Origin of the sequence: Parabacteroides sp. AF39-10AC, from assembly GCF_003635405.1 — a bacterium.
GTDB lineage: Bacteria > Bacteroidota > Bacteroidia > Bacteroidales > Tannerellaceae > Parabacteroides > Parabacteroides distasonis.
Map to the genome: position 1 here is coordinate 1 of NZ_QTLP01000031.1, position 56737 is coordinate 56737.

Below are 56737 nucleotides of genomic sequence, written 5' to 3' on the forward strand. Positions count from 1 at the left end.
ATCTTTCTCATCCATATCTCTCTATTTTAAATTCCAACTGAAAACAAACACGCGAAATTAGACATCCTGACAAATTATATCTTTTGCGGCAAGTTGTTTTATTGACGAATAGCCACTATATTTGTACGTTGTTTTAAACAGAGTACAGACTAAATTAAAAAGTAAAGCATATGCACAATTGGTTTGAATGTAAGGTCTCTTACGAGAAAATGCTGGAAAATGGCATGCAGAAAAAAGTAACCGAGCCTTACTTGGTAGACGCCCTGTCTTTTACGGAAGCGGAAGCTCGCATCATCGAGGAGATCCGCCCCTTCATCACGGGTGAATTCACGGTAACAGACATCAAACGAGCTCGTTTATCCGAATTATTCTTCAACGAGAATGGTGATCGGTTCTATAAGATCAAGGTTTATTTTATCACGTTGGACGAGAAGAGCGGAGCGGAAAAGAAAACCGCCGCACAAATGCTTGCCCAAGCCACTACGCTGAAAGAGGCCATCGCCGTATTGGAAGATGGAATGAAGGGTACATTGGCGGATTATACCATCGCCTCGGTAACGGAAACCCAGTTGATGGATGTATTCCCATTCGATGCGAACAGTATTCCCGGCGAGAAGAAAAGTGGCGAGGAACTGATAGCGGAGCAAAAACAACAAGCTGAACAAAGAGGATAAAAACATGAGTATCGCTCAAAACATAGTACAACTGAAAACGTCGCTCCCGCAAGGGGTGACGTTGGTTGCCGTCTCTAAGTTTCACCCGGTGGAGGCTCTATGGGAGGCTTACAACGCCGGACAGCGGGTGTTTGGCGAAAGCAGGGCACAGGAACTGAGCGCCAAGCAAAAAGTACTACCTGAGGATATCGAATGGCATTTTATCGGCCCGTTACAAAGCAATAAGGTAAAAGATATCGCTCCTTTTATTCATTTGATCCATAGCATAGACTCCTTGAAGCTTTTGGCTGAGGTGAATAAACAAGCGAAAAAACACGACCGCACGATCCGGGTATTATTGGAGATCCATGTGGCGCAAGAGGAATCCAAGCACGGACTCAGTCCTGAGGAATGCAAGGAGTTGTTGCGTGACGAGTCCTTGGCCGAATTCCAGCATATTCGTATTTGCGGATTGATGGGCATGGCTACCAATACCGATGATACGGGGTTGATACGGGAAGAATTCCGCAAGATCCATGATTTATTTATCGAACTGAAAGAGACGCTCTGTAAAGATAATGTCGATTTCAAGGAGATATCCATGGGGATGAGCCACGATTACCCGATCGCTATCCAAGAAGGAAGCACCTTGATACGGGTGGGTACCAGTATCTTTGGCGAACGGGAATATTAAAGTAATTATTAAATCTAAATATAGGCAACATGATTGACATTAAAACCCAATATGCGGGGTTAACACTTCGCAATCCGATTATCGTAGGGAGCTCCGGACTCACCAATAAGGCGGAACGTAACAGGGATTTTGAGAAAGCAGGTGCTGGAGCTATCGTATTGAAATCTCTTTTCGAAGAGCAGATCGAGATGCAGAGCGAGGCTTTGATGCAAGACTCCGATTACCCCGAAGCGGCGGATTATATCCGTGGTTATGTAAAAGCGAATCAAGTAAATGATTATCTGGAACTGATCAAGAAGAGCAAGGAATTATGTACGATCCCCATTATCGCCAGCATCAATTGCTATAAGGCGGACGCTTGGATCGACTTTGCCCGCCAAATTGAGTTAGCGGGAGCGGACGCTTTGGAATTGAACGTGTTCTTCATGGAAACCGAACTGACCGAAGATTTCGAGAGTATCCGGGATACGTATGTCAGTATCATCCGCAAGGTAAAAGAGACCGTATCGATTCCGGTTATCATGAAGATCGGAAAGAATTACAGCAATATTCCTTCGCTGGTTAATTTGTTGAAAGTAAACGGTGCTGATGGTGTCGTGCTATTCAATCGTTTCTACCAGCCGGATATCGACATTAATAATATGCAGATCGTTTCGGGTAATGTATTTAGCAATCATTCCGATTTGAGTGACACGATTCGCTGGACGGCTATCGTATCCGGAAAGATCCCGGGAATCAGTATCGCTTCCTCTACCGGTGTGCATGATTGGGAAGATGTCGTTAAATGTCTATTGGCCGGCGCTTCCGCCGTACAGATGTGTAGCGCTGTCTATACACATGGAGCGGAAATCATCTCCCAAGTATTGACTTGCGTGGAAGAGTGGATGCATCAGGCACATTACCAATCCCTTTCCCAATTCCAAGGCAAATTGAATTACGCCAATATCCCGAACCCGGCGATGTATGAGCGTTCACAATTCATGAAATATTTCTCCAACAGAGATTAAAAGAAATACCTAGTAGTAGAGACGGGGCGTGCCCCGTCTCATCCCAGCTAAATGGTAACTTAAAGATACTATTCAGACGGTGATGAGACGGGGCACGCCCTGTCTCTACTATAGGGTAATATACAATAGTCTTAATTATTTTCCACTAGAAAGTATTTTTATTAGAAAATAGTTATATCTTTGCATCATCAAACAAGTTATAAAGAAATATGGAACCAATTTGCGCCATAAAGGATATCTATAAGATACTGTACCAGTTCGAGAAAAATTTCTCGGAAGTACATGCTATCACCATCAACGAGGCCATGTTGCTTTGTTGCTTAAAGGATAATGAGGCAAAGTCGGCAGGAATGATTTGCGATTATATCGGTCTTTCAAACTCCCGGGTCTCAAAGGTGATCACCTCTGTCGAGAACAAGGGGTTTATCCGCAGGAACATCAATAAAGAGGATAAGCGGCAAATGTTTTTCTCGCTCACCCCAAAAGGGAAAGAGAAAATACAACAGATGATGCAGGCCGAGCTAAACATGGACAGCCTGTTCAATCAACTCAAGGAATACATACAAAAGGGATGAATCCCTTTTTTTAACTAATTATTGTCTACTAACAAATATGTATAATATAAATTAAATATAAACGGATATGAAGTACTTGATTATTGGAGGTGTAGCCGGTGGAGCTACCGTAGCAGCCCGGCTGCGTAGGATGGACGAGAAAGCGGAAATCATCCTTTTCGAACGTGGAAAATATGTTTCTTACGCAAACTGTGGATTACCTTATTATATAGGAGACACGATCAACGACCGGAATAAATTATTCGTACAAACCGTGAAAGGCTTCACGGATCGATTCCGCATCGATATCCGTACGGAGCAGGAAGCAACCCGAATCCTTCCCGAATCCAAGCAAGTGGAGGTAAAGAAACTCGGCACAGGAGAAACCTACACGGAGACTTACGATAAACTAGTGCTCTCTCCCGGTGCGGAGCCTTTGCGTCCACGCATCGAAGGAATCGAGAGTAAAAAGATATTCACGTTACGTAACGTGCCGGATACGGACACGATCAAGAATTACGTGAACACGGAAAAGCCCCGTACCGCCGTTGTTGTAGGGGGTGGTTTCATCGGCTTGGAGATGGCGGAGAATTTGCATGAGCTGGGTATCCATGTCACCGTCGTGGAAATGGCTAACCAAGTGATGGCACCCCTCGACTATTCCATGGCCGCTATCGTACATCAGCAATTGATCGGCAAGCAGGTAGGCTTGATGCTGGAAGATGGCGTATCTCGTTTCGAGGAGACTTCCAGAGGCGTGACCGTTCATTTGAAAAGAGGGAAGCAGATCCCGGCGGATATGGTTTTATTGAGTATCGGTGTCCGTCCGGAAACCCGATTGGCCAAGGAAGCGGGACTTACGATCGGAGCACTCGGCGGTATCGCTGTCAATGAATATATGCAGACCTCGAACCCGGATATTTATGCGTTGGGAGATGCCGTGGAAGTACGCCACCTCGTGACAGGCAAACCAGCCTTGATCCCATTGGCGGGTCCAGCGAATAAGCAAGGACGTATCGTAGCCGATAATATCGTATCCGGCAATAAGGAAACTTATGACGGGACGATGGGAACCTCTATCGCCAAGGTATTCGACTTGACGGTCGCCACGGCGGGAGCTAACGCTAAGCTGTTGAAACGGGAAGGAATCGCTTATCAATCCTCCTATACGCATGGAGCCTCGCATGCGGGATATTACCCGGGAGCCGTGCCTTTATCGATCAAGATATTGTTCGCACCGGAAGACGGACGACTGTTAGGGGCGCAAGTCGTAGGTTTCGGAGGCGTAGACAAACGGATTGAGATGTTAGCGCAAGTGATCCAGCGGAAAGGTACGGTCTACGACCTGGCAGAGTTAGAACATGCGTACGCTCCTCCTTATTCAGCCGCTAAAGATCCCGTAAATATGGCCGGGTTCGTAGCGGAGAACCTGCTTACGGGAAAAGCGAAAGCGATCCAGTGGAGAGAGATCCAGAACTTATCGCCAGATACCGTACGTATCGATGTCCGTACCCGTGACGAGTACAGCTTAGGGACAATCCCCGGCTTCATCAATATACCGGTTGATGAGTTAAGAGAACATTTGGCGGAACTGCCCAAGGATAAACTGATCGTAGTGACTTGCGCCGTTGGATTAAGGGGCTATTTGGCTTATCGCATCCTGACTCAAAATGGCTTCACGAATGTCCGAAACCTATCCGGTGGTTACAAGACTTGGAGTGTAGCGACAGCAAAGATCAAGAATGAGCCGGCCTGCGCACCTTGTTCGTCCGAAGCTGTTTCTGATAAGGCATCTGGTAAAAGTAGCTCTTGCAAATCGACTCCGGCAGCTACGGCGATTAAGGTAGACGCTTGCGGATTAATGTGTCCGGGACCGATCATGCAGTTGAAAAAGAACTATGAGAACTTGCGGGAAGATGAGTCATTGGAAATCACCGCAACAGATCAGGCTTTCGGAAAAGATGTCTCTTCATGGTGCAAGATAACCGGGGCAGAGTTAGTCTCTCTGGAAAATAAGGGAGGCACGATCGCCGCCACGGTACGAAAAAAAAAAGCTGAATGCAAAATAGCGACAGGTGGTAATAGTGCCGACAACAAGACATTGATCGTTTTCAGCGATGACCTCGATAAGGCGTTGGCCTCATTCGTCATAGCAAACGGGGCTGCCTCCACCGGAAAGAAGGTGACTATGTTCTTTACTTTCTGGGGGCTTAACGTGATTAAGAAACGGGAAAAACCTGCCGTATCTAAAGATATCTTCGGCAAGATGTTTGGCTGGATGCTTCCGGCAAATAGCGAAAAGCTGAAACTATCTAAAATGAATATGGGTGGAGCCGGCAGTTGGATGATGCGCCTTATCATGAAGAAGAAACGGATCGACAGCTTGGAAAGCCTTATGGCACAAGCCGTAGAGAATGGTATCGAGATGATCGCCTGCACGATGAGCATGGACGTAATGGGCGTCAAAAAAGAAGAACTGATGGATAACGTTGTCCTAGGAGGCGTAGCCACCTATCTGGAACGTGCGGAAGACGCGAACGTAAACTTATTCATCTAATTCATTCAAAAAAATATCCCAGCATACCCACAATAAGGACAATGCTGGGATATTTTATAAAAAAGAGATTATACGAAGTCCAATGTTGAACGTTTCATAATAAGAGGATAACGTTCTGGATGTTTCAAACTTTCGATCTCCAAATCAACATCTAACTCCGGCCATTCTATCGCATTACGCCCAGCCATCCGAACATTTAACACATTACTAATACGTGCTTCTTTCAACCATGGAACACGATTATATGACAGAAAATAATCCCGTCCTAACACCGAAAGCATAATACCCTGCGCATTAATCATTAATACGTTTACCGATGTGTTCATCAAATGATTTGATGCTTATTTAATCATATCAAACCCAGTGTAAGGGATCAACGCTTTCGGGATGCGGATACCTTCGGGGGTTTGGTTGTTTTCCAATAAGGCGGCTACGATGCGAGGTAAAGCCAAGGCACTACCATTCAAGGTATGGCAAAGTTGCGTTTTCTTATTCTCGTCACGATAGCGGCATTTCAAGCGGTTGGCTTGATACGTATCGAAGTTGGACACGGAGCTAACTTCCAACCAACGTTGTTGTGCCTCGGAATACACCTCGAAGTCAAAGCAAAGGGCAGCCGTGAAACTCATATCACCCCCACAAAGACGAAGGATGCGATACGGCAACTCCAACTTCTGAAGTAATCCCTCCACATGATTCAACATCTCTTGGTGAGATTGCTTAGAGTGCTCCGGTTTATCGATCCGAACCAACTCCACCTTAGAAAATTCGTGCAAACGATTCAAACCGCGTACATCCTTGCCATAAGAACCTGCCTCACGACGGAAGCATTGTGTATAAGCGCAATTCTTGATCGGTAACTGCTTCTCATCCAGAATGACATCCCGGTAAATATTTGTCACGGGCACCTCCGCCGTCGGGATCAAATATAGGTCGTCTACCTCGCAATGATACATCTGTCCCTCCTTATCTGGAAGCTGTCCCGTACCATAACCGGAAGCCGAGTTCACCACCGTAGGCGGCATGATCTCCAAGTAACCGGCGTCACGGGCCTCATCCAAGAAGAAGTTGATCAACGCACGTTGCAAACGAGCGCCCTGTCCTTTATAGACCGGGAAACCTGCTCCCGTGATCTTAACACCCAGATCGAAATCAATCAAATCATATTTCTTCGCCAATTCCCAGTGCGGAAGAGCGTTCTTCGGAAGTTCCGTTTCCATACCTCCCATTTTCTCTACCACATTGTCCTCCGCGGAGATACCCTCGGGTACCTCATCGTAAGGTACGTTCGGGATCGTATAAAGTAAGTTCTGCAGCTCCTCGGCAGCCTGATCCATCTCAACCTGCAAAGCCTTGCTCACCTCCTTGATCTCGGAAACATGTTTCTTAGCGGCCTCCGCCTCTTCCTTCTTGCCCTCTTTCATTAATTGTCCGATCGACTTAGAGGTTGCGTTTACCTCCGCTAGGTTCTTATCTAATTGATTTTGTGCGATACGTCTTTTATCATTCAATTCCAACACTTTATCGATGCTTTCTTTCGCACCCTTAAAATGTTTCTTTTCCAGTCCACGGATTACGGCATCCGTGTTTTCAGTGATTAATTTGATTGTCAACATATTCTATTTATGTTTAATAGTTTTTCTAAGACGCGAATTTAGTAATTTTATTTTACCCGACCACCCGTTAACCAAGTTCTTGTATAATAAGGTTCGCTAAGGCTACTTACCATCACGCCGCTAGAAGTACTGGTATGGATGAAGCGCCCATTTTTCAAGTAAATCCCCACGTGATTCGGAACGCCACGCTTCCCGCCACGGCCCGTCTTGAAAAATACCAGATCTCCTTCCTGCAATTTGGCACGACTCACTTTCTTGCAATTATACTTCAGCATATCCGCCGAGGAACGAGCCAGCTGCTTTCCGTATACCTCCCGATAAACGATCGATACGAAACCGGAGCAATCCACGCCCCGTTTCGTGCTCCCTCCCAATTTATGACGTACACCCAACCAACGGGCCCCCTCGTTGTACAAGAATATATTATCTTCCGGTGTGATACGTACCCCATATAAGCGAGCCAACTCCTTCGGTCCCTTGAAATCGGCGGGCAAAGCTACTTTTTGTTGCTTTTTGCTACCGCACGAGGTCAGACATATAAGCAGGATAAAGATCCGGATAAACCCTAAAGGAATGCTATTCTTCATATCGTTTTCTCTTAATTAAGGCACGAATATACACATAAAGTTTAGAATGCCCATTATAAGGTTCCTACAATGGGCATTGTAAGGTCGTTAGAATGCCCATTGTAAGGAGCTTTGAATGGGCATCCAAGTTCAAGAAGGTTGAGCAGCTTTCAGATAAGCGTTGAACGCCTCTTTGTAGGCATCCGTCACGTGGATGATCTCCTTCCCGATATAAACGCAATTATTCCGGTCGACGGAGCGGATCTTATCCAACGCCACGATATAAGAACGATGGACCCGCATAAAGCGACCGGTAGACAGCATCTCTTCCATGGCCTTCATCGTCACGTGGGTGATAAGCGGACGGGCCTCCCCTTCCAGATAGATCATCACGTAATCCTTCAAACCCGTCACGTATAATATCCGGGAGATTTCCACCTGCCGCAACTGGCTATCCACCCGCACGAAAAGGCTGCCTCTCTCCTCCTTCACGCTACTCATCTCAAACCATTGGCGGGCCTTCTCCGCAGCTCCGAGAAACTTATGGTATCGGATGGGCTTCAGCAGGAAATCGAGGGCATTCACCTCATAGCTATCAAAGGCATACTCCTTAAAGGCGGTCGTGAAGATCACCCTCGTACCGGGGGGCACCATGCGGGAGAGGTTCAGCCCGTCCAGATCCGGCATCTGAATATCCAAGAAAAGCACGTCCACCGAAGACTCACGCAACGTGGAGAGTGCCAGTACCGGATCATTGAAGGAAGCCGCCAGCCTCAGATAAGGCGTACGGCTTACGAAGTCCTCCAGCATCTTCACCGCCAAGGGCTCATCGTCTACGATCATGCAAGTCAGTGTTTTCATAAGCAGTCTCGAAGTGTTATTTGAACAAAGTAACTATTTTCCCGGAGCGCTTGATCATATCGGTAACGACCGGGATAAGCCAGATCCAGCCTACGCCTCAGATTCTCCAGCCCGATCCCCGATCCGCTACGGTTCACGTCCGGTTTCGGATGGTCGCTATTCTCGCAGGTAAAAACAAGGTCATCTCCTTCCGCCTTGAAACGAATACGTACGAACGACGACTTACGGCTATTCACGCCATGCTTGAATGCGTTCTCTATCAAAGAAATAAACAAGAGCGGAACGATCCTCATCGGTTTAATCGGAATCTGCAAATCTACTTCCACGGTAGCCAACTCATTGCAGCGTAATCTCATCAGCTCGATGTAATTATTCATGAACTCGATCTCGCCTTCCACCGGTACCAGCTCATGGTTCGACTCATAGAGCGTATACCGCAGCAAATCGCTCAATTGCCCGATACTTTCTTGCGCCGTATCTTGGTCTATCTGGACCAAGCTGGAAATATTATTCAAGGTATTAAAGAGAAAATGCGGATTCAACTGGTTCTTCAGCCAAGCCAGTTCCGCCTCGGCGTTTTTCTGCCGTTCCTCTTTCAAACGCATCTGCATATCGCCCCAGCGTACGATATAACGGAATCCCACGGCACATCCAACCACTAGCAAATGTAAGAAGAACGCTCCGAAAGCGACCATATACATTCCCGAACGCCATTCGTCCGGGAAATCCGCCTTAGGAGAAAATATCCATAGGTTAGCCCCCGTGATCAATAGCAAATTCATCAAACCAAAGAGCATCTTCCGATCCCGATAAAGCAAATAGGGAACCAATACATAGAAATTAGCGGTGAAAACAATAGCCAACGGAGTAATGAACCCCGTATTAATCTTCCACACCTCGAAAGCCGAACTCGGATTAAAGCGTATGAAAAAATCGATCGCAGGAGGAATCAGCCATAAGGTGATCCACAATAAAGCCTGTCCTCCCGCCAATATATAATCTTGCCTCGTGAGTTTCATAATACCGTTTTTTATAAAAGTAAACGAATCTAACGCCTGCGCCTATGAACGCAAGCGTTTATTCGACGAAAGGCAGGGTCGCTTTAGACGAAAAAAGAATTATCGTTTCTGGATACGAGCCGCATAGCCTCCACCGGGAGCCATATGGATCTTTAATTTGCGATCTGTCGGGACTGGGATTACCTCTTTCTTATAATCACGGGCGGCACGATCGGCATTTATGCCATCCTTGAATAATTCCAAAGTATAATCACCTTCGCCCAAGAAAGACAGGTCTAAATCCAGCTCCCTCGGCGTCCAGTTGGTCAATGCCCCGATATACCAATCATTACCATGACGGCGGGCGATCGCTACATACTCGGAGACCTTTCCATCCAATGAGACCGTCTCATCCCAGATAGTGGGAATGTTAGAGATAAACTCCGTACATTCCTTTTCCCTCCTGTAATTAGACGGGGCATCGCACAACATATTGAAAGGAGACTCGAAGATCACGTAAGTAGCCAACTGGCGGCAACGGGTTCCTTGGCTCATCGGCTCCGAGTTTACCGGGCGATAATTACCTTTAACGGCGTTACGCATAGCACCTTGCGTATAATCCATCGGGCCGGCGATCATACGGATGAATGGGATCGTGACATCGTACGTCACCATATCGTAAGACTCGGGAGACCATTTCAGTTGCTCCAAGCCATTCACACCCTCATAGTTCAATACGTTCGGATAGGTCCGTTGAAGACCTGTCGGCTTGAATACGCCATGGAAATCCACTAGCATCTTATATTTAGCGCATACCTCGGAGGCCTCATAAATAAAGTTCACCATTTCCTGATCGTCACGATCCAAGAAATCCACCTTGAAGCCTTTCACGCCCATATCCGAATAATGCCTCACGACATTCTCCATATCACGAGCGAAAGCCCAATAACCCGCCCAAAGGATAATTCCGACATTCTTGGACTTACCGTAATCCACCAATTCTTGAAGGTCGATCTCCGGTATTACTTGCATCATGTCCGCTTGCAGGTTCACGGCCCAGCCCTCATCCAAGATTACGTACTCGATGCCATGCTCGGCGGCGAAGTCGATATAATATTTATAGGTGGGATTATTGATTCCGGCACGGAAATCCACGCCGTATAGATTCCAGTCGTTCCACCAATCCCAAGCCACCTTACCCGGCTTGATCCAAGAGATATCGTTTACCCGGGAGGGAGAAGCCAGGCGGTAGACCATATCGCAATCGGCCAACTCCTTATCATTCCGGGAGATTATAAACGCACGCCAAGGGAAAGAACGGGTCCCGGATGTTTTGGCGATATAGTTCTCACGCTCTTTCACCAACATCTGTAACTGATTATGGCCGCCTTGCTCCTTCACTTTCGGATAAGGCGCATGAACCGCTTTCAAGGAAGGTTTTCCCGTCTCGTTATTCAAGAACATCCCGGGAAAATCCTCTAGATCGGCTTCCGTGATACAGACCTTGCGACCGTCTCCCAGATCCACCAAAAGAGGCAGGATCTTCAGGCGTTTATCATTTAGGCTAGAGATCGTCTCGTTTACGTAGGGCTGCTCGAAGGAGTTGAAGAATTGCTCCTCGAACGTCGGCTTCGTACTATTCACGTAAGCGGTGAATGTCTTATAATCCGAGGGGAAGTTATAGACGGCCTCCTCGTCGGCGATAACGATCGGTTCCTTTCTTTTCGTCGTGAAACGGTAAGCGACTCCATCGTTATACACCCTAAAAACCAGCCCGTAGTTTCCCCGGAACGAGATTTGCATCTCATTATAGATATCCTTTACTACGTCCTTCTTATAGAACGGAGAGGGTATTTCCTTGTCTACCGAGGTCTTCGTCACTTTCAAGACTTTCGGGTTAGCGCCAAGTACCTCACCTCCTTGTAAAGTCATAGATACGGCAGAATTCATCACCTCCGAATGATCCTGTACGATAGCGAAAGTGACTTTATCGGCTACCGTAACCTCCACCTTTATATCCCGGTTCGGAGACTGGACTTGATAATTCTTCTGGGCGATCGACGGGATAGCGCCCATTAAAAAGAGAAAAGCAAATAGAATGTTTTTACTCATGGTTTATTGATTTAAGTTTGTTTATGAATACAAATATATATTATCTTTGTCATATTCATAACAAAAAACAAATAATACCGAAATGATGAGACTTCACAAAATCCTCTTAACGCTCGTATGTTTCACGGTTCTCTCCGCCCACGCACAATGGAAATGGCTCAACCCGCTCGAATGTGGATTCCCTGTCATACAAAACCAAGGATGGACCGAAGAGATCGGAGACCGTTACGTTCGGCTTCCCCAAAGAGCCGAAGGCAAGGTACGTAAACCCGTCTGGGATTTATCCCGCAACTCCGCCGGTTTGGCAATTCATTTTTTCAGCAACGCCCCTGAACTAAAAGTACGCTATCAAGTAAGCGGACCGCTGAATATGCCACATATGCCCACGACAGGCGTATCCGGTGTAGATCTATATAGTATCGATAGCGATGGCCAATGGAGATTTTATTTCGGCGGTTATCCTTCCGGAGATACGCTTCAATATCATTATACGAACATAGGCAAAGATCTGTATCATGACAGGGGCTATGAGTTCCGCCTCTATCTGCCTCCTTATAATACGATAAAGTGGTTGGAAATCGGCGTGCCCGAAAACGATGAGCTTACGTTTATCCCCGTATCGCCCGAGAAACCGATTCTTTTATACGGAACCTCGATCGCCCAAGGCGCATGCGCCTCTCGCCCGGGCATGACTTGGGGCACGATCTTGCAGCGTTCTCTGGGATATCCGCTTATCAACCTAGGCTTCTCCGGTAACGGACGTTTAGAGAAAGAGGTATTGGATTTTATTTGTGAGATAGACGCACGCCTTTATATCCTTGACTGCCTGCCCAACCTCACGCCAAAGAGCAAAGATGAGATCACGCAACTCGTATCGGACGCAGTCAAGCAAATACGTGCCACCCACTCCTCTCCGATCTTATTAGTGGAGCATGCCGGATATAGCAACGCACCCGCCGACGATACGAAGTTACAAGATTATACACGCATGAACGAAGGAGCTAAAAAAGCATTCGAGGAATTGCAGGCACAAGGGATAAAGGATATCTACTACCTTACACGAGAAGAGCTGGGACCGCACCCGGACGCTTGGGTAGATTACGTCCATCCTTCCGACTGGGGCATGGAAACACAGGCGAATGCCGTAGAGCGGAAAGTACGGGAAATATTACGCATCCCCGAAGGAGACCTCTCTACTACAAAGCCTGTCACCCAGCGCCGGGAACCCAATAATTACGAATGGCAAAAACGTCACCGGGATATTCTCTCGCTGAATCAAAGCAACCCGCCTCGACGGGTGATCCTAGGTAATTCCATCACGCATTTCTGGGGAGGAGAGCCCAAAGGACCGTCCGTGCGAGGTATGGAAACATGGGAGAAAATCATGCGTCCGGCAGGATTCCACAATCTCGGATATGGTTTCGACCGTATCGAGAACGTACTTTGGAGAGTCTATCATGGTGAATTGGATGGATACAAGGCTGAGGAAGTAGTATTGATGATCGGCACGAATAACATCGGAATCAACAATGACAACGAGATCGTGGAAGGCATTCGTTTCTTGCTTTCCGCCATCAAGCAACGGCAACCGGAGGCCAAGATCAAGGTAATCGGCATCTTGCCCCGCCGCAACCAAGAAGAACGGGTAAGGAATCTCAATCTCCGCATCCGTCAAATGGTCGAGACCGAATGGTACACGTTCAAGAACCCGGGAACGAAGTTGCTTCAGGAAGACGGCAAGATAAACGAATCCTTATTCTCAGACGGATTACACCCGAACGAGGAAGGCTATAAACAAATCGTGGACGAGATCGCCCATTAAGCGATAGTCCCTTTACTCACGAATCAATCCCAGCAACATACGCAACGCCGCCTCTGCCGACAAGCGAATGTTCTCCATACGAGGATTCTCCCCGAAATGATAGCACTCGGAGAGAATCCTCTCCTTATAAGCGGCGGCAATCCATACCGTTCCCACCGGTTTCGAGGGAGTCCCGCCTCCCGGCCCGGCGATCCCGGAGGTAGCGACGGCACAATCACATCCCAATACCCGCATAGTTCCACGGGCCATCTGCTCCACGACCGGCTGGCTTACGGCCCCGAAAGTGTTCAAGTCCGCCTCGGAGACACCGAGCACATGATGCTTCACCTCGTTGCAATAGGCTACCACGCCCCCGGTGAAGTATTCCGAGCTGCCCGCCATGGAGGTTATCATGCTGGCAATCTTTCCGCCTGTACAACTCTCTGCCGTACCCATCATCAGGTGTCCTGATTTGAGTGCGTCCGCTACTTCTAACTCTATTGGTAAATCATCTACTTCCATTGTTATAATGATACTAGGAGTTTCATTATGGGAAAACAATAGTTTCATTAGGAAGAAACTTTTGTTTTCCCTAGAAGAAACTTTTGTTTCTCTATAGTAAAACTATTTTCCTATAAGACAACCCTAGAAAAAGGAGCGGCATCCATCGGACAGAACTCCTTATCCATATACTTATAATATCCCGTGATAGCTACCATAGCGGCGTTATCCGTGGTGAACGAGAACTTCGGGATATGCACTTTCCAGCCATAACGTTTGGCGTGATCCAAGAATGCCTCACGCAAACCGGAATTGGCCGATACACCTCCGGCGACGGCTACTTCCTTTATATGCAAATCCTTCGCCGCCTTACGCAATTTACTCATCAAGATATCGATTACCGTAGCTTGCAAGGAAGCGCATAGGTCTCGCTTGTTCTTTTCGATAAAATCCGGATCATCTTTCAAATGATCACGCAAGGTATATAAAAAGGAGGTCTTCAGGCCACTGAAGCTATAGTCATATCCGGGGATATGCGGCTTGCTGAACGTAAAGGCATTCGGATTGCCCTCGTTCGCCAAACGATTCACGACTGGGCCACCGGGATAACCCAGTCCCATCACCTTGGCGCATTTGTCGAAAGCCTCTCCCGCGGCGTCGTCGATCGTCTGGCCGATCACCTCCATATCATTATAAGCGTTCACCTTTATGATTTGCGAGTTACCGCCCGAAACCAACAAGCAAAGGAAAGGAAACGACGGAGCATGGTCGTCGTCCGGAGTCTCCTTGATAAAATGAGCCAACACGTGAGCCTGTAAATGATTGACCTCGATCATCGGGATATCCAAGGAAGCGGCTAACCCCTTGGCGAACGAGGTCCCGACCAATAAAGAACCCATCAAACCCGGCCCACGAGTAAACGCCACGGCACTCAACTCGGACTTATCGATGCCGGCACGCTTGATGGCCTCGGCTACTACCGGAATGATATTCTGCTGATGGGCACGGGAAGCCAACTCGGGGACAACCCCGCCATAGGCCTCATGAACGGCTTGACTGGCTATTACGTTGGACAGCATCACGCCGTCACGGATCACCGAAGAGGAAGTGTCATCGCAAGAAGACTCGATTCCTAATATCGTTATACTCATATCTTCATTCTTTTTTCCGCGAATTAACGAAATCTATCGCGATATTGTTGTAGATTTGCGCTAAATAAATAGAAAAGATATCAGAGGACTTAAATACATAATCATTACCCTGCTTACATTATTCTGGATATTCTATGCGTTGCCGGGCATCTTACTGAGAATTCCTTATATTCAAAACAAAGTATCAGAAGTAGCCACAACCCAGTTATCCGGCCACCTCGGTGTGCCCGTAAAGATCGGTAACGTGGATATCGAATGGTTCAATCGTCTGGTACTGGAAGGGCTTTATCTGGAAGACCAAGACGGGAAAGTCATGTTCGAGGCGAATCATGTGGCGGCGGGATTCGAGATCATGCCGTTACTGGAAGGGAAGTTCGTCTTCACGACGGTACGTTTGTTCGGTTTCTCCTTCAACCTACGAAAACATACGCCTGAAAGCCCCTTGAACCTGCAATTCGTCATCGACGCTTTCGCCAGCAAGGATTCGATAAAGAAAGAGAAGAATATCGATCTCCGTTTCAACTCCATCATGATCCGAAGAGGTAATTTCAGCTATAACGTGGATAGCGAGAAAGAGACCCCGGGAAAGTTCAACGCCAAGCATATCGATATCAAGAACCTGAGTGCCAAGATATCCCTCAAGGCTTTTAACAAGGACAGCGTGAACGCCCATATCAAGAAGATGAGTTTCGACGAGGCGTCCGGTTTCTCCTTGAATAAGTTATCGCTGAACGTGGTCGGGAACCGGGATAGCGCTTTCGTGCAGGACTTCGAGGTACGCTTGCCGCAGACAGACTTGAAGATCGGCCTTGCCCGGATCGATTTAAGTAAGATCGATAGCCTTCCCGCTCTCTTGAACAACGCTCCGATCGATTTGAATATAACGCCTTCGCAAATCTGCCTGAAGGACTTATCCCCTTTCGTCCCGGCGTTCAAGAACTTCGCCGACACGATCGAGTTATCGGCCGAGGCAAACGGCTACATCAATAATTTTAACTTGAAGCGCCTCACCTTGAAGTATAGCGATAAGATGCTGTTTATCGGCCAGATGGAATTAAAGAACATCACCCATCCCGAGGAAACGTATCTTTTAGGGAAGGTGAATAAGATGTATATCACGACAGACGGTATCTCCAGTCTGGCCAATAACTTCAATGAGCGTCCGAAGAATCTCCCGGCCCCGGTCGTCAAATTGGGGACGATCAATTTCACGGGCGAGATATCAGGCTTTTTTGATAACCTAGTCGCTTTCGGAAAACTATCGTCTTCCATCGGCTCCATACAGACAGACTTGATATTCGGTAGCAACAAGGATAAGAATATAGCCGCTTACCTACGGGGACGCATCGCCTCCAGCAACTTGCGGCTCCATGAGTTATTTGGCGAGAATAATCCTTTCGGGGAGGCTCGCTTCGACATCAATATCGATACCCGTAGACCTGTTGGCGGAAATTTCTCCGGAAATATCCAAGCACAAGTCAAGGAGTTCGATTATAAAGCTTATAAATACAAGGATATAAATCTTTCCGGTAATTTCAAGAAGAGTAGTTTCGATGGGACTATCCATGTAAACGATCCCAATGGCGAGTTATACGCCCAAGGTATCTTCCAGCACCAAGGGCAAAACTCCTTGTTTAATTTCACCGCCCGCCTCGATCATTTCCGGCCGGACCGATTGAACCTGACGGACAAATATGAGGCGCCGAATATCTCCTTGGCTTTAAACGCGGATTTCACCGGAGATAATATCGATAATCTGGAAGGTAGCATCACGTTGGACAGTCTTTCTTTCGAGACCACTCCCAGCAGCTTCTTCCTTAAGAAATTCGAAGTAGTTGCCTCGGGGCATAGTCTCGACCGGCAATTAACCATAACGTCCGATATCTTGAATGGAGAGGTCACCGGGTCTTACTCATTCAACACGCTAATCCCCAGCCTTATGAATACGTTCAAGGGATATGTGCCAGCCTTGATCAACACGACCCGGAAAAAACAAATCGTGAAGGAGAATAACTTCGCCCTCCTATTAACGATCGAGAATACGGAAGCGCTTTCTACGACATTGAAACTACCGTTCACGATGGTGCAACCCGGACGGATCACGGGACATTATAATAATATTTATAATAAGTTCCGTATCGAGGCGTGGCTTCCGAAGTTCAATCTCGGGAAATCCATGTTCGAATCCGGCTACTTGGTTTGCGACAATCCGAACGATAAGGTAAACCTCCAATTAAAAACGATTAATTACAACGACAAGGGACTGCGTAATTACCTTGATCTCAAGGCAGACGCTAAAGACAATCTGGTGAATACCATGATTGGGTGGGCGAATAATAAAGAGCGGTTATTTAAGGCCGACATCTCCGCCTCTACCCTTTTTGTCGAGGAGGAAAGCGAGAAAGGGCCGGCCAAGTTACGTACGGAAGTCACGTTGAATAAAAGCCCCCTCATTATTAAAGACACGCTCTGGACCATCAATCCGGCGAATATAACAATTCGTGAGGGCAAGATCGGTATCGAGCATTTCCGGGTAGATCATGAGACCCAGTATTTATCTATGGAAGGGACGATCTCGAAAGATCCGGCAGATACTTTATTGGTAGACTTGAAGCAAATAGAGCTGAGTTATGTCTTCGACGTATTGAATATCCCAGTCTTGCAATTCGGGGGTGAGGCGACCGGTAAGTTCTATGTGAACGACTTATTCAATAGCCGCATGCTAAATACGGATCTGGAAGTAAAGAATTTCTCATTCAACCAAACCCCCTTGGGTCGCCTCAATCTCTTCAGCGAATGGGACGACGCACAGAAAGGTATCCTTATGCTGGGAAGCATCTACAAGAACGACAGCACTTGGACGGATGTGAACGGTTATGTATTTCCAGTCGGGCCCAATGCGGGGCTATCCTTGTATTTCGATGCCAATGATATCAATCTGGCCTTCTTGCAACCCTTTGTCGATACGGTCATAAAGAACTTGCAAGGCCGGGGATTCGGAAGTATACATTTGCACGGCCCCTTTAAGGAGCTGAATGTCGAGGGAGATGCCTATGTCATGGATGGAGGGGTAGGCGTTGATTTCTTGGATACGTATTATACCTTCTCCGATTCCGTCCACCTTGACTCTACGTCCGTCAATTTACGGAATATCACGGTCAAGGATCAATTCGGCAACTCCGGAAAAGTCAGCCTTAAGTTCAATCATCTGCATTTCCGGGATTATAGCTTCCTCGTAAACGTGCAGGGTAATAAGATGTTGATGTATAACGCCAACCAGAAAAAGAATCCGCTGATCTATGGAACGGTATTCGCCAGCGGAACGGCGCAAATCAAGGGCAACGGTAAGTTGATAGACTTTGATATTAACATGAAAAGCGAACCTAAGACCGCTATTTATCTGGACTTCATGAATAATAACTCGGCTACGGACTATGATTTTATCACGTTCGTCGATAAAAGCAAGTTGGCCGCTAACGTAGATTCCACGTCCACACACCCATTGAATATCGTACACGAGACTGACGAGGGAGCCGAACTACGAATGAACTTCCTCCTTGATATCACACCCGATGCCGATATAGAGCTAATCATGGACCCGATAGCGGGAGACCGTATCAAAGGAAACGCCAGTGGAAGTTTACAAATACAATATGGAACAAGAAGTGATCTTCGTATGTATGGCGACGTGAATATCGTACAAGGAAACTATAATTTCAGCTTACAGCAAATCATCCATAAAGACTTTAAGATCAGAGACGGTAGCACGATCAATTTCCGTGGCGATCCCTTTAATGCCCATATGGATATCAATGCGATCTACAATCTGACCGCAAATATCGGAGACTTGGATCAGAGTCTCTTACAAGAAAGTTCTCGAACAAACATACCCGTCAATTGCGTCTTAAACCTTGAAGGCGCATTGCGCAGCCCGTCTATTTCCTTCGACTTAGAATTTCCGAACTCTAACGAGGAATTAGAGCGTCAAGTCAAAGCGTTTATAGACACAGAGGATATGATGACTCGGCAAATTGTTTATTTGCTGGTGTTAAATAAATTCTACACACCAGAATATGCCCAAACGAGTTATAAGTCTAGCGAGTTAAACGCCGTGGCTTCATCCGCTATCTCAGCGCAATTATCCAATCTGTTAGGTAGTTTCACGGATAAAGTGCAAATAGGGACAAACATACGAGCGGGACAAGACGGTTTCAAGGAAGACACGGAATACGAGATGATATTATCCAGCCAGTTGCTAAACAACCGCTTATTGATCAATGGTAATTTCGGTATGAGAAATACGGTCACTACAGGCAAAAATAACACCTTTATCGGGGAGTTCGACCTAGAATATAAGTTAACCCCCTCCGGTGAGATCCGGCTAAAGGCTTATAACCATGCCAGAGATATGTATTTCGGCCTGAAGCAAGCATTAACCATACAAGGTGTAGGAATCATGTACCGGAAAGACTTTACAAATTTCTCTGAGATTTTCAGAAGAAGAAAGAGACCTCTTTTACCCTTGATTCCCAAAGACTCTACGAATGTCCCTCCCGTAGTCAAAGACTCAACAAATCTTTCACTGCCGACTGATAAGAAGTAAGGGAAGTACTTTTCAATACTTTCTTGCGAAGCCTTTTATCGGCCTCAGGCAAAAGATAATCCCAGATTGTCTTCATTTTGGATAATACCTGATGCTCGCCACCTTCCAACCGGGCAGCATATTCATCCATCAACGACTCATGGAACATGACTAGTTTATCCCGCCTCTCATTCACGGTCAAGACTTGTCCGGACACAAACTCAGTGGCCAGCCAAGGAGAGGCCAATAACCCTCGTCCTAGCATAAGCCCGGCAAGCCCCGGAAAACGCTCCTTTATACCTCGGATATCTTCCAGCCCCACTAAATCTCCATTATAATATAAAGGAAGTTTACATTCCTCATAAAAACGGGAGAATCCATCCCAATCGATAGCTCCTTTATATTGCTGTATCCCTAACCGGGGATGCAAGGTTATATGCTTCAAAGGTAACTTATTTAATAAGGACAGAAGCACGAATGACTCGTCCGCACACTCCCACCCCAAACGCATTTTCACAGAAAAAGAAATATCCGGGAACTCCTCAATCGTACGTAATAAAGACTCGGCCTCTTCCTTGTACCGCAAAAGTCCCGAGCCTCTATGGGCACGGACCTGCATAGGGAAAGGGCATCCTAAATTAATATCCGCTTCCCGGTACCCATTCTCTTGGAATAAACGCACGATCGACCGAAACTGGTCTGGTGTGGAAGCGATCAATTGCGGTACGACATGTACCTGCCTATTTCTATCGCAAGCGATATCCTTCAAGTCCTTATTCCGGAAACCACCTTTCTCTATCCTTACAAAAGGAGTATAATAGGTATCTACGCCCCCGAATACTCGGGTATGCGCCTCTCTATAAACCGAATCCGTATATCCTTGCAAAGGAGCGAAATGAATGACTGCCATATCAAGCGAAGATTTCCATGAAAATCGATCTCAATTGACTTTTTGCCAACTCAAAGTCTTGGGGTGCCCCCAACTCCATAGCCAAGGAGGTAACGCCTTTATCCGTAAAGCCACAAGGGTTGATCAATGAAAAGTAACTCAGATCCGTATTTATATTCAAAGCAAAGCCATGCATCGTAACGAACCGGCTGCTTTTCACGCCAATCGCACAGATCTTACGGGCACGTCCCGGTACTTCAGGGTCTAGCCATACACCCGTCGCCCCTTCCAAACGTTCCCCTTTCAAGTCGTAAAGCGATAGGAAACGGATGATCGTCTCTTCCAACATATAGATGTATTGTTTCAATCCCAGATTCCAATATTCCAGATCAAATACCGGATAACCGGTAATCTGTCCCGGACCGTGATACGTTATATCCCCCCCTCTGTTTATATGGTAAAACGAGACCCCTCGTTCCCGTAAAGTTTCCTCGGGGATAAGCAAATTAGAGTCCTTGCCACTTTTACCGATCGTCAAGACCGGTAAATGCTCACAAAAGAATAATTGATTATCCTCTTTCTTTCCCGTTGCCTTCGCATCCAATAAGACCTCGAAAGCAGCTGTCTGATATTCTAACGCATCGGCATAAGCGATTCGTCCCAAGTCATGATAACGGAAGCTCTCCATTTCTTTCTTTTTTTAACCTTTCCGGTACCGGGATCAACTTGCCCGGCACCATATCCCATTTCTACTTTTATCAGTTTTCCCATTAAGGAAATTATTTTCGCTTGTCGTTTCAGCATATAAGGTGACGGTTTAGCAGAATTAAACTTCCGGGGATTTGGAAGTGTGGCCGCTATTAGGGCTGCCTCGCTTTTGGTCAATTGGTAGGCATGCTTACCGAAATGAGCCTCCGCTACCGCCTCCGCACCATAGATACCCTCCCCCATCTCTATCGAGTTCAGATAGACTTCCATAATACGTTCCTTTCCCCATATCCATTCGATCAAGAAGGTAAAATAGACCTCGATACCTTTCCGTAAATAACTTTTCCCCGGCCAAAGAAATACATTCTTAGCGGTCTGCTGGGAAATCGTGCTGGCACCTCTTACCCTTTTACCTTTCTCGGCCTCGGCCCGTGCCTTCTGGATTTGTTCCACATCAAAGCCATTATGCTCCATGAACAGGTTATCCTCCGACGCTATGACCGCTTGAACCAAAGGCTGGGCGATCTTGGATATAGGAACCCACGTATGATCGAGTTTCATTTTCTTCCCATCCTGATGCTGCTCATACATACGAATAAACATCAATGGCGTATAATATACGGGTACAAATTTATATACCACTACCGCCAATATACTGGATACAAACAGGAAGATCAACAGATTCCTGCACCAGATCCATATCCGTTTTACCAGAGGTGCTACCATATTCTTCTATTTGGAGAGACAAAGGTAAAGAATATTTCAGTTTCCGGCAGACTGAAACTCATAATTTACAGAAAAGGCACTATCTTTGGCTTTTGACAACTTTCCACCCTGTCATATGGTTATTTGATAAATAAATTAGTATGGAGAATCGTTTTTTAGGACTCATAGAGAATAGCATCAAGGAGCATTGGGATCTCCCGGCGTTCTCCGATTATAATGGACATACCTTCCATTATAAAGATGTAGCTCGTCGAATCGAGAAATTTCATATTATCCTAGAGCATGCCGGCATTAAAAAGGGGGATAAGGTGGCTTTAGTTGGACGGAACTCCTCCAACTGGGCGATCTGTTTCTTCGGGATCTTGGCTTATGGAGCCGTAGCCGTGCCTATCCTACATGAATTCAAACCGGATAATATACATCATATCGTAAATCATTCCGAGGCAAAGGCAGTCCTTGCCGCTTCCAGCAACTGGGAGAATATGAATGAACGCATGATGCCCGACGTGAAACTGTTCATGATGCTGGATAACTTCTCGATCATTCACAGTAAAAGCAAAGAAGTCCGGGTAGTAAGAGACCGGATCAATGAATATTTCGGTAAAAAGTACCCTCGTTCATTCACGTCGAACGATGTTCGGTATCACGTGGAAAAGCCGGAAGAATTAGCGGTACTTAATTATACTTCCGGAACCACCAGTTTCTCGAAAGGGGTTATGATCCCCTATCGGAGCTTATGGAGTAATACGCAATTCGCTTACGACAATTTACCGTTCATCCATCCGGGAGATAATATCGTATGTATGCTTCCGATGGCCCATATGTACGGATTGGCATTCGAGGTATTGAATTCCGTGAATAAAGGCTGCCATGTACACTTCCTCACACGTACCCCCAGCCCGAAAATCATAGCGGAAGCTTTTACGACAATCAAGCCGGCGCTGATCCTAGCCGTACCTCTGATTATCGAGAAAATCATCAAAAACAAGGTATTCCCCGAACTGGAGAAGCCTTTGATTAAATTGCTCTTGAAAGTCCCCTATATAGACCAGAAAGTACTGGATACCATTTCCGCCAAGTTAACGGCGTCTTTCGGAGGGAACTTCGGGGAGATCGTTATCGGAGGAGCCGCTATCAATAAAGAAGTGGAGACGTTCCTTCATTCCATCCATTTCCGATATACCGTAGGCTACGGGATGACCGAATGTGGCCCGCTAGTCTCCTATGCGCAATGGGATGAGTTTAAGCCCGGTTCCGTAGGACGTATCGTCGACCGTATGGAAGTCCGCATCGATTCAGAGGACCCGGAAAACAAGGTGGGAGAAATATTGGTGAAGGGTATGAACGTGATGCTCGGTTATTACAAGAATCCGGAGGCTACGAAAGCCGTTATGATGCCTGACGGATGGATGCGTACCGGCGATCTGGGAACCCTCGATAAAGATGGATTTTTATATATCCGCGGTCGTAGTAAAACCATGATTCTAGGCCCCAGCGGACAAAATATCTATCCGGAAGAGATCGAGGATCGCTTGAATAATATGCTATATGTAGCGGAATCGCTCATCATCTCCCAAGGAGGTAAACTAGTCGCCCTCATCTATCCCGATTGGGAGCAAGTAGATAAGGCAGGTATACAACATTCCGAAATCGAGAAGTTGATGCAGACCAACATTGACCAAGTAAACGAGGAGATGCCGAATTACAGTAAAATCACCTGTTTCAAGCTGTATCAAGAAGAATTCGAGAAAACACCCAAAAGAAGCATCAAGAGATATTTATACCAACCGGCCGAATAAAAAGAAAGCCGTCTTTTGTTAAAGACGGCTTCTTTTATATAAAGTAAATTTTATCCTTGACGAAAATCTTTTAAAACTTTTTGTAATTCTTGTCGAGCGAAAAATATACGGCTCTTAACCGTCCCCAGAGGAACATCCAGTTTATCAGCGATCTCATTGTATTTATAGCCACTCAAAAACATAGAGAATGGAACCTTCAACTCATTGTTCAAACCGTTGATCGCTTTCGTGATCTCTTGAATTTGATAAGCGCCATCCGGAGAGTCAAAACCTGAATCGTTCACGACATCCAAGTTATATAAGTCGACACCTTGATCTACGACAGTTTGCGTGCGAACGATCTTGTGATAATTGTTAATGAAAATGTTACGCATCACAGTCAAGACCCAGCCCTTAAAATTGATATTGTCTACAAATTTTTCTTGATTGTCTAAAACCTTCAGCGTTGTGTCCTGCATCAGATCTTGGGCATCATCCCTATTCGCTGTAAGCATAAGCGCAAAATTCATCATGTTTTCTTGCATGCTCAATAATTTTTTCTGAAATTGCAACGCATTCATATTGTTACTAGTTAAATAAAGTTTAATACTGTATAAGTATTATCCCTCAAACATTGAAGGATGCAACAAATATATAAATTAAAAATGGAGATATACAGTTCTTTGATAAATATTAATATTAAAAATCGTAACTTAATATTTTTGTTGTAAATCTTACTGAAAATGAGTATTATTTACAAGTTGCACAAGTTACAAAAATCAACATTTACAACAAGCCAGTTACAATTTTCAACCAAATATTAAAAACAAATATAATACAAACAAGATGAAACGTTTATTAACAATATTAACAGCTATAATATTAATACTTGCAATCTCTCTTCAATCGGAGGCTAAAGAGAAGTCCTTAATATATACGATTGATATAAAAAAAGAGATCGATAACACCACGTGGATTTATCTCCATAACGGATTATCAGAGGCCAAGCAATTGAGTGCCGATGCCATCTTATTGCATATGAACACATACGGCGGATTACTGGAATCTGCCGATTCTATGCGAACGGCTATTTTATATAGTCCCATACCGGTATATGTATTTATCGATAATAACGCAGCTTCAGCAGGTGCTTTAATTTCCATAGCATGCAAGAAAATCTATATGCGGAAAGGGGCGAATATAGGAGCGGCAACGGTTGTCAATCAAACGGGTGCGGCTCTACCTGATAAATATCAATCTTATATGCGTTCCATGATCCGTTCGACGGCTGAGGCGCAAGGGAAAGATACGCTTATACAAAACGGCGACACGATCTATAAATGGAAAAGAGATCCTTTAATCGCCGAAGCGATGGTCGATGACAGAGTGATCGTCCCCAACCTCATCGATAGTGGTAAAGTATTGACACTTACCTCTCAAGAAGCACTCAAATGGGGTTATTGCGATGGCATCGCCGAGAGTCCGGATCAAGTAATCACAGAATATATCGGATGTAAGGACTATGAGATTAAAAGTTATCAACCCTCATGGTTCGATAATGTAAAAGGTTTCTTTATGAGTCCGGTAATACAGGGCTTATTAATCATTATTATCATCGGTGGTATTTATTTCGAGATGCAAACCCCGGGGCTTGGTTTTCCATCCGCTGCCGCGATAATAGCGGCTATCCTTTACTTCGCTCCTCTCTATATGGACGGGTTGGCTGAAAACTGGGAAATCCTGTTATTCATTCTCGGCGTTATATTAATAATGTTGGAGATATTCGTGATCCCGGGCTTTGGCATAGCGGGGATAAGTGGAATTATTCTCGTGGTCGGCGGACTTACAATGAGCTTACTGAACAATACTGTTTTTGATTTTCAAAACGTATCTGGAATGGATACGGGCAGAGCCGCTTTAACGGTTCTATTAGGTCTGGGTATCGGATTCACGCTAGTGATATGGTTATCCAACAAAATAGGACATAAAGGACCGCTAAAGAAAATGGCATTAAACGCTGATTTGGAAAAAGCGGTATCCAGTCCCAATTTGACACAACTGATCGGAAAAGAGGGCACGGCCGCTACCGTTTTACGTCCTTCGGGTAAGGTATCTATCGAGGGAGAGTTGTATGACGGCGTATCGGAGTCTGGCTTCATCGAGAAAGGGACTCCTATCAAAGTCGTCAGATTCGAGAGCGCGCAAGTCTATGTAATCAACCTATAAACGAGTCTATGCGATCCGTTTATAGGCAATACATTTATCGATCACGACATATTCCATCGCTCCCATAGCCATCAAATCACTTAGGATGTTACGGGCCGCATAATAATTGATATGGGCGATATGGCAAAACTGCTTTATGCTGATATACGGATGCTCGTCGAGCCAAGAAAACAGGATCTCGACGGGCTTACTTATTTTCAGCAATGTACCTTCTTTGGTTTTCTGCTTCTTCCATGCTTGCATGAGGACTTCGTTCGCTAATATATTCTCGTCCGCAACCCGGATATAGGCCTTGTATTTATCGTCTTTATCCGGTGCCGTATGCGGTTTCTCATCGCTTGGGGCGATATAGACCTCCAATACGGTCTTCCCGTTGACATCCCAGCGCTTAGCTGTAAACGGCACCTCGGGATGCGTATACATTTTAGAAGCAGCCTCGATCATATAATATTCCTCCTCACTTCTCACACCGGAAATAGCGCCGTTATCCTTCACTCCAATCAGCAGACGCCCGCCATCTGTATTCGCGAACGCACTCAACGTCCGGGCGATCTTCTTACTGTCGCTCACCTCAAACTTGAAATCAAGTTGTTGATGTTCCCCTTGCTCTATAAGCGCTTCAATCGGATGTTTCTTCTTCATTTTGGCTTCTGTTTTGAGACACAAAATTAAAATAAATACCTAACTTTGGCAATCGAAAAAACAATAAACGATGTCTCAGATACCTGCGCTAATATCAGATCTTGCGGTCATACTCATATCCGCCGGGTTGGTTACCCTGTTATTCAAAAAGTTAAAGCAACCGGTCGTATTGGGGTATATCGTAGCCGGAATACTCGCCGGACCTTCCATCGAGCAAATACCGACAGTTACAGATGTGGAAAGTATCCGTATCTGGGCTGATATAGGCGTTATCTTCCTGTTATTCGCTTTGGGGCTCGATTTCAGTTTCAAGAAGTTGATGAAGGTGGGAGGAACCGCCGTCATTGGAGCCATAACCGTTGTTATAGGTATGATGACAGCGGGATATATCACGGGCTTATCACTGGGTTGGGGACATATGAACAGTCTTTTCCTCGGAGGTATGTTATCGATGTCTTCCACGACGATTATCTTCAAGGCATTCGACGACATGGGATTGCGTAACCAACGATTCGCCGGTGTCGTATTCGGTATCTTGGTGGTAGAGGATCTATTCGCCGTATTATTAATGGTATTACTTTCTACCGTAGCGGTAAGTAAACACGTGGAAGGCATGGAGATGCTGGATAGCGTAGTCAAATTAGGCATTTTCCTTTTATTCTGTTTCGTCGTCGGGATCTATTTGATCCCCTCTTTTCTGAAAAAGGCAAAAAGCTTCCTAAATGAGGAGACTCTGTTGATCGTGAGCATCGGGCTATGCCTTGGTATGGTTATGATCGCCACAAAAGCCGGATTCTCATCGGCTCTCGGAGCTTTTGTCATGGGTTCGATTTTGGCCGAGACCATTGACGCTGAACGGATCGAGCATTTGGTAAAACCCGTAAAAGACTTATTTGGAGCGATTTTCTTCGTGTCTGTAGGCATGTTAATCGATCCTCAGATGCTCTGGGAGTATAAAATCCCGATTTTCATTATCACGCTCGTAGTCATGGCCGGACAGATTTGTTTCGCCAGCTTCGGAGTATTACTGTCCGGACAACCGATAAAAATAGCCATCCAGTCTGGTTTCTCGTTAGCGCAGATCGGAGAATTCGCCTTCATCATCGCAGGTTTGGGACTATCATTAAACGTGACGGATCAATATCTGTATCCGATCGTTGTCGCCGTATCCGTGATCACGACATTCTTCACACCTTATATGATCCGGCTAGCGGAACCTGCCTACAAATGGGCGGAGCGGATCATACCGGAGAATTGGAAACAGTTCTTGGAGCGATATTCATCCGGTTCCAATACGATCCGTCAAAAAAGCGCATGGAATAAGTTACTAAAAGCCTTGGTCCGCATCGTCGGTACTTATACCGCCGTCTGCCTAGTACTTATCTTTTTATGGCTACAAATCGTGACTCCGTTCATCTGCAAACATTTGCCCGGCATCCAAGGAAATCTAATCTCCTTGATCTTAATCCTAGCTCTGATCTCCCCGATGTTGCGGGCGATCATGATGAAAAAGAATCATTCCGTGGAGTTCCAGCAATTATGGAACGATAATAAATATAACCGGGGTCCCCTAGTCTCACTCGTGATCCTCAGAATCCTGCTCTGTATCGGTCTCGTCATGCTTCCAGTCGCACGGTTATTGAATGCTGCGCTAGGAATTATGCTGGCGGTCGCTTCCGCCGTTATCGTATTAATGATATTCTCCAAACGGCTAAAGAGGCAGTCGATCTTGATGGAACGGCATTTTTTCAGTAACCTTGTAGCGAGGGAAGTGGAACAAGAGCGAAAAGCCCCGATCAACCAGCGTTTCGCGAACCACTTATTAGAACGAGATCTCCATTTAGCGGATTTCGAGGTGAAGCAGAATTCCCCCAGTATGGGAAAAAGCCTGAAAGAATTAAACTTCAGGCAAAAGTGCAACGTAAATATCGTAACGATTATCCGGGGAGAGAAGCGAATCAATATACCGGGAGGAGACGAGCGGCTCTACCCGTTCGATAAACTGGTAGTAGTTGGCGCGGATGATGATCTGGAGCACTTTAGGAAATATCTGGAGGAACGCTACAAGAAATCATACGCCGAGCAATCGAACACAAGAAAGGAAGAGATGAACATGGAGCAAATCATTATCTCGGAAGGTTCCCGATTGATCGGCCGCTCCATCATAGAGTCCGGTATCCGTGATAAAGCCGCTTGTTTGGTAATCGGTATCGAACGTGGAAGTAGCTCGATCAAGAATCCGCCTCCCAGTACGGTTTTCGAGGAAGGAGATATCGTATGGATCGTAGGCGAACGGGATAAGTTGATCCAGTTAAGCGAAGGAAAAGTAGTAACCAGTTAACAAAATGATATAGAATGATGAAGTTTATAGGAATTATTCCGGCGAGATACGCCTCTACCCGTTTTCCGGGGAAGCCATTAGCGGATATGAACGGAAAGCCCATGATACAACGTGTATATGAGCAAGTAAAGGATGTCTTAGACTCCGTTTGCGTAGCTACCGACGATATCCGGATAGAGAATGCGGTTAAAACCTTCGGCGGCCAAGTCGTCATGACCTCCGATCAACATCGTAGCGGTACGGATCGTTGCTACGAGGCTTATCAGAAAATAGGCGAAGGGTATGATGTGATTGTCAATATCCAAGGTGACGAGCCTTTTATCCATCCCGAGCAAATCCAGACGATCAAAACCTGCTTCGCCGACACAAACACGCAAATAGCGACATTGGTAAAGCCTTTCCGTTCGGACGATGATTTCGAGAGTACCCTATTCAATCCCAATTCCCCGAAAGTCGTACTCAACAATAACAACGAGGCTATGTATTTCAGTCGATCTATTATTCCTTATATCCGGGGCAAGAAATATACGGAATGGTTGCCGAGTCATACCTTTTACAAGCATATCGGGTTATATGCCTATCGTGCGCAAGTGCTGAAAGAAATCACCCAATTACCTCAATCCGCTTTAGAACTGGCGGAAAGCCTTGAGCAATTACGCTGGTTGGAAAACGGATATAAAATCAAGGTCGGCATCACAGAGCAAGAAACGATCGGTATAGATACACCGGAGGACATGGAGAAAGCCTTAGCCTTCCTTGCGAACCGCTGATCACTTACACTATTATTCAATGAATATAGTCAGAGTAGTACCAATAGGTGGAGGAATAACGATCTCGTAATTCCTCCTTTGCTTTTCTACCCGATTTACAATGGATGTAATCTTGGTAATCCTCGATAACATCTTGAGGTATCAGATAACCGTCCACCTCCTCGTCCGAGCTTTTAGATAAGACTTGTACCAAAGCCTCCTCGTACAAACGGGGTACAACCTCAAATTTTCCTTTATAATAAGTATCGAACGCATTCTTAAAACTATTCAAATTCTCGTTCAGTAAATAATAGCACAACAAATAATCCAATGCCTGTTTATTTTCCGGATATTCCGCCACCAAACTTGACAGTACGCCCGGATAATCGGATATGGACATTAGTATGTCGTGCTCTCGCTCCCAATCACTTTTCCTCGGCAAACGTTTCTCCATCGACAAGGTCTCCTCACCCTTCAACTGTTCCTCCTTCGACCTTGCCCATGAGTGATAAAATAACGTCGCGTCCAATAGGTTCAGGTATTTTCTAGCCTCCTCAATATCCCCTCGCCGCATATCAATCTCCACCAGCCGCTTGATCTGCCGTACACTTCTTTGTTTAGGGCTGAACAAGATTCCTTCGATCGCCCGGTGACGGGCCATATCCATATCTCCCAATTGATAATACACCTCATTACTGAAAAACACGGGAAGTATAGAAGACCTCAAATCGATCGGTAAGAACAAGGCGTCCGCCCCTCGTTGATAATGATCCATCAAATTCTGAGGCAACTCGTTCTTCTTGGAGAAAGCGATATTCCTATAATAACTTACCAAGATATCGGGAGAATCAAATCCGGCAGACAAATCCAAGACTCGCTCCCAATCACCCCTATAGATCGCTTGGTCTACTGCCAGAACCTTTTCCCGCTTCCGGTTCGTACCCGCTATAACAAATGAAAAGAATCCAAATACGACTAAAAAGGTAATAAGCAAGCTATGCCGGTTCAGACGTATCCTACGTATACTTTTAATCTCCAAAGCGAATATCTCTAGAATCAACGCTAAAGCGGGGAAATATACGCTCAAGCCATCCACATGGGAATATTTATAGGCCTCCTCAATGCTCAATCCATAAAAATGACGCATGAACAACGGATATAAATAACTCGATAACAAAAGAGAAAGCCAGAACCACCACCGTTTCCTATTCTTGGCTCCCTCATAGAATATCACCATCAAGGAGAAGACAAACAGCCGGCTACCGACCATGCTATAAATTATGGGAAGAAGTATAAAAGCCACCCAAACGGACGTTCTCTTATTCTTAATCCGGATGTATCCCAAGAAGAGCCATAGCACGAAAATCAACGTAAGCGTAGACGCTATACTATACGACAACCGGCAAATCAATCCCCACTCTAACGCTACCGGAAACAACGCATATATGGAGACCATATTACCATTCCCGAACTTGCGTAAAACCCGCATAGAGTAATACCATAAGAGCAACAACACGCACGTCACGATTAACGGACCTATCACAGTCAAATGGAAGAACTGTATCAAGAAATTCCCCACATAACAGCTCAACCAGGCCGGCTCATCCCAGAACGAGATAAAATAATCGGTGGTATACAAAAAAATCCTCATCTGCTCTTTGAAGAACAAATGGTTTGGGTAAATCCATTGAAAGAAAGCAAAGCATACTACGAAGAATATTCCCGCTATTACCCATTGAAGCGATCGTTCATTTTTTGTCATTGACAAAATCTCTTATTTATAACCTCCCTATTTCCTCAATATAGAAAAAATCAATTTCCTCATCAATCTTTTGAATACAAAACAATGCAAACAAACAAAAAGTTTTGAATAAATACAAATAAACAAATAGAATCATGATCAAGACGTCTTGTTTTTCAAGTAGAGGAGCCAAGATATACAAAAAAAATCCCTTTATCTACCAATAAGCAAATAAAGGGACCTTTTTCAAGGACAACAATTACTATTATCCTATCGTTTTTTCTTAGCCTCTTGTTGTTTACGCAACGTCTCCTGCTGTGCTCGTTGAGCCTCTTCCAGACGTTTCATGAAACCGGATTTCTTCATCGGTTTCCGTTTGTTTGCCTCCAACTTAGCTAACAATTTATCCTCATTGATCGTATAGCGGAAGATCAATGTCTGCACGATTGTGATCAACGTAGAGATGAAATAGTAATACGTCAAACCGGAAGCATACTGGTTGAAGAACACCAAGAACATCAACGGCATCATGTACATCATGGCCTTCATGCCCGGCATCTGTTGCTGCCCGGTATTCGTCATCTCCATATTATACTTGGTATAAAAAATATTCGTGATCGTCATCAACAAACAGAACAAACTGATGTGATTTCCGAAATACGGAGTGATGATCGGAATATATTTATTCCAACTAAAGATAGCGTCGTAAGTAGACAAGTCGTGCGCCCAAAGGAAACTCTGGTGACGTAACTCGATCGCCGACGGGAAGAACATGAATAAAGCGATCAAGATCGGCATCTGCAACAACATCGGCAAGCAACCACTCATCGGGCTCGCCCCCGCACGGCTATATAGCTCCATCGTCGCTTTCTGCCGTTCCATAGCCTTATCCTGTCCGGGATACTTAGCGTTGATCTCCTCCACTTGCGGACGCAATACACGCATCTTGGCGGACGACATATAAGACTTATACGTCAACGGGAAAAGGATGATCTTCACGATGATAGTCATCAAAAGAATCAAGATACCATAATTATGGATAAACTTACCCAAGAAGTCGAACAAAGGGATCACGAAATATTGATTCACCCAACGGAAAATACCCCAACCTAGCGGAACCAACTTCTCCAGATCCAGTTGCTGCTCGGCAACGACACCTTTATCGAAGGACTTCAACAAGGCGAACTTATTCGGTCCGAAATAAAAGGACAGGTTCGTGGCCTCCTTACCTTGCAAGTCGAAAGGTACGGAAGTGGTCGTCTTGAATTGTTTCAATACATCCCCCTCCGGAATCGCTTTCGAGTCTAAGGTAGTAGCCTCAAAGCCCTCTTGCGAGATCAATACGGTAGAGAAGAACATATCCTTATAACCGATCCATTTCAAGCGGTTCGGGATCTGCTTGCTGTCACTCTTCGACTCGCTCAGGTGTTCCACGTCGTCCGCCATGAACTTGTAGTTCAAAGTCACGTAGCGATCCTCAAACTTACGTCCTTTTTCCTGTTGGCGGATATCCTGCTCCCACAATAAATCCAAGGCATTCGTGCTCGGTGCCAAGACACCGTTCAATCCCGTACCCAGAATCTGGTATTGCACCATATAATCATCCGGTTTCAAGGTATAGGTAAAATCCAGATGACTACCCTCGCCGGTGTTCAAACGCATGATCACGGAATTCGGGTCATTACCTTTAACCGGGGTAAAATACAAATCGCCCGTATTCACGACACGGTTCGTAGCCGTGACCAACGTAAAATTAAAATTAGACTCTTTCTCGTCGAACAAAACGAGAGGCTCGTCATTATACGTATCATACTCCTTCAAGCGTGCGTAACAAATACGTCCGCCCTTATTGCTGATACGAAGCTCAACCAAGTTATTTTGTAGGGTCGTGTAATCTTCCGTACCCACCATAGCTTCGCCGAATACGCCGAAGCTCTGCTGCAAACGTTGCGCCCTTACCGAGTCCGGCACGTTCTCCAACGAATCCTCCACTAAAGCACTTTTGTTCTCTTGTTTCTGCAATTCCAGTTGCTGGGCATACTCAATCTTCGCGATTGAATCTTGGTAACGACGTTGCGCCTCCAACTGCTCAGGCGTTGGCCGGTTGAACCAGCTAAACGCAAATAATACGACACCGATCAGCAGAAAACCTATTAATGTGTTTTTATCCATTTATCACCAATTATTTTTTATTTTCGATAGCAGCTTTCACGAAGCTGAGGAAAAGAGGATTCGGATTCACCACGGTACTGTTGTACTCCGGATGATATTGAACGCCCACGAACCATTTCAAGGCGGGGATCTCTACCACCTCTACCAGATTTGTCTCCGGATTCTCACCCGTACACATCATACCGGCGGCCTCATATTGCTTCTTATACTCGTTGTTGAACTCGAAACGATGGCGATGACGCTCTTGGATATGCTCCTTGCCGTATGCCTCCAATACCTTGGAGCCCTCTTTCAGCGTACAGTCGTAAGCACCCAAACGCATGGAACCTCCCATATTGGTAACGTTCTTCTGCTCCTCCATCAAGTCGATCACCTTATGTGCCGTATTCGGCTCCATCTCCGTAGAGTTGGCATCCGCCAAACCTAATACGTCACGGGCAAACTCGATCACCATGCACTGCATACCCAAGCAGATGCCCAAGCAAGGGACATCATGCTCACGAGCGTATTTGATAGCGGCAAACTTGCCCTCGATACCTCTCTGCCCGAATCCGGGGGCGATCAAGATACCATCCATATCCTTCAATTGCTCGGCGGCGTTCTCGTTATTTAATTTCTCCGAATGGAACAAATGCAAATCCAATTTATGATGATTGTAAATAGCGGCTTGCAACAAAGACTCGTCGATCGACTTATAAGCGTCTTGCAATTCCACGTATTTACCAACCAAACCGATCTTCACCGTATCCGTAGCCGTGCTCTTCAAGGCAAGGAATTCCTTCCAAGGCTTCAACTCCGGAGTCGGGCCGACTTCCATACCGACCTTACGCAAGACCACCTCGTCCATCTTCTGGCGTTGCAATACCAAAGGAACCTCGTAGATCGTCGGTACGTCGATCGACTGGATCACGGAATCCTCAGCCACGTTACAGAACAACGCCACCTTACGTAACAAGTTCGCATTCAACTCATGCTCCGTACGTAATACCAACACGTCCGGCTGGATGCCTAACTCCTGCAATTGCTTCACGGAATGTTGCGTAGGCTTCGTCTTATACTCTTTCGCCGCGGCGATATAAGGCACGTAAGTAAGATGTACGCAAAGGCAGTTCTTACCCAGCTCCCATTTCAACTGGCGAACGCTCTCTATGAAAGGCAGAGACTCGATATCACCCACCGTACCACCGATCTCGGTGATCACGAAGTCAAATTTATACTTGCTACCCAATAATTTCACGTTACGCTTGATCTCATCCGTGATATGAGGTACTACCTGTACCGTCTTACCCAGATAATCCCCCTTACGCTCCTTGTTGATCACGCTTTGATAGATACGTCCGGTAGTGATATTATTCGCACGGGTAGTCTGGACATTCAAGAAACGCTCGTAATGGCCCAAGTCCAAGTCAGCCTCATGTCCATCGACGGTCACGTAACATTCCCCATGCTCATAAGGGTTCAACGTACCCGGGTCGATGTTGATGTAAGGATCAAATTTTTGGATAGTAACCTTGTAACCTCTTGCTTGAAGGAGCTTACCTAAAGAAGCGGAAATAATTCCCTTACCTAAGGAAGAGACCACGCCGCCTGTAACGAAAATGTACTTTGTATCTGCCACGATAGTAATATTTTAGTTATCTTTTTAATTGCACACCTGCATTTCGAAACCGCAAAGTTAGCGATTTTCATCGAGACATGCCAAATTTAATGTTTTTATTTCTCGCTGAATATCTCCAGAACTGACCCGGGCTTCGGCAGGACTCTTCCGATTCCCGACCCGAAGCACGGCACTAAAGACAGTACTTCTCATGGAATTACTTCGGTACTACGTAGGAAGTACTGAAGTACTTTGACCGAAGTATTCCAGTACTTCCAGCGGAGTACTGAGGCAAGTCCGTATAAGCCTCGCTAGACACACCTGCTTTGCCTCAGTGATCGTAACTTTTACCCAGATAAATATCAAATCGTATGTTGTATATCATTCTTTTTAGCTAATTTTGCGACCACTACAACTAATAGATGTAAATAAGGTATTATGATGATGAAGAGGCATGGTGTGTATGCGCTATTATTACTTTCACTAATTGGAGGCTCGGCATACGGTCAAGAGAACCAGTTAGTTACCGGAACGATAGTTCAACGTCCCGCACAGCAAGTCGTATCGGATGATACGATTCCCGCGATCAATCTTAGCGAAGAGGAATTAGACAACATCGTAGACATTCGTAAGCAATTCGAGAAGCAAAACAAGACTTACTCGGCGCCCTTGGCCCCAAGCACGAATTTACTGCGTTTCTTGAAGAAAGACGAGCTGGAAATCTCGGACGAGGCGATGTATTGGGCCCGTCTGGTACGAGACGCCTCCACGGCTTTCGATAATACGATGACCTTCCGAGACACCGTGATCGTAAACCCTTTATTCATGCCGATCGTTTTCCGGGGAGATTATTTACCCGAGAACTTGATATTCTACAACTTCGATTCGTTGAAGGAGAGGACTCCCTATGATAACCTATACCGGACAGATTCCATTTTCAAAGATCTGGAACGAAACAAACAATTCGAGGAGATGGCTTACAAATATGTGCAGAACAATTACCCGACTTATTTCCGCTACTCCGAGAGGGATCTGCCCAATGAGGTGATCAAACCTAAATTCATCAAGAAGAATATTTATGAGGACTTGCCGATCAAGGTGGAGGCTGATGCCAATTTTGAGGACGTAGACGCTCCCGCCCGTTTTATCCCAGAGCGGAGATACTGGATATCGGCCTTTGAGAGCGCCGTCCAATTCTCCCAGAACTACGTTTCGGAGAACTGGTATAAAGGTGGAAGTAGCAACTTGAACCTGTTCACCAAGAACAATTTAAAATACGACTATAAGAAAGATAAGGTACAAGTAACGAACGAACTGGAATTCAAAGCCAGCGTATATACGGCACCGAAGGATACCTTAAGGAACTATAAGATCGGTGACGACGTATTCCGTATACACAGCAACGTCGGCTACCAAGCGTTCAACAAATGGTACTATACGTTCGACGCTGAGTTCAAGACCCAGTTCTTCACCAACTACCAAGAGAACGAGCGCATCAAACAGGCCGCATTCCTAGCCCCGTTCTCTATCAACTTCGGTCTCGGTATGAAATACGAGCTGGAAAAACAATTTACCGACAAGCATAAGAAGATTAAATTCAGCACCAACTTGGCGCCGATCTCCTATACATATATGTATACGACACAAGAGATCGATTATAGCCGTCACGGTTTCAAGAAAAACGAGGAAACCGGTGAGTTCAATAACAAGCTAAGCCAAATAGGTTCCACGATCCGCGCAGACCTCGCCTTTGATTTCAACCGTAACGTAAGCTGGCAATCCCGTCTTTATTTCTTTACCACTTATGGCGATCATACCATCGGGGAGTTCGAGAATACTTTGGTTCTGGCCATCAGCCGCTTTTTCTCCACACGTATCTATTTTCACCTTAGATACGACGATGGAGTGGAAAAAACAGAGGATAATAAGAGTTATTTCCAGCTTAATGAGTTGTTAAGTTTCGGTTTTAATTACAAATGGTAAGCTAGGATTTAAGATTTCGAATAATAAACTTTGTTAATCGTGACATAGTTTCTAAATTATACTTACTTTTGCCTTGATTTTGCAATGTCGAGATTACAAATATGAGCGAAAGTATAAATCATACAGGATTTGTAGAGAAGATCGATGGCGACACCGTCTTCGTCCGCATTACCCAACAATCCGCATGCTCGGGATGCCACGCACAGTCTATGTGCTCGGCTTCCGAGAAAAAGGATAAGATCATTGAGGTACCCGATCGGTCGGGACGGTTTCGCGTTAACGAGGAAGTGATGATATGCGGACAAAATTCCATGGGGCTTCAGGCCGTATTGTTGGCATTTGTCATTCCTTTGGTGATAGTCGTAGGGGCCATCGTGGTCGGTACGAATCTACAATGGGACGAGACCACGAGCGGGTTAACCGGTTTATCGCTTTTGCTGCCTTATTACTGTATACTATACTTAATGCGTGACAAACTAAAAAGACGATTTATATTTACTTTGAAAAAACTTAATTGATAATATATCATGATTTTAATTGCCGTTATTTCATTAGGAGCAATCGGGGCGGTCGGAGCGGTTTTCCTCTACGCTGCTTCCAAGAAATTTGAAGTCTACGAAGATCCTCGCATCGCACAAGTACAGGAAGTCCTTCCCGGGGCGAACTGTGGAGGTTGCGGTTATCCGGGTTGCGCCGGATTCGCGGGTGCTTGCGTAAAAGCTGACTCTTTAGACGGATTGCTCTGCCCCGTTGGTGGTGGCCCGGTCATGGCCAAGGTCGCTACAATACTGGGTAAAGAGGCGGGTACAGCCGAACCCATGGTAGCCGTTGTCCGTTGCAACGGAACTTGTCAGGCCCGCCCACGTACAAACTCTTATGATGGAACGAAAAGTTGCGCCATCGCCTCTACCCTTTACGGAGGCGAGACGAATTGTTCTTTCGGTTGCCTTGGTTATGGCGACTGCGTGAACGCCTGCGCTTTCGACGCTATCCACATCAACCCGGCTACGGGAATCGCCGAGGTAGACGAGGAAAAATGTACTTCCTGTGGTGCTTGTGTGAAGGCTTGCCCGAAGAATATCATCGAGCTAAGAAAGAAAGGACCTAAATCACGCCGGATTTACGTTTCTTGCGTAAATAAGGACAAGGGAGCCGCCGCTCGCAAGGCTTGTGCCAACGCTTGTATCGGCTGTGGCAAATGTGCCAAGGAATGTCCGTTCGAGGCGATCACCGTAACAAATAACGTAGCTTATATCGATTATACGAAGTGTCGTTTATGCCGCAAATGCGTGGCTGTATGTCCGACAGGAGCTATTCATGAGCTGAATTTCCCTCCTCGCAAGGAAGCCGCTCCCGCTCCGAAAGCGGAGACCGTGAAACCGGTGCCGAAGGCAGAGGCTACCGTGAAACCGGAAGCCACACCGAAAGCTACAAGTGAAGAAAAAACAAATCTAAATTAAAATCTAATAGTATGCTAAGGACATTTCGAATCGGAGGTATACATCCCCCCGAGAATAAACTGTCTGCCGGTAAGAAAATTACGGCTCTCGCTACGCCTAAACAGGTGATTATCCCCCTCAGCCAGCATATCGGCGCCCCGGCGCAGGCCGTGGTGAAGAAAGGGGATCTGGTAAAGGTGGGTACATTGCTAGCCAAGGCGGGTGGTTTCGTATCAGCGAACATCCACTCTTCCGTATCCGGCAAAGTGAACAAGATAGATAACGCTCTCGACGCTAGCGGATACAAACGTCCCGCTATATATATAGATGTGGAAGGTGATGAATGGGAAGAGACGATCGACCGCAGCGAGACCTTAGTGAAGGAGTGTGCGCTGTCTTCCAAGGAAATCGTGGATAAGATCGCCGCTTCCGGTATCGTCGGTCTGGGTGGAGCGACTTTCCCTACGCAGGTGAAATTGATGCCGCCTCCCGGAAACAAGGCAGAGATCGTAATCATCAACGCCGTGGAGTGTGAGCCTTATCTTACTTCCGACCATTCGTTGATGCTGGAGAAAGGCGAGCAAATCCTAGTCGGTGTCACGATCCTAATGAAAGCGGTTAACGTGAACAAGGCCGTGATCGGTATCGAGAATAACAAGCCGGACGCTATCGCCCATCTGCAAAAGTTGGCGGTAAATTATAAAGGTATAGAGATCATGCCGCTTAAGGTACAATATCCGCAAGGAGGCGAGAAACAATTGATCGACGCCGTTATTCGCCGTCAGGTAAAAAGTGGTGCGCTTCCTATCTCGGCGGGTGCCGTGGTACAGAACGTAGGAACTGCTTATGCCGTTTACGAGGCGGTACAAAAGAATAAACCGTTGTTCGAGCGTGTGGTGACGATCACGGGTAAGGCGGTAGCTAATCCTTCCAATTTCTTGGTTCGTATGGGAACCCCGATCAGTTGCTTGATCGAGGCCGCAGGTGGCCTGCCCGAGAATACGGGTAAGATTATCGGTGGCGGACCGATGATGGGTAAAGCGTTGATCAGCGCCGAGGTGCCGGTTTGCAAAGGAAGCTCCGGCGTTTTATTACTGACGAAAGAGGAGTCTGTCCGCAAGCCGATCCGGGATTGCATCCGTTGCGCCAAATGCGTAGGTGTCTGCCCGATGGGATTAAACCCTACCCTATTGATGAACGCCACGGAATTCCAGAATTGGGAATTGGCGGAGAAGAACTATATCACCGACTGTATCGAGTGCGGGTCGTGTAGTTATACCTGTCCGGCCAACCGTCCGTTGCTGGATCAGATCCGGTTGGGTAAAGGAAAAGTTATGGGTATTATCCGGTCTAGAAAGTCATAAAACAAGAGCAACATGGAAAATAATTTATACGTATCGCCCTCGCCCCACATCCATGGTGGCGACAGCATAAGCAAAAATATGTATGGTGTACTGATTGCCCTTATCCCGGCTTTCTTGGTATCCCTTTATTTCTTCGGTCTGGGAGCGTTGATCGTTACGGTCGTATCGGTTCTGGCCTGTATGATATTCGAGTATTTGATCCAGCGATTCCTGATGAAAAAGGAACCGACCCTTTGCGATGGCTCAGCTATCCTGACAGGTGTATTGCTGGCCTTCAACCTACCTTCCAACCTTCCGGTCTGGATCATTATTATCGGAGCGTTGGCGGCGATCGGCATCGGCAAGATGTCTTTCGGTGGATTAGGTAATAATATTTTCAATCCGGCGTTAGTCGGACGTGTATTCTTATTGATCTCCTTCCCGGCACAGATGACGACTTGGCCGGTGGTAGATGCCTTGAACGTTTTCCCGATGACTTATACGGACGCCCAGACCGGCGCGACGGTACTGTCGTTGATGAACGAGGGCGTGACCGAGCTTCCGTCTTACGGGAATATGCTTGTAGGGGCTATGGGAGGTAGTCTCGGTGAAGTGAGCGCCGTGGCCTTGATCCTCGGTCTTTTATTCATGCTATGGAAAAAGATCATCACTTGGCAGATCCCGGTATCCATCTTGGCTACCGTATTCGTATTCACGGGTATCATGCACTTGGTGAATCCGGTACAATACGCCAGCCCGTTTGTTCACTTATTATCCGGCGGTTTGTTATTAGGCTCCATCTTTATGGCGACCGACTACGTAACCTCGCCGATGAGCAAGAACGGAATGCTTGTCTACGGCGTGGGAATCGGAATCCTTACCACGGTGATCCGTTTGTTCGGGTCTTACCCGGAAGGTATGTCGTTCGCTATCCTGATCATGAACGCATTTACTCCGCTAATCAACAGCTATATCAAACCTAAACATTTCGGAGGAAAGTAAGCATGGCAAAATTAAAATCAACATTACCCAATATGCTCCTTTCACTAACAGGCATTTGCTTGGTAGCAGGGGCGATCCTAGCCGGAGTGAACCAGTTTACCGCCGGCCCTATAGCGGTAGCCAAAGCGACCGCCTTGGAGGAAGCGATTAAAGCCGTTGCTCCCGAGTTCGACAACAAACCGACTGAGGACGTCTATATGGCAGTCTCCTCCGATGGTGATTCCCTCAAGATTTATCCTGCCAAGAAAGGCGGACAAGTCGTTGGCGGAGCCGTAGAGAGTAATACGAAAAAAGGCTTTAGCGGCGAGATACGGGTTATCGTAGGTTTCGATATGGATGGCAAGATATTGAACTATTCCGTATTGCAACACGCCGAGACTCCGGGCTTGGGAGCCAAGATGCAAGAATGGTTCCGTGCGGACAAGAACAAGCAAAGTGTCTTGGGACGTACGATTCCGGACGGAGGCTTAAAAGTAACAAAAGATGGTGGCGACGTGGACGCTATCACGGCAGCGACCATCTCCAGCCGTGCGTTCCTCGATGCCGTGAACCGTGCGTATAGCGCATTCGCCGGCGTAGACGGACTAACGGGTGCCACTTCAACTGATAACAAATAAAAAGGGAGGACAGAACAATGAGTAATCTAAAAATATTGATGAATGGTATCATCACGGAGAACCCGACATTTGTATTACTGTTAGGTATGTGTCCGACCTTGGGAACGACCTCTTCGGCCATCAACGGCATGAGTATGGGATTGGCTACGATGTTCGTATTGATTTGCTCGAATATCGTGATCTCCGCCTTGAAAAACGTAATCCCCGACTTGGTGCGTATCCCGGGATATATCGTTGTGATTGCGACGTTCGTGACCGTAGTGCAGATGTGCATGGAAGCATTCGTTCCGGCTTTATACGCTAGCTTAGGATTATTTATCCCGTTGATCGTGGTAAACTGTATCGTACTAGGACGTGCCGAGGCTTTCGCCGCAAAGAACGGAATTATCCCGTCGGCCCTTGATGGTATCGGAATGGGACTTGGTTTCACGATGGCTCTTACGCTGCTGGGCGCTTGCCGTGAGTTCTTGGGAACCGGTAAGTTATTCAACGTAACCTTGATGCCCGAGGAATATGGTTCGCTGATCTTCGTATTGGCTCCGGGAGCGTTTATCGCCTTGGGTTATCTGGTAGCAATAGTAAACAAACTGCGTAAAGCATAATAAACGGATCATATGGAATATATATTGATATTTATCGCCGCCGTATTCGTTAATAACGTTGTACTGGCACAGTTCTTGGGAATTTGTCCGTTCTTGGGGGTATCTAAGAAAGTGGAGACTGCCGCAGGCATGGGAGCCGCCGTTACGTTCGTGCTTACGATCGCCACGATTGTTACATTCCTCGTGCAAAAATACATATTGGACGCTTTCGGATTAGGGTTCATGCAGACGATCAGTTTCATCTTGATCATCGCCGCCTTGGTTCAGATGGTGGAAATCATATTGAAGAAGGTCTCTCCCGCCCTTTATCAAGCGTTGGGCGTATTCCTTCCGTTGATCACCACGAACTGCTGTATCCTGGGTGTAGCTATCCTTGTAATCCAAAAAGAGTATAATTTATTGGAATCTGTGGTATATGCTATCTCGACCGCTATTGGATTTGCGCTAGCTTTGATTATCTTTGCGGGTATTCGGGAGCAACTAGCCATGACGCATGTTCCGGAAGGCATGAAAGGCACTCCTATCGCCTTGATAACGGCCGGTTTGCTAGCTATGGCTTTTATGGGATTCTCGGGTATCGTATAACAAACTTATCTAAATGAACACTAGAATGAAAAAGAAGATTTTAGTAGCGGGCGGAACCGGTTATATCGGCTCACACACCACAGTAGAATTGCAGAACGCCGGATATGAGGTAGTCATTATCGACGATTTGTCAAACTCGAATATCGAGGTGCTCGATGGTATCGAGAAAATCACGGGCATCCGTCCGGAGTTTATCCAATTGGATCTAAAGGATAAGGAAGGTACTCGCAAGGCATTGGAAGCTCATCCGGGCATCAAAGGCATTATCTTGTTCGCCGCTAGCAAGGCGGTAGGAGAATCCGTACAGCAGCCTTTGAAGTATTATCGCAATAATATTGTCACTTTGGTGAACTTGTTGGAGATGATGCCTGAATTCAATATCGAAGGTATCGTATTCTCTTCCTCTTGTACGGTATACGGACAACCGGACCCGGAGAACTTGCCGGTAACCGAGAATGCCCCGATCAAACCCGCTATGTCTCCTTATGGAAACACGAAGCAGATCAACGAGGAGATTATCCGGGATACGATCCACGCAGGAGCGCCTTTCAAGAGCATCATCTTGCGCTACTTCAACCCGATAGGCGCTCACCCAAGCGCAGAGATCGGCGAGTTGCCAAATGGTGTTCCCCAGAACTTGATCCCGTACTTGACACAGACGGCTATGGGTATCCGCAAGGAACTAAGCGTATTTGGCGATGATTATGATACAGCAGACGGTTCTTGCATCCGTGACTATATCAATGTCGTAGACTTGGCGAAAGCACATGTAATCGCTATGGACCGTATGCTTGAGAATAAGTCTGATGAGCATATCGAGATATTCAACCTAGGTACCGGCAATGGTGTTTCTGTCCTTGAACTGATCAATACCTTCGAGCAGACAACAGGCGTTAAGGTTCCGCACAAGATCGTGGGCCGTCGTGAAGGTGATATCGAGAAGGTATGGGCCAATCCGGAGCACGCGAATAAGGTATTAGGCTGGACCGCCAAGGAGACTTTAGCCGACACCCTGCAATCCGCATGGAACTGGCAGAAACGTTTGAGAGAACGTGGCATCCAGTAAATAACACAAAAAAAGAGGCCGTATCTGATAGCGCTTAGCTAAGATACGGCCTTTTTTATATCCTTATATCTACAAGTACTTCTCTAAGATCTCAAGAACCTTCCCGAAATCGATCGGCTTAGCGATATGCTCATTCATTCCGGATTCTTTACACAACTTGATGTCTTCCGCAAATGCGTTCGCAGACATGGCTATTATCGGCATGGACTTGATATCCGGACGTTCTAATGCCCGAATATGGCGAGTAGAGTCGTACCCGTTCATGACCGGCATCTGGATATCCATAAATACCAAGTCATAATATCCCGGACTAGAGTTTTTTACCATATTCACCGCGACAAGGCCATTTTCCGCCTCCTCTACCACCGCACCGGTCTCTTCTAGCAACACAGTCGCTATTTCCCTATTCAAGCTATTATCTTCCACCAGCAAGATCCGCTTACCCTCAAAGTTACCGAAAGGATATTGAGGCTTCTCCGTCTCTTCCTCTTTTTTCTCTTGCTTGATAGCGAAACTTTTCATCAAATAAAATAACTTGGATTTCATCAACGGCTTACTTATGAATCCATCGACACCGGCTCGTTGGGCTATTTCCTCAAAATGCGGACAATCATAAGCGGAAAGAATAATGATCGGAATATCCCGGCCAACGACTTTTCGGATACGGGTAGCGGTCTCGATCCCATCCATTCCCGGCATTTTCAGATCAAGGATAACGGCAAAATAGTCATCATTAAGATGATGTGCCCTCTCTACTTTCCCGATAGCCTCCTCACCAGAAATGGCATACTCGCCTTTCATACCGATCTCGTTAATCCTCATACATGCGTTCTCGCAACACACGATATCATCGTCTACCACGAGAACCGGTAAATCCCTTAAATGATCATCCTCAAAACACCCTTGATCCTGCAATTTCAACTGCATCGTAAATGTAAAAACGGAACCTTTGCCATATTCACTCTCCACCAGAATCTCACCATTCATCATATGAGCGATATTACGGCTTATCGCCATGCCTAAGCCGGTTCCTTGTATATTCCGCAGGGTTGCGTCTTCCGCACGTTCAAATGGCTCGAAAACCTTGTGTAAGAAATCCGGCTTTATCCCGATACCATTGTCTATAACCGTAACCTCAAATAAACCATAATCACCATTTTTAATTGGCTTTTCCCGTATCTCAAGTGTTATTTTCCCATAGTCCGGCGTATACTTTATGGCGTTCGACAGCAAATTCAACAATACTTGCTGAATCCGTTGCACATCGCCAATCAGCTTTTCATGTTTGACTTGAAACAAGTGAACCCGGAAATCCTGAAACTTCTGACTGACCGAAGTCTGAACCATAGTAATTACGCTTTGCAATAACTCGCCCATATCGAACTCCTCGTCTGTCAGCAAAATATGTCCGCTCTCTACCTTAGACATATCCAAGACCTCATTGATCAAGTTCAATAACAATTTGGAAGAAACCATAATTTTCTTCAAGCAATCCACTATACGCTCCCGATCGTCGATATGCATACTGGCGATAGTGGTCATACCGATAATGGCATTCATCGGAGTACGTATATCATGGCTCATACGGGATAAGAAATCCGATTTAGCCTGATTTGCCGATTTAGCCACTTGTAGGGCATCTTGAAGTAATTGCCTTTGCCGCTCTTCCTCACGAACCTCCATAATATCGGTCCGGGTCAAAAGAAGTATATTCCTCTCCTTATCGAAAAAGCTAAAACGCATCTTCTTATCCCTAAAAACGCCATTCTCCATCACCTGACAGAACAAGACATACTCACGGGAATTTCGTAAGACAGATAAGACATGATCTAGGGAAAGATTTCGGGTTAACTCATCTCGCTGATCCTCCGGCACATATTTGTGGTGGAACTCGGCTACCTCTTTTTCATAGTCATTACTCGCTATCGGGGGGACCGGCGTCCCACTTTCACGATTGGAAGTATACATGACATAGCTATTCGTGTTTGCCTCTATATAAACGACATAATCATACTCAGTCTGAACGGCAGCCTCTACGATCTGTGCCTTGCGGCAATGATTCACATAACGGCTGGAAAGAATGATACGATCCGGAATTCCACTCTTATCTTTCAAGATACGAATAAAAGCCTCATGCCACTCAAAACCAAACAAATCATTACAGAAACGCATGTCTAACTTCTTATTCGCTACGCCGCTAGCCGCCATTTGCCGCAATGAATTCAAGGATAAGATCTCCTCCCATTTCCCTAAATCCGCAGGATATACATATTCTTGAATGTAAGTCTGGCAAAGTTCTGTATAATCCAAACATTCTCCTTCCCTTTCGGGAGTCATCGAATCTTTGATTATCTCAACCTTTTCATTACCTAATGTGACGATCCAAAGCGTATCGACTAGCTCGTTTACACCACAGAGTAGTTCTTCCAAATTTAAAGTAGTATTTGTCATTTTCAATGATATAGATTTAATTAAGAGGAATAGAGATCCTATGATTTTGAGAGTATTTCATCAAGCCTCCCTCTCCAATCCTCTCCATTCAAAGGCTGATAGGTATGGAACCCTAGTTCCTGCCCCACTACGATATTATTCTTACCATCATCTACAAATAATGTTTCCTCTGGTTTGATTCCTGAATCCAAGACCATGCGATCAAAAATTTCACGATCCGGCTTCGTGACACCGATCTCATAAGAGAGATACAATTTATCGAAATAATCATTTAATGGACGGCCCGCCGGCGTAAACTCTTTTGTCTGTGCCCATTCAAGCTGTATGATCGGATTTGTATTGCTCAATAAATAGACTTGATATTTCTCACGGAGTTTTAATATGTAGTCCAATTTATATTGGGGAACGCCGCCAATGAAGCCAAACCAAGCCCAACAAATATCCTCATAAGAAAGGTCTTTACCCGTATACTTCCGTAAATAGCGACAAAACTCCTCTACTCCGATCTTTCCGGTCTCCAAATCTTGAAAAACCCCTTTTTGTTCGTAAGGATCTATCAATCCATCGGCATCTTTGACCCCAATCTCTATTAAACGGCGAACAGGTTCATCCCGGTCCAAATCTATGATAACGCCCCCCAGATCGAATACTATATTTTTTATTTTACCCATTGCGATACTATTTAAGTCCCAAAGATACAATTTATTCCGTATATCTAGGTTACAAGGATAAAAAAGGGTATAATCTTCAACGATTATACCCCAATCCAAAGCTATATTTATGTATATAAGACTTAATCCAATTTATGGATCACCAAACCAGAGCGAAGCTTCGGTTCGAACCACGTCGTCTTCGGCGGCATGATATTACCCGTATCGGCGATATCCATCAATTGCTTCATCGTAACGGGATACAAAGCCAAGGCAACCTTCATCTCACCGCTATCCACACGGCGTTTCAATTCACCCAGGCCACGGATACCTCCCACGAAATCGATTCGCTTGTCCGAACGTAAATCCTTAATGCCTAAAATCTCATCCAGAATCAAGTTCGAAGAGATCGTGACATCCAATACGCCTATCGGGTCATTATCATCGTACGTACCGGGCTTAGCGGTCAAAGAATACCATTTCCCTCCTAAATACAGGGAGAAATTGTGCAAGGCACCCGGTTTGTAAATAGCAGAGCCCTTCTCCTCTACCACGAAGTTTTTCGTTAATCTCTCAACGAATTGTTCCTCGGTCAAGCCGTTCAAGTCTTTTACCACACGGTTGTAATCGATAATGGTCAATTGGTTGGCCGGGAAGCAAACAGCCATGAAATAGTTATACTCCTCGTCTCCCTTATGATCCGGGTTTTGCTTGGCCTTCTCCGCTCCTACCAAAGCAGCAGCGGCGGAACGATGATGTCCGTCGGCAATATACAACGCAGGCATCTCCCCGAATAACTCCGTGATGCGGGCGATGTCCTTATCCTCATCGATAATCCAGAACGTATGGCCGAAACCGTCTAATTTCGCCACGAAATTATATTCGGGCTCACGAGCCGTATATTTCATAACGATAGCGTCTAACTCTGAGTTGTCGGGATAAGCGAAGAATACCGGCTCGATATTAGCGTTGTTGACACGTACGTGCTTCATGCGATCCTCCTCCTTGTCACGGCGGGTCAGCTCATGTTTCTTGATCGTGCCATTCATATAATCGGGAACATAAGCCCCGACTACCAACCCATATTGAGTCTTGCCATTCATGGTTTGGGCATAAACATAATAGCATTCTTTCTGATCCTGAACCAACCAACCTTTTTCCTGAAAATTATTGAAATTGGCGGCGGCCTTCAGGTAAACAGCCGGATCATGCTCATCCGTCCCTTCTGGGAAATCGATTTCCGGTTTAATGATATGGTAAAGGGATTTCTCGTTTCCTTCCGCTTCCGCACGAGCTTCTTGCGAGTTCAATACGTCATAGGGACGGGAAGCCACCTCCTCTATAAATTCTTTTGGCGGACGAACTCCCTTGAAAGGTTTTATTTTTGCCATGGTAATTAAATCTAATTGGTTTATGTATCAATGTAGAGACGGGGCGTGCCCCGTCTCTACAACCGGATATTCTTATTTATTAACCCGATACTTTTCATTGCCATTCACCAAGAAATCAACGATCTGCTTGGCGGCGGCGATACCAGCGTTGATATTAGCCTCGGCGGTCTGGGCACCCATCTTTTTCGGGGTGCTGAAATAACGACCGGCATATTTCTCGGCCAATTCCGCATGGATAGCGGGCATAATATCTGTCAAGTACTTGAAGTCCGGACGCTCTTCCAACATCTTAGCGAGTCCAGCCTCATCCATCACCTCCTTACGAGCCGTATTCACTACGATAGCTCCCTTCGGCATGGAATTCATCAACTCGAAATTGATAGAACCCTTCGTCTCGGCCGTAGCCGGAATATGCAAAGAGACGATTTGGCAAGCCTTAAACAAATCGGCTGTAGAAGCTACAGCCTTCACACCATCGGCCTCAATCACGGAAGCCGGACAGAACGCATCGTAAGCGTAAACCTCCATACCGAAGCCTTTAGCGATACGAGCCACGTTACGGCCCACGTTTCCATAAGCCAAGATACCCAATTTCTTTCCTTTCAACTCTGTTCCGGAAGTACCGTTATAGAAATTACGAACCCCGTACACCAACATACCGAATACCAATTCGGCGACAGCGTTAGAGTTTTGTCCCGGCGTATTCATCACGCATACCTTATGGGCAGTAGCCGCATCCAAGTCCACGTTATCATACCCCGCACCGGCACGAACCACGATCTTCAGGTTCTTAGCGGCATCCAATACCTCAGCGTCCACCTTATCGCTACGGATAATCACGGCATCGGCATCCTTAACCGCATCCAGCAATTGCGCCTTCTCTGTATATTTCTCCAAAAGAGCCAGTTCCATGCCAGCGCCTTCCACTACCTCCCGGATGCCTTTCACAGCGACAGCGGCGAAAGGTTTCTCTGTAGCAACTAATATCTTTGCCATGTCTGAATCCTCCTTAATTAATATTGTTTCTCGAACTCTTTCATGCAAGCTACCAAAGCCTCCACGCTGCTCTTCGGCATCGCGTTATAAAGAGAGGCACGGAAACCACCTACAGAACGGTGTCCCTTGATACCTACCATACCAGCAGCAGTAGCATATTTACTGAACTCGTCCTCCAACTCCTTATACTCATCATTCATCACGAAACAAACATTCATGATCGAACGATCTTCCTCCGCTACCGTACCACGGAACAACTTATTGCGATCGATCTCATCGTATAAGATCGCCGCGTTCTCAAGATCCTTCTTCTCCATAGCGGCGATACCACCTTGTTCCTTATACCATTTCAAGGTCTGTAAAGCCGCGTAAATAGGCAATACAGGAGGTGTATTGAACATGGAATCCTTTTTAATATGGGTAGCGTAGTTCAACATGGTCGGGATCGGACGGTCTACATGTCCTAAAGCGTCCACACGAACGATAGCCAAAGTCACGCCGGCAGGAGCCAAGTTCTTTTGAGCACCCGCATAGATAATATCATATTTGGAAATATCGATCGGACGAGAGAAAATATCGGAAGACATATCGCAAACCAAACGTTGCTTCACATCCGGATCCTTACGCATCTCTGTTCCGTAAATCGTATTATTAGAAGTAAAATGGAAATAATCCGAGTCATCAGCGATCGCATAACCCTTCGGGATGTAAGTATAGTTCTTGTCTTTGGAAGAAGCGACAACATCTACCTCCCCAAACAACTTAGCTTCCTTGATAGCGTTCGAAGCCCATGTGCCGGTATCCAAATAAGAGGCTTTCTTATTCAACAGATTGTAAGGAACCATACAGAACTGCATGCTGGCGCCACCGCCCATGAATACAACCTCATAGCCTGCCGGAACATCCAGTAATTCCTTGATCAACGCACGTGCCTCGTCGTTTACGGCTACAAACTCCTTACTTCTATGAGAGATCTCAAGAAGTGATAACCCCATACCCGCAAAATTTTCTACCGCAGCGGCTGTATTCTTAATTGTATACTCGCTCAAGATAGAAGGACCTGCATAAAAATTGTGCTTCTTCATACCAATGTCTTTTTAGAATGTTATTATAAATAAAGTAACTATTTTTTCAAAAACAGGCGGCTAATGTAACTATTTTTTCTCATTTGCCGACACTTTTCGAGCATTTTTTAATTTACAATCAGAATATGTCAATTAAAAACGATCTCCCCAAAGGCGCCTCATTTGCTCAATTAGTTTGTGCTCGGCCGGATTTTCCTGTCCTTTCCACAAACGTTCGCCCAAAATTTCCTTCGGAAGATACTCCTGCTTTACAAAATGATTTTCGTAGTCGTGCGCATATTTATATTCCTTGCCATACTCCAATTCAGCCATTAATTTGGTAGGCGCGTTGCGTAGATGAAGCGGTACGGGTAAATTCCCAGTCCGGTTAACAAGTGCCAAAGCGTCGTTGATCGCCATATAGGCCGAATTACTTTTCGGGCTGCAAGCCAGATAAACGGTCGTCTCGGCCAGGATGATCCGGCCCTCCGGCCAGCCGATCTTCTTCAAGGCATCGAAACATGCGTTCGCCAGCAAAAGCGCATTCGGATTCGCCAATCCGATATCCTCAGAAGCGGAGATCACCAACCGCCGTGCGATAAACTCAGGGTCTTCTCCCCCGGCCACCATACGGGCGAGCCAGTAAATGGCGCCATCGGGATCGCTACCCCGGATCGACTTGATAAAAGCGGAGATTATATCGTAATGCATCTCCCCTCCCTTATCATACGCCGCAGGGTTCTCCTGCAACCTCTCCACTACCTTCTCATCCAGAATCTCAATATCGTCACTCTCCTCGGCAGACACCACCAGTTCCAGAATATTCAGCAACTTCCGGGCGTCTCCTCCCGAGTAACGTAACATGGCATCCGTTTCCGTCAGCCTTATGTTTTTATCCTTCAGAACGACATCCTCGGCGATCGCCTTATGCAATAGCGTAAGCAAGTCATTCTTGTCCAGCGATTTCAACACGTACACCTGACAACGGGATAACAAAGGACGGATTACCTCGAACGAGGGATTCTCCGTGGTTGCCCCAATCAGCGTCACCACGCCCGTCTCCACGGCGTTCAGCAATGAGTCTTGCTGCGACTTACTGAACCGGTGTATCTCATCAATAAACAATATCGGTGATACCGTATTGAAGAAGCGGTTGCTCTTGGCCTTCTCTATCACCTCCCGCACGTCCTTCACTCCCGAACTGATCGCGCTTAACGTATAAAAAGGCGCATCCAACTTATTCGCTATGATCTGCGCTAAGGTAGTCTTCCCTACTCCCGGCGGCCCCCACAATATAAAAGAGGGAACCCGTCCCGCATCAATCATCTTCCTCAACACGGCTCCCTGGCCTACCAGGTGCTTCTGTCCGATATAATCATCCAACGTCTTCGGACGTAATCTCTCTGCTAATGGTTGACTCATCATGGAAGCAAAAGTCGGACATTTTATTTACTTTTCAAAGGATAAGTCAAGAAATTTATCGTATAAAAAGAATGTTAAACAACAGGAAATAGTGACATAATGAAAGAGTAATCATCACAAACACACTTTTACCCATATAATATACTAACATTATGACAATAAAAATTTAACATTCCCTTAGTTCCCTATCCTTTTTATCCCATACTTTTAGCGATATCTTCTTAACACATTATACCTTCTTTCTTGAAGCATTAAATATCTATCAACTGGTGCATGATCATGCAACGACTGTTAGATGATCATGCACCAATTGTTAGATGATCTATATTTCCATATAAAACCAATAAGCCTTCCAAGGAAATGGGATAAGGGAAGCTATCAAAACATGTAAGATATATAACAAAAAAAGATGCCCCTCCATAATCGGAGAGGCACCCTATACATTATATTATATATGTTAGATTAGCGAGTTCCGCCAGCCCACCATACAGGCTCTGAATATACGTATTGACCGTCGCCATAAGCGGCTTTTACTTCCGGATTTGATACCACGTCACTATTACCATAAGGCATACGAAGAGGGAATTTTTTCGTATTCGCCAATGTCACGAAATTCTCTCCTAATCCTTTCATTCTACGGATATCATTAAAAGTCTCGGTAGCCTCTCCCGATGCCCCCCACAAAGCCAGATATTTCTGGATCATGGTCTCTTTCAAAGGATTTACAGCAAACAGCGGTTTAACTTGGTTCTCGAAATATGTATTGGCCGTCTCCTCTGTCATTTTTTCTGAATTCACGACCATTTTGCTACCCATATAAGTGATAGCAGAAGAGACACTTCTTTCAGCATTTGCGATTCCGGCAGCTACCGCCTCTTTCAACGCTTTCTCGGCGTCAGACGTACGGTTTAAGCGACATAACGCCTCAGCTTGCAAGAATTTCAACTCATGATAACTCATCAACATCGTAGGAGCCGTGTTTGAATATACAAAGGCGGAAACACCATATTTCTGCATATTCTGCTCAGGAGTACCATTCGGGGCCGGAACTAAGTTCTTATCAGCAGAGCCTGTAACCTGTACGCGTTTCTTGTCAGCCGTAGTAGGAGAAAGCATCACTCTTTCCAATCGAGGATCTTTACGCTCAATCAACTTGTCCGTCAAGCTCTGGCTATTGGCAAAACCAGCGCGAGAATCGAAGTAACCAAAGAATGGGTTGATATTATTCGCATCATAGACAGCGTATGCAGCCTCGTCATCCGCAGAAGTAAAAGATTTTGATACATAGTCCAAAACCTTATTCAAGTCAGCTTGCTTATCCGTGGAACGATTGATCAGACGCATCGTATAACGAGCCTTCAAACCATAAGCGAATTTAATCCATTTCTCGGCATCTCCATTATACAAATAATCATACGTACCAACCGGTGAACGATCAGACTGATTCAAATCCTCGATCGCCTTGTCCAAGGAGGCCATTATAGAGACATAAATCTCCTCTTGCTTATCTATTTTAGGATTCATATTCACCGGTGAGCCATTCTCATCCAATAAAGAAGCTTCACTATAAGGTGTATCTCCAAATATATCCGCCAATAGAGCGCCATTGTAAGCTTCCATGACCTCAGCGATACCTCTCGTCACTAAATTTCCCTCATCACGCTTACCTTCTTGACATTGACCGATAATAACACGAGCGTTCTTCAAGCTTGTATAAACATTTCCCCACGTATTCTCAAACGTAGAAGAGGCAGAAGGCTCATTCAAACGAATTTCCGCGTTATATAACTGGTTTTCGATACCCACTTCATATTCCACGTAGGAAGATGAATAGGTATTGAAGTCTCCGCTAACGTTGGAAAATGCAGTAGAAGTAATCAAGTCGGCCAAGATAAATTTGCCATCCACGCTATTTGTATGGCTCGTATCTTGGTTAATCCGATCCATTACATCCTCGGAACATCCAGCCAATGCCAAGGATACGGCCGACATAACAGCCAACCCTTTAAATGATTTTATTATTGTATTCATATATATCTGTCTTCTTTATAAATTAGAAATTTACGTTGACACCAAAACCGTAGCTAGATGTACCCGGTAAGGAGAAACGCTCGAAAGCGCCAGCCATATTGTTATTTCCTTGAGTAGCCTCCGGATCGAAGCCTTTTATCTCAGACCATACAATGATATTACGGGCGAAAACATTCACGTTTACATTCAAGTTATCTTTCTTATATACAGGATATGACAATGAAAGTTCACGCAATTTCAAGAACGAGTTGTCATAGACATAGGCTTCGTCAATGCCCCTCACGCTTTTGAAATACTCCTCTGCATCTGATCCTTTCACTCCACCCGTATAGGGAACATAGATAGGTTTACCATCCGCATCTACGCCCTTCTGTTCAACAGCAGCATAGTCAAAATGATATTTATCACTCTTACGAACCTCTCCAGATAACTTACTTGTACCGTAGAAGTTCGTCTCACCAGCCGTACCACTATACATTTGTCCACCTTGCTTCCAGTCAAATACAGCAGCCAAACGGAATTTATACAACTCGATATTCGTATTGAAACCCAAACGGAAATCAGGAGAAACCTTACCGATTACTTGGGTCTCACCAGCCTCTGGTATACCTTTTTCGTTTACTACAATTCGTCCTTCGCCATCACGTTTGTAACCAACACCATAGATTACCGGGAATTTATCGCCGATACCTGCACGTACTTGAGGAGTCACGAAACCACCCAACATAATGCTCTCTACGCCCGGAGCCAACTCGTCTACATAATTGTCGATCTTTGAGAAGTTAAAAGCGAAGTCCAGCTTGAAATTCTTCGTATCAACCGGAGAGATACCTAATGTAATCTCATGTACGTTTGAGTGCATCTTTCCACCATTCATCATCATACTGGAAGCACCTGTGGAACCAGCCAAAGGCACCTCGAAGATTTGGTCTTTCACGTTCTGACGAGAATACGTATAATTCAATGAAACTAAACCGTTCAAGAAAGTCAAGTCAGCACCAAGCTCATAAGACTTCGTGTTCTGAGGCTTCAAGTTCGGATCATAAACCACGAAATAAGGAATATACGCCATATTTCCATTAATCGGATACATAATAGGTGTTCCCTGGAAGAAACCACCACCATAACTTGGCGTATAATAATAAGACGGCACATATTCTCCTGCCATACCTACCTCTGCGTAAGAGCCACGGATCTTACCAAATGTCAAGATATCATTCTTCAAGGCTTCCACTTCCGTGAATACCCATCCAAGGGATACGGAAGGATAAAAGAACGAACGGTTATCTCTCGGCATAGAAGACACGATATCGTTACGTCCCGTAACATTCAAATAAAGCATATTCTTCCAAGCCAAAGATAAGCTAGCGAAGTTACCTACCGTACGTTTTCTCTTATACTCATGAGAGCTGTTAAATACAGAAGCGTTGTTCAAATGGTTCCAGCCCGGGAAGTTGAAGCTATATCCCACGGCTTGAGTATTACTGATTCGCTTATCTACAAGCTCATTACCCAACAAAGCATCGAATACGAAGTCCTCATTGATATTCCAGTTATACGTAAACGTCAACAATGAGTTCATCTCATTTACCGTAAAACCGTATTCGCTAGCATAACCATTCGCATAACCAGTTGTACCGTAGCCGTAAATATCAGAGTAATTGGTCGTATAAGCGTCATCACCAATTTGGTATTTCACATCCAATTTATGATTGTCCGTACCAAATTTAGTAGAATACTTCAAGAACGCATTCCCGAAGAAACGTTGAGATCTCTCCGTAAAGCTATTATTGTCGCACGCCCAGTTTCCATCATCGATCCAGTTCTCACGGAACGTATTCTGAGTATAAGGATCACCTTCGATATGGGAAGGTATGCCCGCCATAGTATAACTGATAGGAGCCGTATAAACCGTAGCGGTAACACCGTCATTAGCGGTTCCTTGCTTCTTGATCTTTGATGTCACGAAGTTTCCGTTAAAACCAGTCGTCCAGTTATCATGCAATTGTGCCTCACCCGACAGCTTCACGTTATAACGATCCATTCCCGTAGAACGAACGATACCATCAGAAGTCGTATTACCCAAAGAGAATGAATAGTTTCCTTTATCGAAAGACTGAGCTACATTCACGGAGTTACTCCAAGTAACGCCAGTCTGGAAGAAATCTTTCGCATTATTATAAGCTTGGGGAGTAGCCCATGGATCCAATCCTGCCGCAGCACGCTGAGGCACATAGTATTGTCCATTATGCAATCCACCTTTCGTATATTCATTTTGTACATTACCGCCATATACAGGATCATTCGCCAAGTCAGAGATAGACGGTCCCCAGCTAAATCCCGAATATGGGTTATAAGCACCTTCATTACCTTGTCCATATTCAGTTTGTAACTCAGGTAATGTAGAAACCTTATCAAACGCAAGATTCGTGTTGAATGAGATCTGAGGTTTTCCTTTACGAGCACCTTTTCCGCTCTTTGTAGTAATAACGATCACACCATTAGAAGCACGCATACCATACAACGCAGAAGCAGCTTGTCCTTTCAAGATGTTGATACTCTCGATATCGTTCGGATCTAAGTCTACGGCACGGTTCGCATAGTCAGCTCCACTAACACTACCATTATTCATCGTATCCGTATTAACATCCGCCGTAGAAGCGATCGGCATACCATCGATCACATACAAAGGAGAGTTATCCCCTGTAAATGAACGGGCTCCACGGATCATGATCTTGGAAGATGCGCCTGGCATACCCGATGAGGAAGCGATATCGATACCGGATACTTTACCTTGCAAAGCCCCAGACAAACTAGTGTTAGGGCTCACCCGATAAACCTGGGGGATTAAGCATACAGCTTTGTAAGTCTGA

Annotated in this window: 44 protein-coding genes; 20 read left to right on the plus strand and 24 right to left on the minus strand. The window is 45.6% G+C overall.

Features of this window, described 5'->3' with window-relative positions; all coding sequences use genetic code 11:
* The first annotated feature begins 170 nt into the window (after positions 1–170).
* The 5 genes from DW033_RS20935 to DW033_RS20955 all read left to right on the plus strand — a co-directional run bounded on the left by DW033_RS20935 (position 171) and on the right by DW033_RS20955 (position 5465).
* Complete coding sequence (locus tag DW033_RS20935) at positions 171–674, plus strand: DUF4494 domain-containing protein (RefSeq protein ID WP_005855722.1); 504 nt, start codon at positions 171–173, stop codon at positions 672–674.
* A 4-nt stretch (positions 675–678) separates the two neighbouring features.
* A complete protein-coding gene (locus tag DW033_RS20940; protein ID WP_022193158.1) occupies positions 679–1347 on the plus strand; it encodes a YggS family pyridoxal phosphate-dependent enzyme in 669 nt (222 codons plus the stop codon).
* Positions 1348–1376: 29 nt separating this feature from the next.
* Entirely contained in the window at positions 1377–2354 is a 978-nt protein-coding gene (locus tag DW033_RS20945) for a dihydroorotate dehydrogenase-like protein (protein WP_005855718.1), read from the plus strand.
* A gap of 209 nt (positions 2355–2563) precedes the next feature.
* Positions 2564–2929 carry a MarR family winged helix-turn-helix transcriptional regulator gene (locus DW033_RS20950; protein ID WP_005855716.1) on the plus strand — a complete coding sequence of 122 codons (366 nt, stop codon included), beginning with the start codon at positions 2564–2566 and terminating at the stop codon, positions 2927–2929.
* A gap of 67 nt (positions 2930–2996) precedes the next feature.
* Positions 2997–5465 (plus strand): DsrE/DsrF/DrsH-like family protein, encoded by a 2469-nt coding sequence (locus DW033_RS20955; protein WP_122383118.1) that lies wholly within the window; start codon positions 2997–2999, stop codon positions 5463–5465.
* 68 nt (positions 5466–5533) lie between these two features.
* On the opposite strand, the gene DW033_RS20960 is transcribed toward DW033_RS20955, so the two are convergent.
* The 6 genes from DW033_RS20960 to DW033_RS20985 form a co-directional block, all read right to left on the minus strand.
* Positions 5534–5791 (minus strand): DUF2442 domain-containing protein, encoded by a 258-nt coding sequence (locus DW033_RS20960; RefSeq protein WP_005855712.1) that lies wholly within the window; start codon positions 5789–5791, stop codon positions 5534–5536.
* 15 nt (positions 5792–5806) lie between these two features.
* Positions 5807–7081, minus strand: coding sequence for a serine--tRNA ligase (gene serS / locus DW033_RS20965; RefSeq protein ID WP_008780959.1), 1275 nt, complete (start codon positions 7079–7081; stop codon positions 5807–5809).
* 47 nt (positions 7082–7128) lie between these two features.
* Positions 7129–7668, minus strand: coding sequence for an NlpC/P60 family protein (locus DW033_RS20970; protein ID WP_005865414.1), 540 nt, complete (start codon positions 7666–7668; stop codon positions 7129–7131).
* A gap of 129 nt (positions 7669–7797) precedes the next feature.
* Positions 7798–8508, minus strand: coding sequence for a LytTR family DNA-binding domain-containing protein (locus tag DW033_RS20975; protein ID WP_011966047.1), 711 nt, complete (start codon positions 8506–8508; stop codon positions 7798–7800).
* A complete protein-coding gene (locus DW033_RS20980) occupies positions 8505–9527 on the minus strand; it encodes a sensor histidine kinase (protein WP_048928397.1) in 1023 nt (340 codons plus the stop codon). The genes DW033_RS20975 and DW033_RS20980 overlap by 4 nt, the downstream gene beginning before the upstream one ends.
* A gap of 99 nt (positions 9528–9626) precedes the next feature.
* A complete protein-coding gene (locus DW033_RS20985) occupies positions 9627–11618 on the minus strand; it encodes a glycoside hydrolase family 97 protein (RefSeq protein WP_122383119.1) in 1992 nt (663 codons plus the stop codon).
* Between the two features lie 82 nt (positions 11619–11700).
* On the opposite strand from DW033_RS20985, the gene DW033_RS20990 reads away from it, so the two are divergent.
* Positions 11701–13440 carry an SGNH/GDSL hydrolase family protein gene (locus DW033_RS20990; RefSeq protein WP_122383120.1) on the plus strand — a complete coding sequence of 580 codons (1740 nt, stop codon included), beginning with the start codon at positions 11701–11703 and terminating at the stop codon, positions 13438–13440.
* A 12-nt stretch (positions 13441–13452) separates the two neighbouring features.
* On the opposite strand, the gene DW033_RS20995 is transcribed toward DW033_RS20990, so the two are convergent.
* Positions 13453–13989 (minus strand): CinA family protein, encoded by a 537-nt coding sequence (locus DW033_RS20995; protein WP_005855698.1) that lies wholly within the window; start codon positions 13987–13989, stop codon positions 13453–13455.
* A 62-nt stretch (positions 13990–14051) separates the two neighbouring features.
* Positions 14052–15071 (minus strand): tRNA (adenosine(37)-N6)-threonylcarbamoyltransferase complex transferase subunit TsaD, encoded by a 1020-nt coding sequence (gene tsaD, locus DW033_RS21000; protein ID WP_005865403.1) that lies wholly within the window; start codon positions 15069–15071, stop codon positions 14052–14054.
* A gap of 139 nt (positions 15072–15210) precedes the next feature.
* Between tsaD and DW033_RS21005 the strand changes: the two genes are divergently transcribed.
* A complete protein-coding gene (locus tag DW033_RS21005) occupies positions 15211–19674 on the plus strand; it encodes a translocation/assembly module TamB domain-containing protein (RefSeq protein WP_122383121.1) in 4464 nt (1487 codons plus the stop codon).
* Here the strand turns inward: DW033_RS21005 and DW033_RS21010 are convergent.
* The 3 genes from DW033_RS21010 to mtgA are packed head-to-tail and all read right to left on the minus strand — an operon-like array spanning position 19631 to position 21976.
* Complete coding sequence (locus DW033_RS21010) at positions 19631–20563, minus strand: tRNA-dihydrouridine synthase family protein (RefSeq protein ID WP_122383122.1); 933 nt, start codon at positions 20561–20563, stop codon at positions 19631–19633. The two genes, DW033_RS21005 and DW033_RS21010, sit on opposite strands and share 44 nt — an antisense overlap.
* A gap of 1 nt (position 20564) precedes the next feature.
* Complete coding sequence (gene lipB / locus DW033_RS21015; protein WP_008771720.1) at positions 20565–21230, minus strand: lipoyl(octanoyl) transferase LipB; 666 nt, start codon at positions 21228–21230, stop codon at positions 20565–20567.
* Entirely contained in the window at positions 21176–21976 is an 801-nt protein-coding gene (gene mtgA, locus DW033_RS21020; RefSeq protein WP_005865395.1) for a monofunctional biosynthetic peptidoglycan transglycosylase, read from the minus strand. Before mtgA ends, lipB begins: the two co-directional genes overlap by 55 nt.
* A gap of 140 nt (positions 21977–22116) precedes the next feature.
* On the opposite strand from mtgA, the gene DW033_RS21025 reads away from it, so the two are divergent.
* Complete coding sequence (locus DW033_RS21025) at positions 22117–23775, plus strand: AMP-binding protein (protein WP_005855687.1); 1659 nt, start codon at positions 22117–22119, stop codon at positions 23773–23775.
* Between the two features lie 50 nt (positions 23776–23825).
* On the opposite strand, the gene DW033_RS21030 is transcribed toward DW033_RS21025, so the two are convergent.
* On the minus strand, positions 23826–24335 hold the full coding sequence (locus DW033_RS21030; protein ID WP_005855686.1) for an RNA polymerase sigma factor: 510 nt from the start codon (positions 24333–24335) through the stop codon (positions 23826–23828).
* 265 nt (positions 24336–24600) lie between these two features.
* Between DW033_RS21030 and DW033_RS21035 the strand changes: the two genes are divergently transcribed.
* Positions 24601–25980, plus strand: a complete 1380-nt coding sequence (locus DW033_RS21035; RefSeq protein WP_121773445.1) for a nodulation protein NfeD — start codon at positions 24601–24603, stop codon at positions 25978–25980.
* Between the two features lie 6 nt (positions 25981–25986).
* Here the strand turns inward: DW033_RS21035 and DW033_RS21040 are convergent, their stop codons facing one another.
* Positions 25987–26622: a helix-turn-helix domain-containing protein gene (locus DW033_RS21040; protein ID WP_005865390.1), complete on the minus strand. Its 636-nt coding sequence runs from the start codon at positions 26620–26622 to the stop codon at positions 25987–25989.
* 70 nt (positions 26623–26692) lie between these two features.
* Between DW033_RS21040 and DW033_RS21045 the strand changes: the two genes are divergently transcribed.
* On the plus strand, positions 26693–28963 hold the full coding sequence (locus DW033_RS21045; protein WP_008771717.1) for a cation:proton antiporter: 2271 nt from the start codon (positions 26693–26695) through the stop codon (positions 28961–28963).
* Between the two features lie 17 nt (positions 28964–28980).
* Positions 28981–29733: a 3-deoxy-manno-octulosonate cytidylyltransferase gene (gene kdsB / locus DW033_RS21050; protein ID WP_122383125.1), complete on the plus strand. Its 753-nt coding sequence runs from the start codon at positions 28981–28983 to the stop codon at positions 29731–29733.
* 16 nt (positions 29734–29749) lie between these two features.
* On the opposite strand, the gene DW033_RS21055 is transcribed toward kdsB, so the two are convergent.
* The 3 genes from DW033_RS21055 to DW033_RS21070 form a co-directional block, all read right to left on the minus strand.
* On the minus strand, positions 29750–31474 hold the full coding sequence (locus tag DW033_RS21055; protein ID WP_122383123.1) for a DUF6057 family protein: 1725 nt from the start codon (positions 31472–31474) through the stop codon (positions 29750–29752).
* A 249-nt stretch (positions 31475–31723) separates the two neighbouring features.
* On the minus strand, positions 31724–33625 hold the full coding sequence (gene yidC / locus DW033_RS21065; RefSeq protein WP_008771714.1) for a membrane protein insertase YidC: 1902 nt from the start codon (positions 33623–33625) through the stop codon (positions 31724–31726).
* A gap of 10 nt (positions 33626–33635) precedes the next feature.
* Positions 33636–35243, minus strand: coding sequence for a CTP synthase (locus DW033_RS21070; RefSeq protein ID WP_005865380.1), 1608 nt, complete (start codon positions 35241–35243; stop codon positions 33636–33638).
* A gap of 417 nt (positions 35244–35660) precedes the next feature.
* On the opposite strand from DW033_RS21070, the gene DW033_RS21075 reads away from it, so the two are divergent.
* From DW033_RS21075 to galE, 9 genes are all read left to right on the plus strand, one after another.
* Positions 35661–37205, plus strand: coding sequence for a DUF3078 domain-containing protein (locus DW033_RS21075; protein WP_122383124.1), 1545 nt, complete (start codon positions 35661–35663; stop codon positions 37203–37205).
* Positions 37206–37306: 101 nt separating this feature from the next.
* Positions 37307–37723 carry a SoxR reducing system RseC family protein gene (locus DW033_RS21080; RefSeq protein WP_121961312.1) on the plus strand — a complete coding sequence of 139 codons (417 nt, stop codon included), beginning with the start codon at positions 37307–37309 and terminating at the stop codon, positions 37721–37723.
* 9 nt (positions 37724–37732) lie between these two features.
* Positions 37733–38665, plus strand: a complete 933-nt coding sequence (locus tag DW033_RS21085) for a Fe-S cluster domain-containing protein (protein WP_022193142.1) — start codon at positions 37733–37735, stop codon at positions 38663–38665.
* 11 nt (positions 38666–38676) lie between these two features.
* Positions 38677–40008, plus strand: a complete 1332-nt coding sequence (gene rsxC / locus DW033_RS21090) for an electron transport complex subunit RsxC (protein ID WP_005865372.1) — start codon at positions 38677–38679, stop codon at positions 40006–40008.
* A gap of 12 nt (positions 40009–40020) precedes the next feature.
* The gene (locus tag DW033_RS21095; protein WP_005855664.1) at positions 40021–40989 is read left to right on the plus strand and encodes an RnfABCDGE type electron transport complex subunit D; all 969 of its coding nucleotides are present in this window, start codon (positions 40021–40023) and stop codon (positions 40987–40989) included.
* A 2-nt stretch (positions 40990–40991) separates the two neighbouring features.
* The gene (locus DW033_RS21100; RefSeq protein ID WP_008771710.1) at positions 40992–41606 is read left to right on the plus strand and encodes an RnfABCDGE type electron transport complex subunit G; all 615 of its coding nucleotides are present in this window, start codon (positions 40992–40994) and stop codon (positions 41604–41606) included.
* A 17-nt stretch (positions 41607–41623) separates the two neighbouring features.
* Entirely contained in the window at positions 41624–42208 is a 585-nt protein-coding gene (locus DW033_RS21105) for an RnfABCDGE type electron transport complex subunit E (RefSeq protein WP_008771709.1), read from the plus strand.
* A gap of 12 nt (positions 42209–42220) precedes the next feature.
* Positions 42221–42793, plus strand: coding sequence for an electron transport complex subunit RsxA (rsxA, locus tag DW033_RS21110; RefSeq protein WP_005855659.1), 573 nt, complete (start codon positions 42221–42223; stop codon positions 42791–42793).
* Between the two features lie 25 nt (positions 42794–42818).
* Positions 42819–43859, plus strand: a complete 1041-nt coding sequence (galE, locus tag DW033_RS21115; protein ID WP_005855657.1) for a UDP-glucose 4-epimerase GalE — start codon at positions 42819–42821, stop codon at positions 43857–43859.
* A 69-nt stretch (positions 43860–43928) separates the two neighbouring features.
* On the opposite strand, the gene DW033_RS21120 is transcribed toward galE, so the two are convergent.
* The 8 genes from DW033_RS21120 to DW033_RS21155 form a co-directional block, all read right to left on the minus strand.
* Positions 43929–46310: a hybrid sensor histidine kinase/response regulator gene (locus DW033_RS21120; RefSeq protein WP_121961314.1), complete on the minus strand. Its 2382-nt coding sequence runs from the start codon at positions 46308–46310 to the stop codon at positions 43929–43931.
* Between the two features lie 38 nt (positions 46311–46348).
* Positions 46349–46981, minus strand: coding sequence for an HAD family phosphatase (locus tag DW033_RS21125; RefSeq protein WP_057327143.1), 633 nt, complete (start codon positions 46979–46981; stop codon positions 46349–46351).
* A 122-nt stretch (positions 46982–47103) separates the two neighbouring features.
* Entirely contained in the window at positions 47104–48351 is a 1248-nt protein-coding gene (locus DW033_RS21130; RefSeq protein ID WP_005855651.1) for a DUF1015 domain-containing protein, read from the minus strand.
* Between the two features lie 72 nt (positions 48352–48423).
* A complete protein-coding gene (locus DW033_RS21135; protein WP_005855649.1) occupies positions 48424–49347 on the minus strand; it encodes an NAD(P)-dependent oxidoreductase in 924 nt (307 codons plus the stop codon).
* Positions 49348–49364: 17 nt separating this feature from the next.
* A complete protein-coding gene (serC, locus tag DW033_RS21140) occupies positions 49365–50432 on the minus strand; it encodes a 3-phosphoserine/phosphohydroxythreonine transaminase (RefSeq protein WP_121961315.1) in 1068 nt (355 codons plus the stop codon).
* 132 nt (positions 50433–50564) lie between these two features.
* Positions 50565–51836 carry a replication-associated recombination protein A gene (locus DW033_RS21145; protein ID WP_005865358.1) on the minus strand — a complete coding sequence of 424 codons (1272 nt, stop codon included), beginning with the start codon at positions 51834–51836 and terminating at the stop codon, positions 50565–50567.
* Positions 51837–52295: 459 nt separating this feature from the next.
* Positions 52296–53864 carry a SusD/RagB family nutrient-binding outer membrane lipoprotein gene (locus DW033_RS21150; RefSeq protein WP_008780940.1) on the minus strand — a complete coding sequence of 523 codons (1569 nt, stop codon included), beginning with the start codon at positions 53862–53864 and terminating at the stop codon, positions 52296–52298.
* A 22-nt stretch (positions 53865–53886) separates the two neighbouring features.
* The gene (locus DW033_RS21155) at positions 53887–56712 is read right to left on the minus strand and encodes a SusC/RagA family TonB-linked outer membrane protein (protein ID WP_122383126.1); all 2826 of its coding nucleotides are present in this window, start codon (positions 56710–56712) and stop codon (positions 53887–53889) included.
* Positions 56713–56737: the final 25 nt, after the last annotated feature.

Coding starts and splice junctions, on each gene's coding strand:
- DW033_RS20995 (WP_005855698.1), bottom strand. CDS start 13,989: ATGAAACTATTGTTTTCCCATAATGAAACTCCTAGTATCATTATAACA.
- DW033_RS20935 (WP_005855722.1), top strand. CDS start 171: ATGCACAATTGGTTTGAATGTAAGGTCTCTTACGAGAAAATGCTGGAA.
- DW033_RS20940 (WP_022193158.1), top strand. CDS start 679: ATGAGTATCGCTCAAAACATAGTACAACTGAAAACGTCGCTCCCGCAA.
- DW033_RS20960 (WP_005855712.1), bottom strand. CDS start 5,791: ATGAACACATCGGTAAACGTATTAATGATTAATGCGCAGGGTATTATG.
- galE (WP_005855657.1), top strand. CDS start 42,819: ATGAAAAAGAAGATTTTAGTAGCGGGCGGAACCGGTTATATCGGCTCA.
- DW033_RS21120 (WP_121961314.1), bottom strand. CDS start 46,310: ATGACAAATACTACTTTAAATTTGGAAGAACTACTCTGTGGTGTAAAC.
- DW033_RS21055 (WP_122383123.1), bottom strand. CDS start 31,474: ATGACAAAAAATGAACGATCGCTTCAATGGGTAATAGCGGGAATATTC.
- DW033_RS21130 (WP_005855651.1), bottom strand. CDS start 48,351: ATGGCAAAAATAAAACCTTTCAAGGGAGTTCGTCCGCCAAAAGAATTT.
- DW033_RS20975 (WP_011966047.1), bottom strand. CDS start 8,508: ATGAAAACACTGACTTGCATGATCGTAGACGATGAGCCCTTGGCGGTG.
- DW033_RS20970 (WP_005865414.1), bottom strand. CDS start 7,668: ATGAAGAATAGCATTCCTTTAGGGTTTATCCGGATCTTTATCCTGCTT.
- DW033_RS20955 (WP_122383118.1), top strand. CDS start 2,997: ATGAAGTACTTGATTATTGGAGGTGTAGCCGGTGGAGCTACCGTAGCA.
- DW033_RS20950 (WP_005855716.1), top strand. CDS start 2,564: ATGGAACCAATTTGCGCCATAAAGGATATCTATAAGATACTGTACCAG.
- DW033_RS20980 (WP_048928397.1), bottom strand. CDS start 9,527: ATGAAACTCACGAGGCAAGATTATATATTGGCGGGAGGACAGGCTTTA.
- DW033_RS21135 (WP_005855649.1), bottom strand. CDS start 49,347: ATGGCAAAGATATTAGTTGCTACAGAGAAACCTTTCGCCGCTGTCGCT.
- tsaD (WP_005865403.1), bottom strand. CDS start 15,071: ATGAGTATAACGATATTAGGAATCGAGTCTTCTTGCGATGACACTTCC.
- lipB (WP_008771720.1), bottom strand. CDS start 21,230: ATGGAGAGCTTCCGTTATCATGACTTGGGACGAATCGCTTATGCCGAT.
- DW033_RS21080 (WP_121961312.1), top strand. CDS start 37,307: ATGAGCGAAAGTATAAATCATACAGGATTTGTAGAGAAGATCGATGGC.
- DW033_RS21145 (WP_005865358.1), bottom strand. CDS start 51,836: ATGATGAGTCAACCATTAGCAGAGAGATTACGTCCGAAGACGTTGGAT.
- rsxC (WP_005865372.1), top strand. CDS start 38,677: ATGCTAAGGACATTTCGAATCGGAGGTATACATCCCCCCGAGAATAAA.
- yidC (WP_008771714.1), bottom strand. CDS start 33,625: ATGGATAAAAACACATTAATAGGTTTTCTGCTGATCGGTGTCGTATTA.
- DW033_RS21150 (WP_008780940.1), bottom strand. CDS start 53,864: ATGAATACAATAATAAAATCATTTAAAGGGTTGGCTGTTATGTCGGCC.
- kdsB (WP_122383125.1), top strand. CDS start 28,981: ATGAAGTTTATAGGAATTATTCCGGCGAGATACGCCTCTACCCGTTTT.
- DW033_RS21025 (WP_005855687.1), top strand. CDS start 22,117: ATGGAGAATCGTTTTTTAGGACTCATAGAGAATAGCATCAAGGAGCAT.
- DW033_RS21045 (WP_008771717.1), top strand. CDS start 26,693: ATGTCTCAGATACCTGCGCTAATATCAGATCTTGCGGTCATACTCATA.
- serC (WP_121961315.1), bottom strand. CDS start 50,432: ATGAAGAAGCACAATTTTTATGCAGGTCCTTCTATCTTGAGCGAGTAT.
- DW033_RS21075 (WP_122383124.1), top strand. CDS start 35,661: ATGATGATGAAGAGGCATGGTGTGTATGCGCTATTATTACTTTCACTA.
- DW033_RS21035 (WP_121773445.1), top strand. CDS start 24,601: ATGAAACGTTTATTAACAATATTAACAGCTATAATATTAATACTTGCA.
- DW033_RS21010 (WP_122383122.1), bottom strand. CDS start 20,563: ATGGCAGTCATTCATTTCGCTCCTTTGCAAGGATATACGGATTCGGTT.
- DW033_RS21095 (WP_005855664.1), top strand. CDS start 40,021: ATGGAAAATAATTTATACGTATCGCCCTCGCCCCACATCCATGGTGGC.
- DW033_RS21100 (WP_008771710.1), top strand. CDS start 40,992: ATGGCAAAATTAAAATCAACATTACCCAATATGCTCCTTTCACTAACA.
- DW033_RS21040 (WP_005865390.1), bottom strand. CDS start 26,622: ATGAAGAAGAAACATCCGATTGAAGCGCTTATAGAGCAAGGGGAACAT.
- DW033_RS20990 (WP_122383120.1), top strand. CDS start 11,701: ATGATGAGACTTCACAAAATCCTCTTAACGCTCGTATGTTTCACGGTT.
- rsxA (WP_005855659.1), top strand. CDS start 42,221: ATGGAATATATATTGATATTTATCGCCGCCGTATTCGTTAATAACGTT.
- DW033_RS21085 (WP_022193142.1), top strand. CDS start 37,733: ATGATTTTAATTGCCGTTATTTCATTAGGAGCAATCGGGGCGGTCGGA.
- DW033_RS20945 (WP_005855718.1), top strand. CDS start 1,377: ATGATTGACATTAAAACCCAATATGCGGGGTTAACACTTCGCAATCCG.
- serS (WP_008780959.1), bottom strand. CDS start 7,081: ATGTTGACAATCAAATTAATCACTGAAAACACGGATGCCGTAATCCGT.
- DW033_RS21125 (WP_057327143.1), bottom strand. CDS start 46,981: ATGGGTAAAATAAAAAATATAGTATTCGATCTGGGGGGCGTTATCATA.
- mtgA (WP_005865395.1), bottom strand. CDS start 21,976: ATGGTAGCACCTCTGGTAAAACGGATATGGATCTGGTGCAGGAATCTG.
- DW033_RS21030 (WP_005855686.1), bottom strand. CDS start 24,335: ATGAATGCGTTGCAATTTCAGAAAAAATTATTGAGCATGCAAGAAAAC.
- DW033_RS20985 (WP_122383119.1), bottom strand. CDS start 11,618: ATGAGTAAAAACATTCTATTTGCTTTTCTCTTTTTAATGGGCGCTATC.
- DW033_RS21105 (WP_008771709.1), top strand. CDS start 41,624: ATGAGTAATCTAAAAATATTGATGAATGGTATCATCACGGAGAACCCG.